The 57,371-nt window shown below is 55.0% G+C and carries 52 protein-coding genes, 2 tRNA genes and 1 pseudogene (1 of these 55 running past the window's edge); 42 read left to right on the top strand and 13 right to left on the bottom strand.

Features of this window, described 5'->3' with window-relative positions; genetic code table 11:
• A protein-coding gene (locus tag HMPREF1121_RS03885) for a DUF3276 family protein (protein ID WP_232223730.1) crosses the window boundary here: on the bottom strand, positions 1-60 show its 5' end (the start). 318 nt of this gene lie to the left of the window's left edge; the window shows 60 of its 378 coding nt (coding positions 1-60); it begins with the start codon at positions 58-60; its stop codon lies beyond the left edge, outside the window.
• Between the two features lie 496 nt (positions 61-556).
• On the opposite strand from HMPREF1121_RS03885, the gene HMPREF1121_RS03880 reads away from it, so the two are divergent.
• The 28 genes from HMPREF1121_RS03880 (at position 557) to rplQ (ending at position 24,572) form a co-directional block, all read left to right on the top strand.
• Positions 557-2,464: an RNA-binding domain-containing protein gene (locus tag HMPREF1121_RS03880; RefSeq protein ID WP_052353587.1), complete on the top strand. Its 1,908-nt coding sequence runs from the start codon at positions 557-559 to the stop codon at positions 2,462-2,464.
• A gap of 62 nt (positions 2,465-2,526) precedes the next feature.
• The gene (locus HMPREF1121_RS03875) at positions 2,527-4,350 is read left to right on the top strand and encodes an AMP-dependent synthetase/ligase (RefSeq protein WP_044114841.1); all 1,824 of its coding nucleotides are present in this window, start codon (positions 2,527-2,529) and stop codon (positions 4,348-4,350) included.
• A 48-nt stretch (positions 4,351-4,398) separates the two neighbouring features.
• Entirely contained in the window at positions 4,399-4,845 is a 447-nt protein-coding gene (locus tag HMPREF1121_RS03870) for a DUF4494 domain-containing protein (RefSeq protein ID WP_044114840.1), read from the top strand.
• Positions 4,826-5,527, top strand: a complete 702-nt coding sequence (locus tag HMPREF1121_RS03865) for a YggS family pyridoxal phosphate-dependent enzyme (protein ID WP_044114839.1) — start codon at positions 4,826-4,828, stop codon at positions 5,525-5,527. Before HMPREF1121_RS03870 ends, HMPREF1121_RS03865 begins: the two co-directional genes overlap by 20 nt.
• Positions 5,528-5,598: 71 nt before the next feature.
• On the top strand, positions 5,599-7,308 hold the full coding sequence (locus tag HMPREF1121_RS03860; RefSeq protein ID WP_044114838.1) for a S41 family peptidase: 1,710 nt from the start codon (positions 5,599-5,601) through the stop codon (positions 7,306-7,308).
• A 4-nt stretch (positions 7,309-7,312) separates the two neighbouring features.
• Complete coding sequence (locus HMPREF1121_RS03855; RefSeq protein WP_044114836.1) at positions 7,313-7,861, top strand: FHA domain-containing protein; 549 nt, start codon at positions 7,313-7,315, stop codon at positions 7,859-7,861.
• A 210-nt stretch (positions 7,862-8,071) separates the two neighbouring features.
• The gene (gene rpmB, locus HMPREF1121_RS03850; RefSeq protein ID WP_044114835.1) at positions 8,072-8,323 is read left to right on the top strand and encodes a 50S ribosomal protein L28; all 252 of its coding nucleotides are present in this window, start codon (positions 8,072-8,074) and stop codon (positions 8,321-8,323) included.
• 10 nt (positions 8,324-8,333) lie between these two features.
• A complete protein-coding gene (gene rpmG / locus HMPREF1121_RS03845) occupies positions 8,334-8,522 on the top strand; it encodes a 50S ribosomal protein L33 (RefSeq protein WP_009433251.1) in 189 nt (62 codons plus the stop codon).
• Between the two features lie 18 nt (positions 8,523-8,540).
• Entirely contained in the window at positions 8,541-8,690 is a 150-nt protein-coding gene (locus HMPREF1121_RS08735; protein ID WP_009433277.1) for a DUF4295 domain-containing protein, read from the top strand.
• 200 nt (positions 8,691-8,890) lie between these two features.
• Positions 8,891-10,285, top strand: a complete 1,395-nt coding sequence (locus HMPREF1121_RS03840; RefSeq protein WP_044114832.1) for an MATE family efflux transporter — start codon at positions 8,891-8,893, stop codon at positions 10,283-10,285.
• 27 nt (positions 10,286-10,312) lie between these two features.
• Entirely contained in the window at positions 10,313-11,446 is a 1,134-nt protein-coding gene (locus HMPREF1121_RS03835; RefSeq protein WP_044114830.1) for a metallophosphoesterase, read from the top strand.
• Positions 11,447-12,087: 641 nt separating this feature from the next.
• The gene (locus HMPREF1121_RS03830) at positions 12,088-13,410 is read left to right on the top strand and encodes a DUF262 domain-containing protein (RefSeq protein WP_044114828.1); all 1,323 of its coding nucleotides are present in this window, start codon (positions 12,088-12,090) and stop codon (positions 13,408-13,410) included.
• Between the two features lies 1 nt (position 13,411).
• Positions 13,412-15,358 carry a GmrSD restriction endonuclease domain-containing protein gene (locus tag HMPREF1121_RS03825; RefSeq protein ID WP_044114826.1) on the top strand — a complete coding sequence of 649 codons (1,947 nt, stop codon included), beginning with the start codon at positions 13,412-13,414 and terminating at the stop codon, positions 15,356-15,358.
• 921 nt (positions 15,359-16,279) lie between these two features.
• A complete protein-coding gene (gene rpsH / locus HMPREF1121_RS03820) occupies positions 16,280-16,675 on the top strand; it encodes a 30S ribosomal protein S8 (protein ID WP_009433286.1) in 396 nt (131 codons plus the stop codon).
• Between the two features lie 18 nt (positions 16,676-16,693).
• Positions 16,694-17,245: a 50S ribosomal protein L6 gene (gene rplF / locus HMPREF1121_RS03815; RefSeq protein ID WP_044114824.1), complete on the top strand. Its 552-nt coding sequence runs from the start codon at positions 16,694-16,696 to the stop codon at positions 17,243-17,245.
• Between the two features lie 26 nt (positions 17,246-17,271).
• Positions 17,272-17,616 carry a 50S ribosomal protein L18 gene (gene rplR, locus HMPREF1121_RS03810; protein ID WP_009433271.1) on the top strand — a complete coding sequence of 115 codons (345 nt, stop codon included), beginning with the start codon at positions 17,272-17,274 and terminating at the stop codon, positions 17,614-17,616.
• Positions 17,617-17,630: 14 nt separating this feature from the next.
• Complete coding sequence (gene rpsE / locus HMPREF1121_RS03805; protein ID WP_044114823.1) at positions 17,631-18,155, top strand: 30S ribosomal protein S5; 525 nt, start codon at positions 17,631-17,633, stop codon at positions 18,153-18,155.
• Positions 18,156-18,180: 25 nt separating this feature from the next.
• A complete protein-coding gene (gene rpmD, locus HMPREF1121_RS03800; protein ID WP_044114821.1) occupies positions 18,181-18,357 on the top strand; it encodes a 50S ribosomal protein L30 in 177 nt (58 codons plus the stop codon).
• Between the two features lie 28 nt (positions 18,358-18,385).
• Positions 18,386-18,832 (top strand): 50S ribosomal protein L15, encoded by a 447-nt coding sequence (gene rplO / locus HMPREF1121_RS03795; protein ID WP_009433238.1) that lies wholly within the window; start codon positions 18,386-18,388, stop codon positions 18,830-18,832.
• Between the two features lie 6 nt (positions 18,833-18,838).
• The gene (gene secY / locus HMPREF1121_RS03790) at positions 18,839-20,179 is read left to right on the top strand and encodes a preprotein translocase subunit SecY (protein WP_009433250.1); all 1,341 of its coding nucleotides are present in this window, start codon (positions 18,839-18,841) and stop codon (positions 20,177-20,179) included.
• 1 nt (position 20,180) lies between these two features.
• A complete protein-coding gene (gene map / locus HMPREF1121_RS03785; RefSeq protein WP_044114819.1) occupies positions 20,181-20,966 on the top strand; it encodes a type I methionyl aminopeptidase in 786 nt (261 codons plus the stop codon).
• A gap of 17 nt (positions 20,967-20,983) precedes the next feature.
• Complete coding sequence (gene infA / locus HMPREF1121_RS03780; protein ID WP_005468188.1) at positions 20,984-21,202, top strand: translation initiation factor IF-1; 219 nt, start codon at positions 20,984-20,986, stop codon at positions 21,200-21,202.
• Positions 21,203-21,214: 12 nt separating this feature from the next.
• Complete coding sequence (gene ykgO / locus HMPREF1121_RS03775; RefSeq protein WP_009433293.1) at positions 21,215-21,331, top strand: type B 50S ribosomal protein L36; 117 nt, start codon at positions 21,215-21,217, stop codon at positions 21,329-21,331.
• A gap of 41 nt (positions 21,332-21,372) precedes the next feature.
• Positions 21,373-21,753 (top strand): 30S ribosomal protein S13, encoded by a 381-nt coding sequence (gene rpsM / locus HMPREF1121_RS03770; protein WP_009433263.1) that lies wholly within the window; start codon positions 21,373-21,375, stop codon positions 21,751-21,753.
• Between the two features lie 11 nt (positions 21,754-21,764).
• On the top strand, positions 21,765-22,151 hold the full coding sequence (gene rpsK / locus HMPREF1121_RS03765) for a 30S ribosomal protein S11 (RefSeq protein ID WP_044114818.1): 387 nt from the start codon (positions 21,765-21,767) through the stop codon (positions 22,149-22,151).
• Between the two features lie 303 nt (positions 22,152-22,454).
• Positions 22,455-23,060 (top strand): 30S ribosomal protein S4, encoded by a 606-nt coding sequence (gene rpsD, locus HMPREF1121_RS03760; RefSeq protein ID WP_009433243.1) that lies wholly within the window; start codon positions 22,455-22,457, stop codon positions 23,058-23,060.
• A gap of 22 nt (positions 23,061-23,082) precedes the next feature.
• Positions 23,083-24,096, top strand: a complete 1,014-nt coding sequence (locus tag HMPREF1121_RS03755) for a DNA-directed RNA polymerase subunit alpha (protein WP_009433274.1) — start codon at positions 23,083-23,085, stop codon at positions 24,094-24,096.
• Between the two features lie 8 nt (positions 24,097-24,104).
• Complete coding sequence (rplQ, locus tag HMPREF1121_RS03750) at positions 24,105-24,572, top strand: 50S ribosomal protein L17 (RefSeq protein WP_044114816.1); 468 nt, start codon at positions 24,105-24,107, stop codon at positions 24,570-24,572.
• A 683-nt stretch (positions 24,573-25,255) separates the two neighbouring features.
• On the opposite strand, the gene HMPREF1121_RS03745 is transcribed toward rplQ, so the two are convergent.
• Entirely contained in the window at positions 25,256-25,588 is a 333-nt protein-coding gene (locus HMPREF1121_RS03745; RefSeq protein WP_232223729.1) for a hypothetical protein, read from the bottom strand.
• Between the two features lie 165 nt (positions 25,589-25,753).
• Here HMPREF1121_RS03745 and HMPREF1121_RS08800 point away from each other — a divergent pair.
• The 4 genes and pseudogenes from HMPREF1121_RS08800 to HMPREF1121_RS03725 all read left to right on the top strand — a co-directional run.
• Positions 25,754-25,989: pseudogene (locus HMPREF1121_RS08800) on the top strand (conjugal transfer protein TraG); the annotation flags it as partial.
• An 843-nt stretch (positions 25,990-26,832) separates the two neighbouring features.
• Entirely contained in the window at positions 26,833-27,192 is a 360-nt protein-coding gene (gene rplS, locus HMPREF1121_RS03735; protein ID WP_009433261.1) for a 50S ribosomal protein L19, read from the top strand.
• Between the two features lie 152 nt (positions 27,193-27,344).
• The gene (locus HMPREF1121_RS03730) at positions 27,345-28,238 is read left to right on the top strand and encodes a PCMD domain-containing protein (RefSeq protein ID WP_044114813.1); all 894 of its coding nucleotides are present in this window, start codon (positions 27,345-27,347) and stop codon (positions 28,236-28,238) included.
• 9 nt (positions 28,239-28,247) lie between these two features.
• Entirely contained in the window at positions 28,248-29,003 is a 756-nt protein-coding gene (locus HMPREF1121_RS03725) for a porin family protein (protein WP_044114812.1), read from the top strand.
• Between the two features lie 146 nt (positions 29,004-29,149).
• Here HMPREF1121_RS03725 and HMPREF1121_RS03720 read toward each other — a convergent pair whose 3' ends face one another.
• From HMPREF1121_RS03720 to ahpC, 10 genes are all read right to left on the bottom strand, one after another.
• Positions 29,150-29,974: an AbiJ-NTD4 domain-containing protein gene (locus HMPREF1121_RS03720; RefSeq protein WP_044114810.1), complete on the bottom strand. Its 825-nt coding sequence runs from the start codon at positions 29,972-29,974 to the stop codon at positions 29,150-29,152.
• Positions 29,975-30,005: 31 nt separating this feature from the next.
• Positions 30,006-32,027 carry an excinuclease ABC subunit UvrB gene (gene uvrB / locus HMPREF1121_RS03715; protein ID WP_044114808.1) on the bottom strand — a complete coding sequence of 674 codons (2,022 nt, stop codon included), beginning with the start codon at positions 32,025-32,027 and terminating at the stop codon, positions 30,006-30,008.
• Positions 32,028-32,135: 108 nt separating this feature from the next.
• Positions 32,136-33,056 (bottom strand): mechanosensitive ion channel family protein, encoded by a 921-nt coding sequence (locus HMPREF1121_RS03710; RefSeq protein ID WP_084151953.1) that lies wholly within the window; start codon positions 33,054-33,056, stop codon positions 32,136-32,138.
• Positions 33,057-33,106: 50 nt separating this feature from the next.
• Entirely contained in the window at positions 33,107-34,462 is a 1,356-nt protein-coding gene (locus tag HMPREF1121_RS03705) for an MATE family efflux transporter (RefSeq protein WP_044114806.1), read from the bottom strand.
• A 19-nt stretch (positions 34,463-34,481) separates the two neighbouring features.
• Positions 34,482-35,462 (bottom strand): acyltransferase family protein, encoded by a 981-nt coding sequence (locus HMPREF1121_RS03700; RefSeq protein WP_044114805.1) that lies wholly within the window; start codon positions 35,460-35,462, stop codon positions 34,482-34,484.
• Positions 35,463-35,481: 19 nt separating this feature from the next.
• On the bottom strand, positions 35,482-36,480 hold the full coding sequence (locus HMPREF1121_RS03695) for an acyltransferase family protein (RefSeq protein ID WP_044114804.1): 999 nt from the start codon (positions 36,478-36,480) through the stop codon (positions 35,482-35,484).
• A 4-nt stretch (positions 36,481-36,484) separates the two neighbouring features.
• Positions 36,485-38,446, bottom strand: a complete 1,962-nt coding sequence (locus HMPREF1121_RS03690; protein WP_044114803.1) for an LTA synthase family protein — start codon at positions 38,444-38,446, stop codon at positions 36,485-36,487.
• A 758-nt stretch (positions 38,447-39,204) separates the two neighbouring features.
• On the bottom strand, positions 39,205-42,021 hold the full coding sequence (locus HMPREF1121_RS03685; protein ID WP_044114802.1) for a TonB-dependent receptor: 2,817 nt from the start codon (positions 42,019-42,021) through the stop codon (positions 39,205-39,207).
• A 170-nt stretch (positions 42,022-42,191) separates the two neighbouring features.
• Positions 42,192-43,736, bottom strand: coding sequence for an alkyl hydroperoxide reductase subunit F (gene ahpF / locus HMPREF1121_RS03680; RefSeq protein WP_044114801.1), 1,545 nt, complete (start codon positions 43,734-43,736; stop codon positions 42,192-42,194).
• Between the two features lie 145 nt (positions 43,737-43,881).
• The gene (gene ahpC, locus HMPREF1121_RS03675; RefSeq protein WP_044114800.1) at positions 43,882-44,448 is read right to left on the bottom strand and encodes an alkyl hydroperoxide reductase subunit C; all 567 of its coding nucleotides are present in this window, start codon (positions 44,446-44,448) and stop codon (positions 43,882-43,884) included.
• Positions 44,449-45,260: 812 nt separating this feature from the next.
• On the opposite strand from ahpC, the gene HMPREF1121_RS03670 reads away from it, so the two are divergent.
• From HMPREF1121_RS03670 to HMPREF1121_RS03650, 5 genes are all read left to right on the top strand, one after another.
• Complete coding sequence (locus tag HMPREF1121_RS03670) at positions 45,261-45,512, top strand: type B 50S ribosomal protein L31 (RefSeq protein ID WP_009433247.1); 252 nt, start codon at positions 45,261-45,263, stop codon at positions 45,510-45,512.
• Between the two features lie 251 nt (positions 45,513-45,763).
• The gene (locus HMPREF1121_RS03665; RefSeq protein WP_156946045.1) at positions 45,764-48,877 is read left to right on the top strand and encodes a SusC/RagA family TonB-linked outer membrane protein; all 3,114 of its coding nucleotides are present in this window, start codon (positions 45,764-45,766) and stop codon (positions 48,875-48,877) included.
• 13 nt (positions 48,878-48,890) lie between these two features.
• Positions 48,891-50,462: a RagB/SusD family nutrient uptake outer membrane protein gene (locus tag HMPREF1121_RS03660; protein ID WP_052353585.1), complete on the top strand. Its 1,572-nt coding sequence runs from the start codon at positions 48,891-48,893 to the stop codon at positions 50,460-50,462.
• A 35-nt stretch (positions 50,463-50,497) separates the two neighbouring features.
• Positions 50,498-51,547 carry a substrate import-associated zinc metallohydrolase lipoprotein gene (locus HMPREF1121_RS03655; RefSeq protein WP_198004375.1) on the top strand — a complete coding sequence of 350 codons (1,050 nt, stop codon included), beginning with the start codon at positions 50,498-50,500 and terminating at the stop codon, positions 51,545-51,547.
• Positions 51,544-52,851 (top strand): DUF4302 domain-containing protein, encoded by a 1,308-nt coding sequence (locus HMPREF1121_RS03650; protein ID WP_044114796.1) that lies wholly within the window; start codon positions 51,544-51,546, stop codon positions 52,849-52,851. Before HMPREF1121_RS03655 ends, HMPREF1121_RS03650 begins: the two co-directional genes overlap by 4 nt.
• Positions 52,852-52,949: 98 nt before the next feature.
• On the opposite strand, the gene HMPREF1121_RS03645 is transcribed toward HMPREF1121_RS03650, so the two are convergent.
• The gene (locus HMPREF1121_RS03645) at positions 52,950-53,984 is read right to left on the bottom strand and encodes a branched-chain amino acid aminotransferase (protein WP_044114794.1); all 1,035 of its coding nucleotides are present in this window, start codon (positions 53,982-53,984) and stop codon (positions 52,950-52,952) included.
• 563 nt (positions 53,985-54,547) lie between these two features.
• On the opposite strand from HMPREF1121_RS03645, the gene HMPREF1121_RS03640 reads away from it, so the two are divergent.
• The 5 genes from HMPREF1121_RS03640 to HMPREF1121_RS03625 all read left to right on the top strand — a co-directional run bounded on the left by HMPREF1121_RS03640 (position 54,548) and on the right by HMPREF1121_RS03625 (position 56,915).
• Positions 54,548-54,634 (top strand) — tRNA-Ser (locus HMPREF1121_RS03640).
• Between the two features lie 26 nt (positions 54,635-54,660).
• A tRNA-Phe gene (locus tag HMPREF1121_RS03635) sits at positions 54,661-54,733 on the top strand.
• Positions 54,734-54,999: 266 nt separating this feature from the next.
• Positions 55,000-55,515 carry a glycosyltransferase family 2 protein gene (locus HMPREF1121_RS03630; protein WP_052353584.1) on the top strand — a complete coding sequence of 172 codons (516 nt, stop codon included), beginning with the start codon at positions 55,000-55,002 and terminating at the stop codon, positions 55,513-55,515.
• A gap of 29 nt (positions 55,516-55,544) precedes the next feature.
• Complete coding sequence (locus tag HMPREF1121_RS08645; RefSeq protein WP_052353583.1) at positions 55,545-55,979, top strand: hypothetical protein; 435 nt, start codon at positions 55,545-55,547, stop codon at positions 55,977-55,979.
• Between the two features lie 9 nt (positions 55,980-55,988).
• On the top strand, positions 55,989-56,915 hold the full coding sequence (locus tag HMPREF1121_RS03625; protein WP_044114793.1) for a LysR substrate-binding domain-containing protein: 927 nt from the start codon (positions 55,989-55,991) through the stop codon (positions 56,913-56,915).
• Positions 56,916-57,371 lie beyond the last annotated feature (456 nt).

The following is a 57,371-nucleotide window of genomic DNA, read 5'->3' as shown; positions in this document are numbered from 1 at the left end:
GGTCCCGGCCTTGAGCTTACGTGAGGCCAAAAGGGTTGATCCTCCCCAATCTTTATCCATACTCATAAGTGATCAATTCTTTTTTATACGCTACGAAGTTACGGAAATACCTCCATTGTCCTGCGGGCGGACTGCCCCGCCCCTGTAGGGCTGTTGCCCTGCTTCTCGCCCGCTTGTAGCTCCGCTCTGCTATTCATCCTCACACCCGCGCACTACGTCTATTTCCTCCGATGACTACAGGGATAATTCCCTCCGACTATGGATTTTCTCCCGCAGCACCGCTACAATTCCTCTGTCCACGCACGTAGATTTATCGTCCACGTGCCTGCATCCTATCATCTCCGTACGTAGTCCTAATATCTACGTACGTGGACGAAGAAAATCTCCTACTGCTCCGCACCTTTTTTTCGCTGAGAATAGTCTCTCATTCTCTATTACTTCCGTATCTATACAGTAGTGGTAGTCACACCGCAGAAACGGAGGGCTCGTCGTATCTTTGTTGAGTGCAAGGGTACGTTTAAGGCGTATCTTTGTAGGTATCCCATAGTAGTTCAATATGACTTCAATCAGTATGACCAATCAATACAGCACAGAGGACCAAGTGGCTTACATCTATGAGCTACTTGGCATAGGTGAGTGTGAGGAGATTGAATTTAAGAGTGCAAAGGGAGGCTTTGCGAAGGAGATTTGGCCTACGTATTCGGCCTTTGCTAATACTCATGGAGGCGTCATCGTCCTTGGTGTCAAGGAGGAAAACGATGGCTTGCGCCTAAGTGGACTCACGCGAGAGGAGGCTGAGCAGTGTAAGGATAAGCTTTGGTCACAGGTGCGTAATAAGGAGGTGATCAGTCTTTGTCTGCTATCCAATGAGGATGTACAGATCATAGATGTGGATGGATCGTTTGTGCTGACTGTGAGGGTGCCTCAAGCAACTCGGATACAGCGACCTGTTTATTGGAAGCGCATACCCGATGATGGGACCTACAGGCGCAATGCTACAGGGGACTTCCTCTGTACCCCAGCAGAGGTGCGTCGTATGATGGCCGATGCGGACTTATCCCGCCCTGCTGATGGTCGTATTCTTAAGGGATTTACGTGGGAAGATATTGATCTCCTCTCTCTTGAGCAATATCGGCGTCTCTTTATGACAGTCCATCCCGACCACCCTTGGGTGACAGAGGACAATGATGGGCTAATGCGTAAGCTGGGTGGCTATCGACGGGATCGAGAGAGTGGCGAAGAAGGATTCACCTTGGCTGGGCTTCTGATGTTTGGGAAGTTCGAGGCCATCAAGGATCCTGCCTGTGCACCGAACTTTTTCCCCGATTACAAGGAAATTACTTCTGATAGTGACCGCTGGAGTGATCGTATTTATCCTGATGGCACATGGGAGGTCAACCTATTTCAGTTCTATCGTCGGGTGCTACCGAAGCTTCAAGCATCGTTGCCCACTCCCTTTCGCTTAGAGGATGGTGTGCGCCGAGATGGGACGCTGGCTCATGAAGCGCTTCGTGAAGCTATGGCCAATCTGTGTGTGCATGCGGACTACAGCGAGGAGGCTTCACTTCTGGTCACCAAATATCCAGATAAGATCATCCTGTCCAATCCTGGCGTACTACTCATTTCCCGCGAACAGTTCTTTAGAGGCGGGGAGAGTGTCTGTCGGAATACATCGCTCCAGCAGATGTTTATGATGATGGGGCAGGCCGAGAAGGCGGGTAGCGGGGTCGACAAGATCCTCAGAGGGTGGAAGGCTTCGCGCTGGGGTAGACCCTATCCCAACGAACTCTTGCGCCCCAATAAAGTGGAGCTTGTGATGCCCTTAGAGTCATTGCTGGATCCTCGCATTCTTACCTCCTTGAAGGATCAGCTCGGTAGTCCTATTGATGAGCTTGATGAGAATGAACTGCTACTGCTTGCGACCGCTCAGAGTGAAGGCGTTATTAGTCATGAGCGACTTAAAGAGTTGCTCCCGATGCATCCAGCAGATATCACAAAGGTTCTTCAGAAGCTTCGTCGAGATGGGCTACTGATAGCAGAAGGGCGTGGGAGAGGGTGTGTTTATCATCTTAATGATGGTGGTGAAGCAAGCGAACAAATGATGCAAGCTATGCCTTCAAATAATGCAAGCTCAGAAGCTCAAATGATGCAAGCTGCGCCTTCAAACGATGCAAGCTCGGAAGAGCAAATGATCCAAGCTACGCCTTCAAACGATGCAAGCTCGGAAGAGCAAATGATGCAAGCTACCAAGCGTAAGCTCAGTGCACAGGAGACGGAGCGACTTGTTTGCTGCTTCTGCACCGAATGGCGGACAGCTCAAGAGATCGCTGACTACCTACATCGAACAAAGGATCATGTGAGAAATGTAATCCTTCCTCGTCTCCTCAAGCAAGGCGTGCTTGAGCAAAGGTTCTCTGTAAAACGGCATCCCAATCAGCAATATAGAGCGGGACGAGAAGAATAGGCTAAATTTGTAAGAGAATTAGCGGGGCATCCCACCCCGACCACACTTGTATAGACAGAGCAATGACACCTCCATACCCTAAGTATCACCTGGCGGAGTTCCCCCACCAGTTCCGTGTACGCTACCCAGGCAAGACCATTATGCGCTACTACAACAAGCATAATGAGCGCTGGGAGAAGCTCAATGGCGAGCAGGTCGCTAACCTCTGCCTCTCGGCAGCCAAGGGCTTGGCTTACCTGCAGATCCAGACGGGCGACCGTATCGCGATCTATTCGCCCAACCGTGTGGGCTGCATCACTACCGAGCTGGGGATCTTCATGATGCGCGCCGTCTCGGTGCCCCTCTACGCGACGAGTACGCCCGATCAGGTGCAGTTCATCGTGGAGGATGCTGGCGTCGAGACGATGTTCGTCGGCGGTCAGTTCCAGTACAACAATGCCTATGAGGTGCAGCAGCGTGGCGGGTCACTTCGCCGCCTGATCATCTTCGACAACGAGGTGGTACTGGCCCCTGGGGACACGACCTCGATGTACTACGATGAGTTCGTGCGCCGTGGGGACTCCGTCGCCTATGAGAACAAGGCGAACGTCACGGCAAGCCAAGCGCTGGCTACCGACCTGGCGGTCATCATCTACACCTCCGGTACGACGGGTAAGAGCAAGGGCGTGATGCTGCATCATAGCAACTTCATCGAGCAGCTCTATGCGCACCAGCTCAAGTACCCCTTCATCACGAATCGCGACGTCTCGATGTGCTTCCTCCCGCTGAACCACATCCTCGAGAAGGCGTGGAGCTACCTCTGCCTCAGCATGGGCTGTCAGGTGGCTGTCCTCAGCGATCCGAAGCGTATCCTCGAGGCGCTACCTATGGTACGCCCCTCGATGATGGGCAATGTGCCTCGCTTCTGGGAGAAGGTGTATATCGGTGTGCAGGACAAGATCAATCGCTCGCCTAAGCCCCTGCGCTATGTCCTTCGCCACGCTATCCAGGTGGGGGGTCGCTACTTCTTCGACTTCGTGAACGAGGGGAAGAAGGCGCCACTCTTCCTCAAGCTCCTCTATAAGCTCTACGATAAGACGCTCTTTGCGAAGGTGAAGAAGGCTATCGGGCTGCAGCGCGGCCGCTTCTTCCCCACGGCAGGGGCTTCGGTCTCGCCCGAGATCCTTCGCTTCCTGCGCTCGATCAATGTGCCTATGTGTGTGGGCTATGGGCTGTCGGAGACGACGGCGACGGTGTCCTCCCAGCCTATGGTGGGCTTCGACCTCGAGTCAATCGGTACGATCATGCCCGCTCTCGAGGTGAAGATCGATCCCGAGACGAGTGAGATCCTCGTCAAGGGTCCGACGGTGACGACGGGCTACTACAACAATCCCGAGGCCAACGCTGAGGCGTTCACCGAAGACGGCTTCTTCCGCACGGGGGATGCTGGTCGTATGGAGAATGGCGTGCTCTACTTCACAGAGCGTATCAAGGACCTCTTCAAGACGGCCAACGGTAAGTACATCGCTCCGCAGATGCTCGAGGGCTTGCTCACGGTCGATCCCCTCTTCGAGCAGGTCGCTATCATCGCAGATGGGTATAAGTTCGTCAGTGCGCTCATCTACCCCAACTGGGAGGTGCTGCGCCGTGAGGCTGCCGAGCGTGGCGTGTCTCGTGACCTCAGCGAAGAGGAGCTCAGCAAGCAGCATGAGGTGCACCGCCTCGTGATGGCGCATGTAGAGGCTGCTCTCAGCTCCGTAGCGCAGTATGAGAAGGTGAAGAAATTCCACCTGATGACGACGCCCTTCACGCTGGAGAGCGGCGAGCTGACCAATACACTGAAGCTACGCCGTAAGGTCGTCGCTGAGCACTATGCCAGCGAGATCGCCCATATGTACGAGGAGTAGCCTCGACACCCTGCTACAGAATACAAATACAAGAATTAGATACAGACGATGAACTATTGGTTCGAATGCAAAGTTTCCTACGAGCGCCAGGCCGACTCGATGGGTATGAAGAAGGTTTCCGAAAGCTACCTGGTAGATGCCCTCTCCTTCACAGAGGCAGAGAAGCGTATCATCAAGGAGGTTAGACCCTTCGTTTCGGTCGGTGAGCTGGAGGTGGTGAACATCCGCCGTGCGCGTATCGCCGAGCTCTTCCTCAACGAAGAGGCCGAGGATGACCGCTACTTCCGTGCTAAGGTGAACTTCATCACCGTTGATGAGAAGAGTGGCTCGGAGAAGAAGACTTCCGCTACGATGATCGTCAAGTCCGATTCGCTGCCTAACGCTGTCACCGAGCTGAAGGCTCAGCTCGATAGCCAGATGGCCAGCTACGAGATCGCTGCAGTCACCGACACGCAGATCTTAGACGTCTTCCAATATGAAGCTCCTGAGAAGTGAGGATATAGCTGAGCGCCTCGATAAGATACGCTCTACGCTGACGGGTGGGGCACGGCTGGTGGCCGTGTCGAAGTTCCACCCTGCGGAGTATATCGAGATGGCGCACGCTGCAGGCCAGCGCCTCTTCGGCGAGAGCCGTGTGCAGGAGCTGGTAGAGAAGTGGGAGAGCCTCCGTGAGCGCTATCCCGACCTCGTCTGGCACTTCATCGGGTCGCTGCAGACGAACAAGGTGAAGTACATCGCTCCCTTCATCCACATGATTGAGAGCGTCACCTCTGAGCGCCTCCTTCTGGAGATATGCCGTCAGGCCCAGCGTGCGGGGCGCACCATCCCCATCCTCCTCGAGGTGCATGTAGCCCGTGAGGAGACGAAGAGTGGCTTCTCCCCCGACGAGCTACGTGAGCTCCTTGGGCACATCGCTTCGAGCCCCGAGACGTATCGTGGCGTCGCTCTCTATGGTCTGATGGCTATGGCGAGCAATGTCGATGATGAGGCTGTCATCAGTGGTGAGTTCGCCACGGTGCATCGCCTCTTCGACGAGATCCGCTCCTCGGGACTGCTCCTCCAGCCCGAGCTCTTCACCGAGCTCTCTATGGGTATGAGTGGAGACTATCCGCTGGCGCTCCGTGAGGGCGCTACCCTGGTGCGTGTCGGCTCCGCTATCTTCGGAGACCGCGCATAGTATATATCGAGGTGTCTTCGCCCCGCTGCCCAGCGTGGAGAGGGCTCCTACCTCAATTTAGCAATCCATCTATGACTTACTGGACGAAGATCCTGAGCCTCGCGCTCGGCCTACTCCTCCTCACGCCTGCGTCGGCTCAGACGAAGGGCAAGGAAGAGAAGAAGAAGGATAATAAGTTTGGCTACGTGCAGGCTGTCGATATCTTCGGCTCCTCACTGGCGCTCCTTGACCGCCACTTTGTCGACTCCATCGATATCAAGCGTCTGAGCCGTATCGGCCTGGACGGTATGCTCGAGAGCCTCGACCCCTATACCGAGTACTATTCGTCGGAGGATACCGACAAGCTCCGTCTCCTGACGACTGGGGCTTATGGCGGTATCGGGTCGGTCATCTCGCAGCGCCCCGATAGCACGATCATCATCAACGACCCCATGGAGGGTATGCCCGCTGCGCAGGCCGGTCTGCGTGCTGGTGACGTCATCCTCGAGGTCGACGGTCAGGACTTCCGTAAGTCGACCAGCGATAAGGTGAGTGCCGCTCTCAAGGGTACGCCAGGGAGCAAGATCGTGCTCCTCATCCAGCGTCCAGGGGAGTCGAAGCCTCACCGTATCGAGTTCCGCCGTCAGAAGATTCAGGTCAGCCCCGTGCCTTACTATGGTGTCATCGGGAAGGATATGGGCTATATCTCCCTCACGGGCTTCCCCAACACGGCAGCCGCTGAGGTGAAGAAGGCCTTCCTGGACCTCAAGTCCAAGCACCAGCTCCGCGGGCTCATCCTTGACCTACGCGACAATGGTGGTGGGCTCATCGACGAAGCCATCAAGATCGTCAACTTCTTCGTCCCCGCAGGTGAGGAGGTCGTGACGACGCGTGGCCGTAATGCCCGCCGTCAGGAGGTCGTCTATCGCACGACTGACAAGCCTCTCGACACGCAGATCCCCATCGCAGTGCTCATCAATGGGCAGTCAGCCTCGGCCTCCGAGATCGTGAGCGGTGCTCTGCAGGACCTCGATCGCGCTGTCGTCATGGGCGTCAAGAGCTATGGTAAGGGCCTTGTGCAGACGACGATGCAGCTCCCCTACGAGGGGACGATCAAGCTCACGACGGCGAAGTACTACATCCCCAGCGGTCGCTGTATCCAGCGCATCAACTACCAGTCGCTACGTGAGGGTAAGGGCGCTACGATCCTGCCTGACAGCCTGACGAAGGTCTTCCATACGCGAGCAGGCCGTGAGGTCCGTGATGCTGGTGGTATCCTCCCCGACATCGCTCTCACGAATGACTCGCTGCCCACGATGGTGTACTACCTGCGTGTCAATAACGATGCCTTCGACTGGATCACCGACTATGTGCGCAGCCACCGCGCGATCGCTTCACCCCGTGACTTCAAGCTCACGGATGCAGACTATGCCTCCTTCTCTAATCACATGATCGAGAAGAAGTTCGACTACGACCGCCAGAGTGGCAAGGAGCTGAAGAAGCTGGAGGACCTGGCGAAGTTTGAGGGCTATTACAACAAAAGTCGTGAGGCCTTCGAGGCGCTGAAGAAGCTCCTCGTCCCCGACCTCAAGCACGACCTCGAGGAGCATCGTCCCTTCATCGAGCAGTATCTGACGGGGGCTATTCTCACCCGCTACTATTACAATAGAGGGGCGCTGGAGCGCAGTGTCGCCGAGGATAAGATGGTGCGTGCCGCAGAGGATCTCCTCGCAGATCCCGCACGCTACACGAAGGTCCTGAGCCGCCCTGAGGCTAAGGCCACGGCCCCTACAGCGAAGTAGTGCGATGAAGAAAATCTTTTGCCCCAAGTGCGATACAGCGATCCCTCTGAGGAGGGAGCGTATCGAGGAGCTGCAGGCCTCGGGAGAGGATCGCCTCTCGATCATCTGCCCGCAGTGCACGCATCAGCTCAACCTGCGTCTGCGCTTGCCTTCGGCTAAGAGCACGAAGAGACAAGAGCAGCGCACCTCCGTCGGGCATGTCATCGTGGTAGAGAATGTCTTCGGCTATAAGCAGCTCTTTCCCCTCTACGTCGGGGTGAATGCTATCGGCCGTCGCAACAAGGATACCGATACGGATATCCCTGTCATCACCTCCGACCCCAGCATGGACCGCCATCATGCGATCATCAAGGTCACCGAGGGGCGTACGGGGAAGCTCAGCTTTGCTGTGGCAGATGACGATAGCCGTGTGGGGACCTTCCTCGCAGGCGAGCTTCTCGCTCCGAAGGAGTGGCGCTATCTCCAGCCTGGAGATGTGCTCACACTCGGCGCTACCTCCATCATCTTCAGTGACGAACCTCTCCCCGAAGATCCCACCATCGAGGAGTCGTAGCTCGCGCCTTTTCTCTCCACTCGAGGGGCCAGCGAGCTACGCTCATCGCTCTCGTAGTGGTGGACGATTTTTTACGTCTGCATGGCATAGTGGGTTGCTTATGTGCGTATTTTTTGCTTACTTTGCAGACCGATTGTACAGTCCTCCTGAGGGAGGTGAAGATACAAGCCGCTGATTACGTTAGAAATAGCAAACTAAAATATAAGAGTAATGTCAAAGATTTGTCAGATTACAGGTAAGAAAGCCCTGGTCGGCAACAATGTCTCGCACTCCAATCGCAAGACAAAGCGCCGCTTCGAAGTCAACCTGTTTACCAAGAAGTTCTTCTGGCCAGAAGAAGGGTGCTGGATCATCCTGAAGGTGTCTGCCGCAGGCCTCCGCCTCATCAATAAGATCGGTCTCGATGCTGCTGTGCGTCAGGCTGCAAACAATGGCTACCTAAGTGAAATCAAAGTAAAGTAGTAGGAAGATCATGGCAAAGAAAGCTAAAGGAAACAGAGTACAGGTCATCCTCGAGTGCACTGAGCACAAGGAGAGTGGTATGCCAGGGACGTCCCGCTACATCACGACCAAGAACAGAAAGAATACGACCGAGCGTCTTGAGCTGAGAAAGTACAACCCCATCCTCAAGCGTATGACGGTCCATAAGGAAATCAAGTAATCACGAGGAGACAAGACAATGGCAAAGAAAGCAGTCGCATCATTCAAGAAGGCCGACGGTCGTACCTACTCTAAGGTCATCAAGATGGTCAAGTCCCCTAAGACGGGTGCTTACATCTTCCAGGAAGAGATGGTCCCCAACGAAGCCGTCAAGGAGTTCTTCTCTTAATCGAACGAACTTCGTCGGGTGCTTTGCCCTCGCTATAGAGGTCGCACCCACCGCCGCTACCCGAGTGTAGCACACACCTACAAGAGGCTGCCCCATGCAATGCAAGCGGGCAGCCTCTTATCTTTTCGAGACCTCCGAGTTAACTCCCCTCACCGCACTTCTATCAGCTGCGGTGCCGACCCTATAAAGCAGAGATCTTCATGTCTACGCAGGCAGAAAAAAACACCGAGCGCATCGAGCGCTTAGCTCACGAGCGCATCCCACGCCTACTTATTCACTATGGTGTCCCAGCGATTGTGGGGACGATGGTCAACGCGCTCTACAGCGTCGTTGACCGCATCTTCATCGGTCAGGGCGTCAGTGAATTTGCTATCACAGGGCTTGCTCTGACCTTCCCTATCCTGATCTTCCTCCAAGCCTTTGGTATGCTTATCGGCGTCGGGGCTTCATCTCGTGTGTCCATCCTCCTAGGCGAGAACAAGCACGATCAGGCTGAGCGTATCCTGAGTAATGCCCTCCTGCTGACTCTGGTCACGCAGGTGCTGACCTTGGTGCCGGTGATGATCTGGCTCGACGAAATCCTCCGAGCTCTGGGGGCTAACGATCGCACGCTCCCCTTCGCTTACGACTATCTGAAGATCATGATCCCGGGGAATATCTTCTCGACGCTCTGCTTCAGCTTCAATGCGATCATGCGTGCTTCGGGTTATCCCTACAAGGCGATGGTCACGATGCTCATCGGGGCTGGGCTCAACACGCTCCTCGATGCGCTCTTCATCTATGGCTTTGACTGGGGTATCGAGGGGGCTGCTTGGGCTACGGTGATCGCTATGGCTGTGTCGTCTGCGTTTGTGATGCAGCACTTCCTCAGTAGCAAGAGCGAGGTGCAGTTCCGCCGACGCAATATGCGCCTTTCCTCCGAGCAGATCCTGGCGATCCTCTCTATCGGGATGTCGCCCTTCTTCCTGCAGCTCCTCAGTAGTGGGATCACCTTCCTCATCAACTCCACCCTGGCGCGCTATGCAGAGAACCCTCTGATGGCTGACCGAGCGGTGGGGGCTTATGGGATCATCAATAGCGCGGCCCTTGTGGGCTTCATGTTCATGCTCGGTATCGCTCAGGGGATGCAGCCCATCGTGGGCTACAACTACGGAGCCCGTGCGATGGATCGTGTGCGTCTGACCTTCAAGATCTGCTCGATGACGAACTTCGGTATCGGTGCTTTCGTGACTGTCGTGGCGGTGGTGGCACCAGGCTTGATCGCCTCGCTCTTCACCAGCTCGCCTGAGATGATCGAGGCCTCTGTCCATGCGTTGCGCCTCTGCCTCTATGGCTTTGCCTTCGTAGGCTTCCAGGTCACGGCTACGCAGTTCTTCCAGAGTATTGGCTTCGGGGGTAAGGCGCTTCTCTTGAGTCTCTCGCGTCAGATCCTCTTCCTCCTACCTGCGCTCTTCCTCTTCCCCCTGCTCTGGGATGCTACGGGTGTATGGCTCGCGCTTCCCTTCTCGGACATCGCTTCGGGTGTGCTGGGGATGATCCTGATGTACTATCAGTTCAAGATCTTCGACCGTAACTTCTCCTCCGAGGGGCTCTAAGGTCGCACGCCACTTTCCCTTTATACTATGGTTTATTTGTATTCGGTTCTCTGCTGCCTCTTCCTCTTCCCGTACCTCGGGTGGCGCGCAGGGCAAGTGCTGGGGCCCCGTCTGCGCCGCGTCTTCTGGGGCTTGCTGGTGCTGATCTTTGTCCTCTTCTCCATTGCGCTCCTCATTCATCGCCGCTTCGAAGCCGACTGGATGAGTGCCGTGATGAATGGTAGCGTGTACATCTTCTTCTCCACGATGTACGCCACGGCCGTCGTCGTCGGGGTGAATATCCTACGCTATATCGATGCGCGCACGCTCAAGCTTTACGCTTCGGCTCGCCCTGCGGTAAAGCAGGGGGTGAAGGTCGTCGCCTTCATCGCTGCCCTTGCTGTCTTCTTCACGACAATGGTCATCGGCCACCGCAATGTGCGCTACCCGCGCGTCATGTATCAGAAGTACACCGTCAAGCGTCTAGTGCCCGAAGGGGCACAGCCCGAGAAGCGCATGCGTCTGGTCTTCTTCTCCGACCTGCATATCGGCGAAGCGATGACGCCCGACTATATCGCTCGTGCGGTGAAGCTCATCCAAGACCAGCAGCCTGACCTCATCCTCTGCGGTGGGGACTTCATCGATCACCGCGCCGTCTACGCTTATGATCCGCGTGTGATGGCTTCGCTTCGCTCACTCCATGCACCTATGGGGGTGTACTACGTCTTGGGAAATCACGAATATCGTGACGATCTGGAGGCCAATATCCGCTGGGTCTCCGAAGTCGGTGGCACGCTCCTTCGCGACAGTATCGCCTTCCCTGGGAATGGCCCGCTTACGCTCATCGGGCGTGATGACTGGGTGAATGGCAACCGAAAGCCCTTCGAGGTCATCGCCAACGAAGCGGATCCCTTGCGTGGGCCCGTCGTGCTCATGGAGCATACGCCCGCCTCGATAGATAGCATCGGCGATAGCCCCGTGGACCTCATCCTCTGTGGTCATACCCATGGTGGACAGATCTGGCCCGGCCAACTGATGGTCTGGTGGCGCTATGGTATGGTCTCGGGTACGCGCTCTGTGGGTGAGCGTGAGGTGTGCATCTCCTCAGGTGTCGGCTCGGCGGGGGCGACCTACCGCGTAGGTACGCGCAGTGAGATCCGCGTCTACGACCTCTACTGGTAGCGGGCTATAGCTCTGCTCCATCCAAATACCGCCAAGCGCCAGCTCTCTCAAGAGGGCTGGCGCCTGGCTTTCGTTCTTTATCGGGTAGGCTGCATAGTTCGGTGTATCTCGCTTTGCTATAAGTGTATGTGCTATGCCTGTACAGCTTTGTCACGGGATCTCTATGGATGGGTGGTGTGAATCTATATTGGTCGGCGGGCTGACCTATATAGATTCGTCTCGTGACCTATATAGATCGCTGTGTGGACCAATATAGGTCAGCCCGCCGACCAATATAGGTTGATATTCCCTTCCTCGGCTTCTCCTTTTCTTCCTCCTCCTCGGAGAGAGATGCCGCCTTGCGCGGTAGAGAAGGGGGAGGGTAATACCCCTCCTTTGGCTTGCTTGCCTGAGTCTTCTCCCTGCTATGACGGGGATTTTGGATGATGTAACGTTGTCTTTTTTGCTGTGTGCATAATGCTTTTGTTCGGGGTGTTATGTGTGGTGGGTAAGTGTTTGTGGGATAATTGTTTGTTTTGATGGGTAAAGTTGTCTATATTTACCAATTGAAAGCAGAGGTGGATGAGTTCGTGTTGGCCATCATGCCTCTGCGAATTTCCCCCAAGTAAAATCCTTCCCTATAGATTGTCAATGTAGAAGAAATGAGTGAGGCCAAAATACTCTCGGTTGAAGAGCTGCTAAAGCTCGACTTAGTTATTCCCAGCTACCAACGTCCCTATAAGTGGACGGAAAAGAATATCAGAGAGCTTATTCTTGATATTCAGAAGGGAATTGAGGATGCAAAAAAGTATCCGAACTTCAAGTATCGTGTGGGGACCGTGATTCTCTATCAGGAAAATGATACGAAGCCCTATGAGATCGTCGATGGGCAACAGCGTATTCTCTCGTTCCTGCTATTGAAGCTGTGTCTGAATCCAGACTTTACATGTAGTCTCCTATCTGCCGCGTTCTCGGATAAGGTTACTCTGGGTAATCTTCATAGTAATTCGGATAGAATCCGTGAATGGTGTTCTTCTGTAGATGACGGGGTCAAGGAGGCCTTTGATAAGGCTCTCAGTGAGGTGCTCGAGGTAGTTGTCCTTACGGTCAATGAACTGAGTGAGGCTTTTCAGCTCTTTGACTCACAGAATACTCGAGGGCGTGAGCTGTATCCCCATGACTTACTCAAGGCTTATCACCTTAGGGAGATTCATGATAAGTATGATATGCAGCGTGCTGTCTTGAAGTGGGAGTCTAAGGATCCCAAGGCTATTCGTGAGCTCTTTGATAACTATCTCTTTCCGCTATGGAATTGGTCCAAGCGGCGGAAGTCTAGCCGCTTCACTGCAGCTGAAATAGATCTTTATAAGGGGATTGAGGAGAGTTCGGGGTACACTTATGCACGCCGGGCTAACAAGGCTATGCCTTACTTCCTGCTTTCGGAGCCACTGATCTCAGGAGGAGATTTCTTTGAGATGGTAGACCACTACATGCAAATGCTTCATAGTATCAAGCTGGAGCTTATTGACAATCCTGATTTTGCACGCATCAAGGAGCTACTCATTGATGATAAGTCAAAGGTGGGGCAGATCAAAACTCCAGCAGACTTAGATAAGGCTTGTAAGTCTTCATCGACGGGGATGAATCATGCTCGCAATCTGTTTTTTTGCGCTCTGCTCTGCTACTACGACCGCTTCCATAACTTTGATTTGATGGCAGTGAAGAAGCTGTTTACATGGGCGATGATGCTTCGAGTTGATATGAATCATTTGGGCTTTGATTCCGTTAATCGGTATGCTATTGGCCTTGGTGATAATGATAAGTATACCAATTCTGAGCCCGTAATTTCACTGATCTCTTCAGCTCGTAGACATACGGAGATATCAGGGATGCCTCTGATAGTAAAACGAGATAATGATGAGGCTGAGGCAGAGAAGTGGCAGGGGCTGTATGAAGACCTTCTACTATTAAACGGATATAAGTAAAATGATACAGGAACTGAGAATACTTGATGATGAGACCCTCTTTGATAAGGAGGTGCACTATGTGATACCTCGCTACCAGCGTGCTTATGCCTGGGAGGATAAAGAGATTGTGCAGCTCATCGATGATATTAATGATTCCGTTGGGGATTATTATATCGGATCGCTCGTTGTAGCGAAGGTTAAGGGTAGGGAAGAGAGATATGAGGTTGTGGATGGCCAACAGCGTCTAACTACACTCTATCTCTTGCTGCATTATCTAGTCTCGCATGATGGATTGGTGGGTGAAGTTGGGAAAACACTCTCGTTTGACTGCCGTCCAAACTCGAACTATACGCTGGAGCATCTTCAAGATCTACTCTCTGATGAGAAGTTGCTCGTAGGTGATGAGGATAGGCTGGAACAGTCTATTCTCAACGGACTAAAGGCGATTGATCAGAAGTTTATGGCCGGGGCTATTGATGTGGATGCCTTTGTGGAACGCTTGAAGATGGTGATTCTCTATCGAATAGAGGTCCCCGAACATACGGATCTCAATCGCTACTTTGAGATCATGAATACCCGAGGTGAACAGCTGGAGCAGCATGATATTCTCAAGGCTCAGCTCATGGGTTATCTGAGTAATCGGAAAGAGCAGGAGTTTTTCTCTAGGGTGTGGAGCGCTTGTAGTGATATGACAGGCTATGTTCAGATGCACTTTGCTAAAGCGGAGAGGGAAGAGATCTTTGGCGGAGGATGGAGCTATAGCCCTTCAGATGACTGGGGTGACTATAAGGGCTGCTTGGATATGGGGCAGAGAGCAGATAAGGAATTTTCAATCAAGGGTATTGTCAAACCTAGCTTTAGAGTCGAGACAGCCGATGGAGTGCAAGAGGGAGACAGGATCCCGATACGTTTCGACAGTATTATAGGCTTCCCTTATTTCTTGCTCCATGTCCTCCGAGTTTTTCTTCGTGTTGAGGATGTGTCTTTAAGTGAAGGACGTGGCTTGGGTAGCTTGCTTGATGACAAGCGCTTGCTTGCAGACTACAATAAGGTAATCACTTGTGGGCAAATGGGTGGTAAGCCTATCAAGGAGAATAAGGCTAGCTTCGCTCGTGAGTTTATTCTGTTCTTGTTGCGTTCGCGCTTCCTATTCGATCAGTTTGTTGTCAAGCGTGAGTATGCGGGTGACGATCAAGAAGGGGTTTGGAGTCTTAAAGAATTATGCACTTCGGGTGCAGGATATAAGAAGAAGGCTTACTATGCAAACACAAGACTTCGCTATGAGAATGAGTGGGAGAAGACCTATGCGCCACGCAATAAGGAGTGTCTGATGATCCAGTCTGCCCTCCGTGTGTCATACACCTCTCCTAAGGTTATGCACTGGATAACGGAGTTGCTGGTGTGGTTGTTTGACGACGAATCCGAGCTGCCCGAACTGTCTGATAGGGCGGAGCGTATAGCTGCAGAGGCTGTGGCAGAGGGCTTCTTTGGGAAGACGCTTGAGGAAATGGGAGCGTATGACCTTCAAGAATATAAGTCGGAGAACTATGCCTTTGGTGTGAGGACTCCACACATTGTCTTTAACTACCTAGACTACTTGCTGTGGAAGGAAGATAAGGAGAAGTATAAAGACTTTGTTTTCGAGTTCCGTAACTCAGTAGAGCACTGGTATCCACAGCATCCCTCCGATGGGACCATTGAGCCATGGGATGGAAGAGATGTCTTCGGGAATCTGTGCATCATCTCTCGAAGTGTAAACTCTAAGTTCTCCAATCTTTCGCCCGAGTCCAAGATGAAGTCTTATAAGAAGATGGTGCAGAAGGGTAGTCTGAAGCTTCGCATCATGGGGGATATTATTGAAGGGGGAACCAGCGAAACGTGGAGGCTGTCAGAGTGCGCTAAGCATGAGGAGGAGATGATCCGCCTGCTCTGTAGGGCTCTGAAGAAAGCCGTAGAAGAGGAATAGGCTATAGGGCTCTCCGCTTTTCGCGCACGCACCTTGTGATAGTAATGTGCGCTGTTAGTTTGCCGCCCTCGGGATTGTCTCCCGAGGGTGGCGTTGTTCTTTAGTCCTGCTTATACGGGGAGGAGTGCAAACAACTATTGGTGTGGGGTGCAAACGAGTAGTGGTATGTGGTGCAAACCCATAGTAGGTTGCTGCTCCGCGTAGGGATAAAAGTTGCGGACGAGTGGTAGGTAAGTTTGGGCTACGTACGTGGCTCTAATATCTACGTACGTGGATATTTGGATTTGCGTGCCTGGTCTTTAAGACTACGTACGTAGACAGAGGAAAATCACTATGGGAAGACGCTTTTTCCTTCGCGAGAAGGATGCTTTTTCCTCCGCTGGATAAGAAGAATGTTTGTGATAAGGCGAAGGGCTTGCGTATCACTTTGGAGAGGTCTATCGTGGGGTCAGAGCGAGCGTTGCCTTAGCACTCTAAGTAGAGGGCGTGACTTGCGGCAACAGTCTTCATATAGTGGTTGCTTCTACGGGCTTGTAGAGAGGGGGGGTTCTTTCGGGAGGGAAGGCAATGGCTGGTAGTAGGGTAGTGTAGCTTGGAGGAGGGCTTGCGAAGGATTAGCGGGTGAGGTAGAGGGTTTTATCTCCTTTGCGGTAGGTGGAGCGTGTGGTGACGAAGGTTGCGCTTCCGTTGTGGTGGAGGGGTGGATTATACCTCGGATAGGGGGTGTCTTAAGGCTGTGCTGAGTTGATGCGATATGCTTATGCTTGTGTGAGTTGCAAGTGTGGCAAATAGTTTGTAAATTTGCATGCTTTTTATGCGCCGATGTGCTCCTTCCTGAGGGGCGCTTGGTCGCAGAGAAGGCACTAAGCAGTATGTTTAAATATTGTCCGGGACGTCCGGATCAATTTAATTCTCAATTTAATGACAGATCCTATTGCAGATTATCTGACGCGCCTGCGTAATGCAGTGAAGGCTGGCCATCGTGTGGTCGAGATCCCCGCGTCTAATCTAAAGAAAGAGATCACGAAGATCCTCTTCGACAAGGGGTACATCCTCAACTTTAAGTTCGTCGAAGATGGCCCTCAGGGGAGCATCAAGGTGGCTCTGAAGTACGACCGCTCGGGTCGTGTGAACGCCCTCAAGGCCCTGAAGCGCGTCTCTCGCCCAGGTCTTCGTAAGTATGTCGGCTATCGTGAGATGCCCCGCGTACTCAATGGTCTCGGTATCGCTATCCTCTCTACTTCGAAGGGTGTCATGACCGATAAGGAAGCTTCGCAGCTCAAGGTAGGTGGCGAAGTGCTATGTTACATCTACTAAAGCAAGGAGGTACAAACTATGTCAAGAATAGGTAAGCACCCCATTAGCATCCCTGCTGGCGTAACGGTGTCCGTGAAGGATGGTGTCGTCACTGTAAAGGGTCCTAAGGGCGAACTCACTCAGAGCGTAGATGCTCGTATCGAAGTAGCCGTAGAAGATGCTCAGGTCGTCGTCCGTCGTGGTAGCGATGATCGCCAGGAGCGCTCACTGCACGGCCTCTATCGTGCCCTCATCAACAACATGATCGTCGGTGTCTCCGAAGGTTTCACCAAGACGCTTGAGCTGGTCGGTGTCGGTTATCGTGCATCCAACCAGGGTCAGATCCTCGAGCTTAGCCTCGGCTTCACGCACAACATCTTCCTCCAGCTCCCTAAGGAAATCAACCTGGAGACGAAGACTGAGCGTAACAAGAACCCCCTGATCATCCTCTCTTCTGCTGACAAGCAGCTGCTGGGTCAGGTGTGCTCTAAGATCCGCTCCTTCCGTATGCCAGAGCCTTATAAGGGTAAGGGTATTCGCTTCGAAGGTGAGGTCATCCGCCGTAAGTCGGGTAAGTCAGCTGGTAAGTAACCGCTTAAAACACGTATAAAGCAATCATGTTGAAGAAAGAAATAAGAAGACAGAAGATCAAGACGCGTGTACGTGCCAAGATCAGCGGTACGGCAGAGCGTCCTCGCCTGACGGTATTCCGAAGCAACAAGCAGATCTATGCTCAGGTGATCAACGACGTCGATGGCGTCACGATCGCAAGCGCCTCTTCCCTCAAGCTCAATGCTGAAGGTACGAAGAAGGAGATCGCAGCACTCGTAGGTACGGAGGTGGCTAAGGCTGCCCAGGCCGCAGGTGTATCCACCGTAGTATTTGACCGTAATGGCTACCTCTACCACGGCCGTGTGAAGGAGCTTGCTGATGCTGCACGTGCGGCAGGTCTTAACTTTTAATACTGTCTATCGCAATGTCAGATAATCGCACAAAGACAAACCGAGATACCGAGCAGAAGGATAAGCTCGTAGAGCGCCTCGTGGCCATCAACCGCGTAACTAAGGTTACCAAGGGTGGTCGTACCTTCACCTTCGCAGCTATCGTCGTCGTCGGTGACGAAGAAGGCCGTATCGGCTTCGGCCTGGGTAAGGCTGGTGAAGTATCCGCAGCTATCCAGAAGGGTGGTGCTGCTGCTCGCCGCAACCTCAAGCAGATCCCCCTCCACAAGGGTACGATCCCTCACGAACAGTCCGCATCCTTCGGTGGTGCTCGCGTCTTCCTCAAGCCCGCTTCTGCTGGTACCGGGGTTAAGGCTGGGGGTGCTATGCGTGCCGTCCTGGAAAGTGTCGGCGTAACGGACGTCCTCGCTAAGAGCAAGGGTTCGTCTAACCCTCACAACCTCGTCAAGGCTACGATCGAAGCTCTCTGTCAGATGCGCTCGCCTCTGATGGTCGCTCGTCAGCGTGGCGTCTCTGTCGAAAAGGTCTTCAAGGGCTAATCATCATCCATAGACTCTAAGTACAATGTCAACGATAAAGATCCAGCAAGTACGTAGCCAGATCAAGAGCCCCAAGACTCAGAAGCTCACGCTTCAGGCACTTGGTCTGAAGAAGCTCAACCAGACGGTCGAGCACAAGGATAATCCCCAGATCCGCGGGATGGTCGAGAAGGTAAAGCACCTGGTGCGCATCATAGAGTAATCACCCTATAAAGAAAGACAGAAGAAAAATGGATTTATCAAGTTTGAAGCCCGCAGCGGGCTCCGTCAAGACGCGTAAGCGCATCGGTCGTGGTCCTGGTTCTGGTCTCGGGGGTACTTCTACTCGTGGTCACAAGGGGGCTAAGAGCCGCTCGGGTTATTCTAAGAAGATCGGCTTCGAAGGTGGTCAGATGCCTATCCAGCGTCGTCTGCCTAAGTTCGGCTTCAAGAATATCAACCGCGTCGAATATGCACCTGTCAACCTCTCCACGCTGCAGAGCCTGGCAGAAGCTAAGAGCCTGACTCGCATCGCTAAGGCAGACCTCATCGAGGCTGGCCTGGTCGGTAAGAACGACCTCGTCAAGATCCTCGGTAACGGTACGCTCAGCCTGAAGCTCGAGGTCGAGGCTAACGCCTTCTCCAAGTCCGCAGAAGCAGCTATCATCGCACAGGGAGGTAGTGCAGTAAAACTCTAATAGCTCATGCGCTTAATAGAGACACTGAAAAACATATGGAAGGTAGAGGAGCTGCGTCAGCGGATCCTCACCACCTTGTTTTTCGTCCTGATCTATCGCCTGGGGTCGTACATCGTCATCCCAGGGATTGATCCTAACCAGCTCAGCGCCCTGCACAAGCAGACAAGCGAAGGTCTGATGGCACTCCTTGATATGTTCTCAGGGGGAGCATTCTCTAATGCTTCGATCTTCGCTATGGGGATCATGCCTTATATCTCCGCGTCTATCGTGATGCAGCTCGCCGCTATCGCTGTGCCTTCTATCCAGAAGCTGCAGCAGGAAGGGGAGAGCGGGCGCCGCAAGATCGACCAGTGGACACGCTATCTAACCGTCGTCCTGCTGCTCGTCCAGGGATCGGCCTATCTGGTCAACCTGAACATGCAGCTGCGCCAAGCAGGGGGCTCACTGCCCGAAGGACTGTGGTTCGATATCTATGCGATCGTCGTCATGGCTGCAGGCAGTATGTTCGTCCTTTGGCTTGGTGAGCGTATCACAGACAAGGGTCTTGGCAACGGTGTATCTCTGATCATCATGATCGGTATCATCGCTCGCCTCCCAGGAGCTGTGCTCGCCGAATGGGGGACGCGCGCCTCTGGCGGTGCTGGGGGGCTCGTGTGGTTCCTCTTCGAGATCGTCTTCCTGCTCGCCGTCATGGCCGGTGCTATCCTGCTCGTCCAGGGTACGCGTCGTGTACCCGTACAGTACGCTAAGCGCGTCGTCGGGAACAAGCAGTACGGAGGCGCTCGCCAGTACATCCCACTGAAGGTCAATGCCGCTAACGTCATGCCGATCATCTTCGCGCAGACGATCATGATGCTCCCTATCACGCTCCTCAGCTGGGCACAGGGTGACAGTGCCAACGGCTTCGTACAGGCCTTTATGGACAATACGGGCATTTGGTACAACCTGGTCTTCGCGATCCTCATCCTCCTCTTCACCTACTTCTACACAGCGATCACGATCAACCCTGCGCAGATGGCCAACGACCTGAAGCGTAACAATGGGTTCATCCCCGGTGTGAAGCCTGGCAAGGCTACGAAGGACTACCTCGATGCGATCATGGACCGCATCACCCTCCCCGGTGCCTTCTTCCTCGCTATCGTGGCTATCATGCCTGCCTTCGCTCGTGTCATCGGTATCTCTGGGGGATTCGCTCAGTTCTTCGGTGGTACGTCACTGCTGATCCTTGTCGGGGTCGTCCTCGACACGCTCCAGCAGATCGAGAGCCACCTCTTGATGCGCCACTACGATGGTCTGCTCAAGAGTGGTCGTATCAAGGGACGTACCGGCTCTGTAGCTGCTTACTAAGATGATCTACTTAAAGACAGACGAAGAGATCGAACTCATGCGCGCGGCCAACCTCCTGGTCGGTCGTACGCTCGCCGAGGTCGCTAAGATCATAGCTCCTGGGGTCTCGACCCTGCAGCTGGACAAGCGCGCTGAGGAGTTCATCCGTGACAACGGTGCGACTCCCGCCTTCCTCGGCTACAATGGCTTCCCTGGGAGCCTCTGCACCTCGGTCAATGACCATGTGGTGCACGGGATCCCTTCCTCGAAGGTCGTACTCAAGGACGGTGACATCGTCTCCGTCGACTGCGGCACGAAGCTCGCAGGCTTCACTGGGGACTCCGCCTACACGTTCGCTGTAGGTGAGGTGGCTCCCGAGACTCTGGCTCTCCTTCGCACGACGAAGGAATCCCTCTACATCGGCATCGAGCATGCTGTAGCGGGTAAGCGCGTCGGTGATATCGGCGCTGCGGTCCAGCAGTATTGTGAGGCACGTGGCTATCATATCGTCCGCGAACTTGAAGGCCACGGGATCGGGAAGAACATGCATGAGGAGCCAGGTGTCCCCAACTTCGGGCGACGTGGCACGGGGCCTGAGCTCCGCTCTGGGATGTGCATCTGCATCGAGCCAATGGTGAACATGGGCTCGAAGAATGTCATCTTCGATCGCGATGGCTGGACCGTCCGTACTAAGACGGGCAAGCCTTCAGCCCACTTCGAGCACTGCATCGCTATCCGCGATGGCAAGGCCGATATCCTCTCTTCGTTTGACTTTATCAAGGAAGTCTTGGTAGACAGAGAGTTTTAATCTCGCAACCACAGTATATGCCGAAGCAAGCAGCAATAGAACTCGATGGTGTCATCCTCGAAGCGCTCTCGAACGCAATGTTCAAGGTCGAGCTCGAGAACGGACACGTCATCACCGCCCACATCTCTGGGAAGATGCGTATGCACTACATCAAGATCCTCCCAGGTGACAAGGTCAAGGTAGAGATGTCTCCCTACGACTTGACCAAGGGGCGTATATCATTCAGATATAAATAACCCTATATAGATATGAAAGTAAGAGCATCACTCAAGAAGCGCACCGCCGACTGCAAGATCGTTCGTCGCAAGGGGCGTCTGTACGTAATCAACAAGAAGAACCCCAAGTTCAAGCAACGCCAGGGGTAGTCTCTAACCATCGGACTATATTTTAACGAACTAAGATAAGTATGGCTATCAGAATTGTTGGCGTCGACTTGCCACAAAACAAACGAGGAGAAATTGCCTTGACTTACATCTTCGGGATCGGTCGTAGCAGCGCTACCAAGATCCTCGATAAGGCTGGGGTCGATCGCAATATCAAGGTAAAGGACTGGACCGATGACCAGGCTGCCGCTATCCGTGAGGTGATCGGTGCCGAGTACAAGGTCGAAGGGGATCTGCGCTCCGAAGTCCAGCTCAACATCAAGCGACTGATGGACATCGGTTGCTACCGTGGTGTCCGCCACCGTATCGGTCTGCCTCTACGCGGTCAGAGTACGAAGAACAATGCTCGTACTCGTAAGGGTAAGAAGAAGACTGTCGCAAATAAGAAGAAAGCTACTAAGTAATAGAGATTGATATGGCAAAGAAAGTAGTCGCAAAGAAGAAGGTCGTCAAGATCGACGCTGTGGGCCAGGCTCACATCCACTCTTCTTTTAATAACATCATCATCTCTCTGACCAACAACGAAGGTCAGGTCATCAGCTGGTCTTCGGCTGGTAAGATGGGATTCCGTAGCTCTAAGAAGAACACCCCTTACGCTGCTCAGATGGCGGCCCAGGATTGCGCTAAGGTCGCTTACGACCTCGGTCTGCGCAAGGTCAAGGTCTTCGTCAAGGGGCCAGGTAACGGCCGTGAGTCTGCTATCCGCACCATCCATGGCGCTGGTATCGAAGTCACTGAGATCGTCGACGTGACGCCAATGCCACACAATGGCTGCCGTCCTCCTAAGCGTCGTCGCGTCTAATTCCTGACTTCGCTTCAGATCACAGAGTAGTTTCATAAAGATCGCAGTACACTCCTAGAGACGCTCCGCTCACCGTGCTCCCTCCATCGAGCACAAGGGTGCGAGCGAACGCTAAGAGCCCTGAGCTAAGCAAGGCGCCGAGGTAGACGACGAGTGAAAGATTGGCTATACTTTCATATATCTATCCTCTCCTCATAACCGGTCGCGGCTGCACTCCGCCTCCCTCCCGCCACCCGCTGCTCTCTGCCTCCAGCGTTGCCTCTCCCCGAGAGGTCGCTCGTACTGCTTCAACAATAGAAGACAATGGCAAGATATACAGGTCCAAAATCAAAGATCGCCCGTAAGCTTGGCGCACCTATCTTCGGTGCCGACAAGGTACTCTCCAAGAAGAACTATCCTCCTGGACAGCACGGCAACAACCGCCGTCGTAAGACGAGCGAATATGGCATCCAGCTCAAGGAAAAGCAGAAGGCTAAGTACACCTATGGCGTACTCGAGCGTCAGTTCCGCAACCTCTTCGAAAAGGCTCAGCGCACGAAGGGTGTCACGGGTGAAGTGCTTCTCCAGCTCCTGGAAAGCCGCCTCGACAACGTCGTCTATCGCCTCGGCATCGCTAAGACGCGTGCTGCTGCTCGTCAGCTCGTCTCGCACCGTCACATCACCGTCGATGGTCAGGTAGTCAACATCCCTTCTTACACCCTCAAGCCCGGCCAGGTCGTCGGCGTCCGTGAGAAGGCGAAGAGCTTAGAGGTCATCACCGACTCTCTGGCTGGTCGTAGCCACAGCAGCTACAGCTGGCTCGAGTGGAATCAGGCTTCTCTCTCCGGTAAGTTCCTCAGCGCTCCTCAGCGTGAAGACATCCCCGAAGAGATCAAGGAGCAGCTGATCGTCGAACTATACTCTAAGTAATAATCCCTATTATCTCACTCACATGGCAATATTAGCATTTCAGAAGCCCGAAAACGTCCTCATGATGGATGCGACGGACTCGTACGCTAAGTTCGAGTTCCGCCCTCTTGAGCCGGGATATGGTACCACTGTCGGTAATGCCCTGCGTCGTATACTCCTTTCTTCACTCGAAGGCTACGCCATCTCGACCATCAAGATCGAAGGTGTCAATCATGAATTTGCTACTATTCCGGGTGTCTTGGAGGATGTAACTAACATCATTCTCAACCTGAAGCAAGTCCGCTTCCGTGCCCTCGTCCAGGACGCTACTGAGGAGACCGTCAGTCTGACGATCTCTGGTCAGCAGCAGTTCCTCGCTGGCGAGCTCAACGGCAAGCTTACTTCCTTCGAAGTCCTCAATCCCGAGCTGGTCATCTGCCATATCGATGAGGCGTATACCCTTACTATCGAGCTCTCTATCAACAAGGGGCGTGGTTACATCCCCGCTGATGAGAAGCTGGTCGACACGGCTCAGGAGAATGAGTTGCAGACGATCGCTATCGACTCGATCTATACGCCTATCCGTAATGTCAAGTACTTCACGGAGAACTATCGTGTAGAGCAGAAGACTGACTACGAGAAGCTGACCCTCGAGATCACCACTGACGGGAGCATTCATCCCCAGCAGGCTCTCAAGGACGCAGCAGCTATCCTCATCGAGCACTTCAGCCTCTTCATCTCTGACCCTGTCGAGGTAGAAGAGAATGCGGTCATCGAGGAAGGCGACGAGGAGGTACTGGACATGCAGGAGATCGATCGCGTATCTCAGCTGCTCCGTACTGATCTCAAGGATCTCGATCTCTCCGTCCGTGCGCAGAACTGCCTCCGCTCCGGCAACGTATTCCGTCTGGCCGACCTCGTCGTCCTCGACGCTGATACGCTCAGCAAGTTCCGCAACTTCGGTAAGAAGTCTATGGACGAGCTCAACGAGCTGATGGAGCGACTCGGACTCACCTTCGGGATGGATGTTAGCAAGTACAATTTAGATAATGACTAAGTAGAAAGATGAGACATAATAAGAAATTCAATCATCTCGGTCGTAAGAAGGCGCACCGCGAGGCTATGCTTTCCAACATGGCTGCATCGCTCATCCTGCACAAGCGCATCTTCACCACGGTCGCTAAGGCTAAGGCTCTTCGCGTATACGTCGAGCCCCTGCTGACCCGCGCTAAGGAAGACTCCACGCACGCACGTCGTATCGTCTTCGCTGAGCTGCAGAATAAGTTTGCTGTCAAGGAACTCTTCGGCCCCGTTGCTGAAAAGATCGCTGACCGTCCCGGTGGCTACACCCGTATCCTCAAGACGGGTAACCGCCTCGGTGACAACGCTGCTGTCTGCTTCATCGAGCTCGTAGACTTCAACGAGAACATGCTCAAGGAAAAGGCTGACAAGAAGGCTGCTCCTAAGACGCGTCGTTCACGCCGCTCTACGAAGGCTACGGCTGAAGCTCCTGCTGCTGAAAGCGCAGAATAGTAGCTCTCCCCCCTTCGATATTCTATCGGCGAGTGCCCGCTGTGACTTCGGTCGCAGTGGGCACTTTTGCTTTCACGCCTATTGCACTCCTTCCTGACGGGCTGAGATAGAGTGCCTCTCGGGAGGGGCAAAAGTGACCACTACTGGTCGCCGATCGGATCAGTACTGGTCACTTCTGCAAGCAGTACTGGTCACCACCACTTACCAGTACTGGTCACGATGCCGACCAGTACTGGTTGCTTTTTCTATCTGCAGGGCATCTGATAGAGATGCCCTGCAGATGGGGGCTTTGTATAGGGCGTATCGGAGGAGGAATAGTGGGGGAGGGGCAGAGCAATAGTCGTTTGCGTTCATCCCACTATGGGAGACATTGCACGGTGTATCAAAGGTGTACGGGGTTATGCCTACTTCATATATCACTGATGTTTAGTGTCTTCATAGCCCAAATAGCCGTATAGCTATGCCTACCAAACAAACCGAATCCGCTCCAAGCTCCCTCCCAAGGCGCACACCCATTTTGCCCTCACAAAAAGCAATAGCCGAAGCGACGTCGTCGCTTCGGCTATTGTTGCACCTTCGATCAATAAGGCAATCGAAGGGAAGATGTAAGGAAAGTATTGGGGGCTAAGTCATCTACCCCAGAGAAAACAATTAGGAGATCCTAAGATCTATGCACTAAGCTATTAATCTTTTTCCTTCGCACACTTCCACCCGTAGTAGGACTCTGCATCCATCCTTTCCATCAGGTTCTCTTCAATCCATTTTGGGAGATATGAACGAGCTTTCCCTGTTAGGCGAAGAGTCGTACCTGTTCCTTCATGAATGATTAGGTAATCATCACTATGGTTAGCTTTCTCAACACGGAATAGTGATGGCACAGACAGACCTCTGCTGACGGCTTGATGCAGGTAATAAATCTCGTGGTAATTCATATCAATCGATCCCACGAACGTTTCGAAGCTTTTCGTAAAAACCTCAATCATGTAATTAATATTAATGAGTACACGACGTTGCATACTCGACCCTTCGTAGGGCAACAATTGTACCAACCAGATCATGAGTGACAATATGTCATACTTAAATACAATTGCCACCCACAAAACATAGAGGAACAATAACTTAGAGGTCACAATTGCCACCAGTCTCATCAATAGACTTCCATTATTAGGCATGAAGGTACCCCCACCTTCATGACGGACATCTCCGATGCCTATGAGTCCGCCTACACCATCATGCCCAACCTGAACCGCACATGGATACAGAAGCAAGGAGACTTCTTCATCGAGTCACCCATCATCTAGTTCCTCAAGATCTGCCAGGGAGGTAAGTACTGCACCTTCCACATGCCATTGAGTTCCTCAACCGCTCCCACGCCCAACTCTTCCCCATCCTCACCGCCTATGATGAGCTCACCAATGCACGGTCTTTCCAAGGTATACAGGGTTTGGTGATTTGTATGTCGCCGATATTTATTTAGTGCCTTCATAACCAAAACAGTCGTATAGCTATGCCTACCAAATAAACCGAAGCTGCTCCGATCTTTCTGCAAGTTTATATGCAGGTGCGTCGCGACCGCATGAAGCACTCGTTCCTCTCGAGAGGGGGAGGGGGAGAGATCGTCATCTGCTTCTCAGCCTAAAGACTTCGAGGTTCGGTGGAGGAAGGTGCAAGCTGTGGAGAGATGGGCTTGCGCAATGCTCTCTACTGGTCACGATGCTGACCAGTACTGGTTGCTTTTTCTCTTCAGCAGTGCATCTCTATCAGATGCACTGCTGAAGGGGGGCTTTGTATGGGGCGTGGCGGAGAAGGAATAGTGGGGGAGGAGCAGAGCAATAGTCGTTTGAGTTCATCCCACTATTGGTACCACATGCGAACCAATAGTGGAATGCATGTGAAACCTATATTGGTCTGTGAGTGAACCAATATTGGTCCGCGTACGAACCTATATTGCTCGCGCGCTCGACCTATATAGGTCGGAGCAGTGACCTATATAGGTTGACACACCCTTCCCTCGGAGAGGTGGGGTAGTGGAGGGTGAGAAGGGGGCTTCATCGACGCCTTTTCCCTCCCATCCCTTGGGCGCGGGAGGCGGTCGTCGGGGGTGAATCGTCGTACGTGTTGCACGGTAAGGCCTTGTGATTGCGCGCTTTTTTGTACCTTTGCGACGCTTTGCGTAATCTCTGTCAGGAATATATGTATAAGTGTGGCCTGTTATATTGCGTTTAGTGTAGTACTAATCAAATAAGCTAAAGGACAAACAATGGACTTTATTAAGATCGTCAACGAAGCTTTCGCTACTGGTAAGAGCCACCCCGCCTTCCGTAGTGGTGACACTATCACCGTTGACTACCGCATCAGCGAAGGGGGTAAGGAGCGTATCCAGCGCTATCGTGGCGTCGTCATCCGCATCAGCGGTCACGGTGACAAGAAGCGTTTCACGGTTCGTAAGATCAGCGAAGGTGTAGGCGTAGAGCGTATCTTCACGATCGAAAGCCCCTTCATCGAAAAGATTACTGTCGAGAAGTTCGGTAAGGTACGTCGCGCTAAGCTCTACTACCTCCGTGCCCTCACCGGTAAGAAGGCGCGCATTAAGGAGCGCCGCTACGTCGCTGAGAAGTAAGAAGACCTCGGGGATATCTTCCGCTTCACGGCGGACGGGTGCCCCCAGCCTTCATGCCAAGCATACAGCCCCATCGCCGAGACGCTCGGTGATGGGGCTGATGCTTGCTTATTCCCTCGGGGGATAGCCAGTTTATATCCACATAGATGTTGATGAAAAGAATTTCCACTTCACTTGCCCTCATGGCGCTTGCCGTGGCTTTCGCTTCGTGTGATGACCCCATCACGCGCAAGGAGCGCAGCCTCATCGATCGCCAGTACAAGGAGGGCGTACTCACCGCCAGCCAGAGCTTTGACTTCACGCGCTGGATCGATGTGAGCAAGGGCGCCTATCGTCTACCTGCTATCAGCGCTGACGAAGACGCTAAGAATACCTATTGGGCCTCGGCCAGCAATCAGGGCTACACCCTGCTCGCCTCTTCGCCTACGGACTATCCCGTCGTGCCACTTGAGGAGAATGGAGCGGCTCATGGTGCCATCATCCGCTCGATCAAGGGCTTCTACTTCTTCGGTATCGGGACGAAGGTCATTGCGGGTGCCCTCTATACGGGTCAGGTCGATGCGCGCAATCTCGTGGGGAAGCCCCTTGAGTCGACGCTCTTCGGCCAGCCTTACTCCAGCGGTATCCCCGAGATCGTGGACTTCACCTATCAGTACAAGGCGGGGGAGAAGGTCATCCATGGGCAGGATAAGAAGGTCGAGCTTCCCAGCGAAGACCGTGCCGCTGTCTCGGCTGTCTTCTACGAAGTCACCGACGATGCGAGCTACCTCAATGGCGTGACGCTGCAGACGGATGCGCGCATCGTCGCCAAGGGCTACGTCGAGCTGGAGCCTACGACTCCCGCTGACACGTGGCAGACCTATCGCCTGCGCCTCACACCCGTCGACGAAGCACGCTACGAAGCCGTGGACTTCACGACGAAGAAGTATCGTCTGGCTCTGGTCTTCTCCTCGAGCTTCCGTGGTGCCGAGTACATCGGTGCTGTGGGTAGCGAGCTACGCCTGCGCGAGGTCAAGCTCCAGGACCGCATTAAGCCCCATCATTAGCCCTCCCGTATGAAGATGATTCGAACGCTCCTCCTCGGCCTCTCTCTTGGCCTCCTCGCACTCCCCGCTCGCGCCGCTGAGACGGGTGACGAGCAGCCCTCACGCCTCGGTGTAGGCGTGCACCTCGGCTTCAACATCGGTGGTGCTCTGCCTCCCTCCGTACCCAAGCCCGTCAAGAAGGTCACGGCCTTCATGCCCGGGGGTACGCCCAACGTGGGGCTGGACCTCTCTTACCGCCTCACGCCTGCAAGCCCCTTCTCTCTCCTCCTCGGGGTGGAGTACGATATCCGTAGCTTTAGCACCACCGTCCAAGCCGAAGATATGCCCATCCGCTATCAGAGTGAGGACTTCAAGGAGCAGCACTACACGGGCTACCAGCGTGTCGAGATGGATACGCGCTACGTCGTGGTGCCCGTGGGGGTGAGTTACGCTCTGCCTAATAGCTCCTTCCGCCTCATGGCTGGGGGCTACTATGCTCACGCGCTCAAGCGTAAGTTCACCGCTAAGCTTGATGGTGATGGCCTCATGGATGGTCGTGTCTATCAGGAGGGTGCGGTGCTTGCCTTCAGCCTCGGGGACTTCCTCGTGCGCAATGACGTCGGTGTGCGCTTCGGTGCAGACTATCAGATCGACCCGCACTGGGGGCTTACGGCGCGTATGAACGTAGGCCTACCGAAGATCTTTGATAAGAGCTTCGAGGTTATGCCCTACTCGCTCCGCCACGTCTTCCTCAACCTCGGCGTCAGCTACCGCATCAATCGATAGCCTCGCTGCGAGCGATATCCGCTGATACACTCCGCCCCGCTATGTCTCACCAACGAGTGAGCATAGCGGGGCGGAGTGCTTTTGGAGGGATGGGAATAGCGGGTTAATTGTGCTCTTCTTCTGAAAAAGATAGACACTGTTTCCTGTTAGAAAGGGAGTGGGTCGTCTTCCTTCTCCGGGAATTTATGCAGAAGATACTTTGCTAATGGGGGAATGATACCGACAAGTAATTCTACCTCTTCTATAGATATACCCTCTCCCTCTCGAGGATGTCGCACAGTATTACTTACAAATCCCCATACTTGTGCCAAGGCTTGATTGAGAGGAGATGGGAAGAGGTCGGGATGCTTTTTTAATAGCTCACCTAACGTCTCCTTCGTGCCGCCTACCACTTCACGGCTTAGACACTCTATGGCTTGGTAGGCATGTGTTACTGCTCCATTTACATCGGGCTGAGGTCGTCTGGAGAGATCGGTGCGCGCCTCTTTAAGATGTTCTGCTGTTGTGGGGAGATTTTTCTTGTGTGATAGCTCAATAGCTTCTTTGTAACCTTGCTCAAAGTCGTCATCTCCTCTACGCATAACCTGCCCATCTTCCAACTCCCATCCAATTCCATGTTTGTGGAAGTATCCATTTATTTGCTCTGTGAATAGCCTTTGATTTTCTGCATAGCCATTGAGTTCACTGTGGAATGCCTCTATGATATCATAGATCTTATTCCAAGGACATCTGCGATCATCAGTGAGGAGTCTACGAATCTCATCCTTTACAAAATCGGGAGTCCAGTTCCCTTCTGTTGGCTCAAGCAGTATTCCGCTGATGATGTAGAGTGCCCTTTGGAATCCTATTTTTAGCCTGTTTAGTAGGGTGTCAAATAAGTAGATGCGAAGCCCTTCGGGAGCATCGTATCTGATAGTGATCTCTGCAGGAGTGGAGGTTATTCCTTCTCTGCTGGAAAAGTTTTGTGCCATGGCTTAAAAAAACAGCTATATGTATGGAGGGCTACTGGAGTAGGCGGATCTTCTCCTCGAGGCGCTGTAGCTCGTTGCGCAGACGGGCGGCATCGACGAAGTTGAGTTCCTTTGCGGCGGCCATCATCTCGCTGCGCTTCGTCTCGGCGAGTTCGCGGAGCTGGTCGAGCGATAGGAACTGCTCGATGGGGTCTTCGACAGCAGCCTCGGGCGAAGCCTCGATGTAGGGAATGGCTTCGTCGCTGCCCTTCTTGTCGGGGAAGGCGGAGGAGCTATTCTTGACGATCTGCTGGGGTGTGATACCGTTGGCCTCGTTGTAAGCGATCTGCTTGGCACGGCGGCGGGCGGTCTCGTCCATCGTCAGGCGCATGCTCTCGGTGATGTGGTCGGCGTAGAAGATGACACGGCCGTTGACGTTTCGCGCGGCACGCCCTGCCGTCTGCGTCAGCGAGCGGTGGCTACGCAGGAAGCCTTCTTTGTCGGCATCGAGGACGGCGACGAGGGCGACCTCGGGAAGGTCAAGGCCTTCACGCAGGAGGTTCACACCGATGAGCACGTCATAGACGCCCTTACGCAGGTCCTCCATGATCTGCACACGTGTCAGCGTGTCGACGTCGCTATGGATGTAGCTACATGAGACGCCGTGCTTGATGAGGTACTCGGAGAGCTCCTCGGCCATGCGCTTGGTGAGCGTAGTGACGAGCACGCGCTCGCCTCGCTCGATGGAGATCTGGATCTCATGCTCGAGGTCATCGACCTGATGGAGTGTGGGGCGCACCTCAATGGGCGGATCGAGAAGGCCCGTGGGGCGGATGAGCTGCTCGACGACGACACCTTCACTCTTGGTGAGCTCATATTCGGCGGGCGTCGCGCTGATATAGAGGATGCGTGGGGTGAGGTCGTCGAACTCCTCGAACTTCAGCGGTCTATTGTCCAGCGCAGCGGGCAGGCGGAAGCCGTACTCCACGAGGCTCGTCTTACGCGAGCGGTCACCACCATACATCGCATGGATCTGTGGTACGGTCACGTGGCTCTCGTCGATGATGAGGAGGAAGTCATTCGGGAAGTAGTCGAGGAGACAGAAGGGGCGCTCACCAGGCTGGCGACCATCGAAGTAACGGGAGTAGTTCTCGATACCCGAGCAGTAACCCAGCTCGCGGATCATCTCCAGGTCATAGGTGGTACGCTCGTAGAGGCGCTTGGCTTCGAAGGCACGGCCTTCGTCCTCCAGCTCCTGTACGCGCTGACCGAGGTCGACGTCGATCTGCCCGACGGCGGAGTTGACCTGCTCCTGCGTCGTGACGAAGAGGTTCGCGGGGTGGACGATGAGGCGGGTCATCGGCCCGTATTCTCTACCGCTCTGAGGATCGAAGGAAGCGATGCGCTCGATCTCGTCGTCCCAGAACGTCACACGATACGCCACACCGTCGAAGCCTTCGATGGAGGGGAAGATATCGATGGTATCGCCCTTGACACGGAAGTAGCCCGGGGTGAAGGTCAGGCGGTCGTTGACGTAGTGATTGAGGACCAGGTCACGCTTGAGCTGCTCCTGACTGTAGCGCTGTCCCTCTTGTAGGCGCAGGATCTTCTCCTCGAAGGCCTTGGGGTCTGCCATACCATAGAGGCACGAGACGGAGGAGATCACGATGACGTCCTCACGCCCCGAGAGGAGGGAGGCCGTGGCGCGTAGGCGGAGCTTCTCGATCTCGGCATTGATCGCCATATCCTTCTCGATATAGGTGTCGGAGGCGGCTATGTAGGCCTCGGGCTGATAGTAGTCGTAGTACGAGACGAAGTACTCGACGGCATTGTCGGGGAAGAACGCCTTGAACTCCGCATAGAGCTGTGCTGCGAGGGTCTTATTGTGGCTAAGCACCAGTGTGGGCTTGCCGAGGCGGGCAATGACGTTGGCAGCGGTGAACGTCTTCCCCGAGCCTGTGACCCCGAGGAGCGTCTGGAAGGGAACACCCGACTCGAAGCCGTGGACGAGTTCGTCGATGGCCTGCGGTTGGTCTCCCGTGGGGCGGAAGCGTGAGGTGAGCTTGAAGGACATAGATGGAGTGATAGAGGGGATATAGAGAGTGGGTCACCTCCATCCCCAGCAGCGGGTGATGGAGATGACCCACTGCTGGGGACTTAGATGGATCCGAGGGGAGGGCGATTACTTCGCCTGATGGACGGTGAGCTGTGGGAAGGGGAAGCCGATGCCAGCAGCGTTGAACTCCTTATAGATACGCTCGTTGATATCGAAGAAGACGTCCCAGTAGGTCTCGTTTGCCGTCCAAGCACGGATGACAATGTTCACGCTGCTGGCACCGAGAGAGAGCAGGGCGATGGTATAGTCGGGGCTCTTGAGGATGCGTGAGTCGGACTCGATGATGCTGCGCAGGAGGTTGCGAGCGCGGTCGACGTCCTCATTGTACTCGATACCGATGGTCCAGTCGACACGGCGGGTATTCTCGTGCGAGTAGTTGACGACGCTGTTGCTGCTGAGGAGGCTGTTGGGGATGAAGGCCGTCTTGTTGTCGGGCGTCAGTACCTCGGTGTGGAAGAGGCGGACGGCCTTGACCGTACCGTCAGTACCCTGCGACGAGATGAAGTCGCCGAGCTTGAAGGGCTTGGTGACGATGATGATGACCCCACCAGCGAGGTTCTGCAGCTGGCCACTGAGAGCCATACCGACAGCCAGACCCATAGAGGCCAGGACAGCGGCGAAGGATACGGACTTTACGCCGAGCACACCCGCCAAGAAGAGGAAGAGGGCGATGTACAGGATCGAGGTGAAGACCGAGTCAAGGAGTGAGACGGCTACTCCCTCGATATTGCGGTGGCGGAGGATCCCGTTGAAGATCTTCTTCAGGCGGGTGATGACGACCTTACCGAGCCAGAAGAGGACGACTACGAGGATGACGCGCAGCCCGAAGTTGATACCAGCATTGAGCCATTCCTCGAGCATGCTCCGGCTGAACCAGTGCTTGATGTCGAGGTTGAGGGGCTGCGTAGCAGCTCCGATAGCTTCCTTGAGCTCCGAGCCTGCAGCCGAATCAGCTGGTAGTATCTGTGCGAAGAAAAGAGGGTGCATAAGAGGAATAAGTTAGAATTGGATATTGGTTGATATATAGGAGGGCTTAGCTATGCGAGGCTCTGCTGCCTACGCTCCTCCCGAGTGCGGTGTCTCCAGCGCAGGAAGAAGTAGAGCATGGTGAGCCCCTTGAGTATCGAGGAGATGGAGATCGCCCACCAGACAGCACGGATACCCCAGCCCCACGAGGCGAAGAGCAGGACCATCGGGATGCGTAGATACGTGCCGACGATGCTGACTGCTGCGGGGAGGTAGGTGCGTCCGAGCCCGTAGAAGAGCCCTTCGGCAGTGATCTCCAGCATCATGAAGGCCTGCGAGAGCCCGACGATGCCGAGGTAGACCGCACCTGCCTTGTAGGCGATTTCCTCGGGGACGATGAGGGCGAAGATCTCTTCACCCCAGAAGACAAAGAGGATCGTCCCCAGTACGCCGATGATGAGCGTGAAGCTCAGGGCTCGGCAGAAGGCTATATAGACGCGACGGAGCTTACCAGCGGCGAAGTTCTGCCCGACGATAGTCGTCAGAGCTTCGGTGACGCCCGAGGCGGTGTTCCACGTCAGTGACTCGATCTGCGCACCCGTCGTCATCGTCGCCACGCCAATATGCCCACCGAGAGTGGATACCTGACGACCGATGTAGATACTGACGAAGGCGAAGAGTACCTGCAGCGAAGCAGGGGGCACACCGATCTGTAGGATGCGTCGTATCTGTGGCCAGTGCAGTCGGACGAGGAAGGGGAAGCCCCCGAAGAGCTTGTCACGCTTCACCTGATAGAGGAAGAGCAGGAGCACTAAGCCCTGGCTCACGACGGTAGCCAGTGCCGCACCCGACACCCCCCAGCCGAGGGTGAAGATGAAGAGCGGGTCAAGGAGCATATTCGTCGCCAGCCCGAGGATGGAGATACGGAAGGGCGTACGGCTATCGCCAATAGCATTGTAGATACCCGTGAAGGAGGCGGTGAGGTAGATGCTGGGGAAGCCTACGAGCGAGAGGTAGAGGTAGCTCAAGCCCTCGGCCCGTACGCTCGGGATGAGCGCATAGAGGTCCAGGAGATTGCCTGCAAAGAGCAGGTAGATCGCCAGCATCCCCACGCTCAGGAGGAGGCTCATGCAGACGTTCTGCGAGGCATAGTTCTTGGCTTCGTCACGATGACCAGCACCGATACCCTGCGAGATCGTCACTTCGCTCCCGATCTTATTGATGAGTGCGAAGGAGGCAGCTATCCAGAGGAAGACGGAGGCCGCACCCACCGCTGCTAAGGCCTGCGAGCTTAGTCGCCCCAGCCAAATCATATCGGTGATGTTGTAGGCGATCTGCACGAAGCTCGTCCCCATGATCGGCAGGGCGATGCGGTAGAGGTGGCTCGAGAGGTCGCCTTGGGTGAGGTCTCTTATCTTATCTTGCATGTAAGTCTATAGGGGGATGTTACTTGAGGATGTGGATCCCGATCTTGTCTTGTAGGCGTACGATCACGTAGGCTACGGCGATGCTCCCTACGAAGACGAGTGCCGAGCCTAGTTGCTCATAGACGGGCCCCATGCCTGCAGCATAGAGCGCCTTAGAGATGATAGTCGCTACAGCGATGTGGAAGTAATAGATGTTGCCCGAGTACTTGGCGCCGATCGTCTCAGCCCACGTCCCCGCTCCGAAGCTCTTATGCTGTAGTGCCCAGATGAAGATGAGGACGGCAGTGACGAAGCTCCCGAAGAGTGCCCCAGCGGCGTAGTCATAGCCGGCATGGAAGAGGAGGGCGCGCTCTCCATAGGCGAGGGCTACACCGAGGGCATAGAGTATGCCCCAGTGGTGGAACGCCTGTAGCTTGCTCTCGTACTTGGCTATCAGGTAACCCATCGACATGAAGGGGATGGAGTAGCTGATGGAGGTGTAGACGTAATAGTAGTAGTCTGCACGCTCATCAGTCAGTAGGAAGGAGTACTGACTGCCGAGTAAGGCGAAGATACAGAGCGGTGTGAGGATCCAGATATAGCGCTGGATGCCGAGACGGAAGACCAAGGCGAGGACGAGGAGCCCCTGGATCATCGCCATAAGATACCATGTATGTCCCGAGAAGAGCGAGCCCGTGAGGAGGAGTGATACCAGCTGCTGGAAGGAGTTCAGTATGTTCCCATTATTTGGTAGCAGCCACGCCCAGTAGAAGAGCGAGACGATGAGGAAGATCTTGACCGTGCTACGGAGGGACTTCACCGCTCGCTGATAGCTCTTCTCCGCCTGAGGGCTATAGAGGAAATACCCCGAGATGAGGAAGAAGACACATACGGCACCCATGGCGATGGGCTGTAGCATCACCTTGACTGCCCCCATAGGCGTGTGGCAAGTGACTACTAAGAAAGCGAAGAGACACTTGAGTATGTAGAGCGAATTGATCGCTGATGAAGCTGGTTTCATTGCTTGGCTATGAGAGGGCTTACTGAAGGATATGTATCCCCAGACGATCCTGGAGCTTGACGATGATAAAGGCCAGAAGGAGCGAGGCTGCAAAGACCCAGATAGCCCCTGTCTGCATATAGAAGGATCCCGCCCCAAGCTTGATGAAAATCGGAGCTATGACCGTCGCTACAGCGATGTGGAAATAGTAGATATTGCCCGAGTACTTAGCGCCGACAGTCTCTGCCCAGCTACCCGTACCGAAGCCCTTGTGAGTGATGCCCGTGAAGAAGAGGGCTACTGCGAAGAGGAAGCTCCCGATATAAGGACCTTCTCCGTGGTTATAACCATAGCTGCGCAGTAAGGGTTGCTCCACGATGGCCAGAGCCAGCATAAGGAGCGTAAGCACCACCCAAGGGAAGCGCGTGGGGATCTTATCCTCATACTTCTTGATGAGGTAGCCAGCTGACATAAAGGGCAGAGCATAGCTTACGCTATTGAAGACGTAGATTAGGTTTCGCTGTTCGCCCCCTGTGATGAGGAAGGAGTACCTGCCTCCGAGGAGTGCCGTCAGCATCAGCGGTACGAAGACCCAGAGGTAGCGCCCCAGTCTCCAGTGCAGGGCAAGGCCGAGAACACATAGCCCCTGGATCATCGCCATAAGGAACCATAGGTGTACCGTCGTTAGCTGCCCATAGATGAGAAAGTGCCACACCTGCTCCCAGCTTCGGACGGTGTTGCCGTGGTTGGGGAGGATCATCAGCCAGTAGATGAGTGTGACGATGAGGAAGATGGGGACGATCTTCTTGATGGAGCGCCATGCTCGCTCAGCACTCTTTGACTCATCTGGCGAGTAGAGGAAGTATCCTGAGATCAGGAAGAAGATGGGGACGGCGCTCAGCGTCAGGGGATAGACCCCTACCTTAAATAGGTCTATGGGGGTATGCCCGATGACGACGAGCAGAGCGGCGAAGGCCTTCGCTACGTAGAGCGAGCTGACCGGAGGACGGCTACTCCTGGCGGGAGCGGTAGGAGTCATTTCGTTATCGCTGAGGGTGGAGCTCGGTGAGCTTGTTGTACTTCATACGCCAAGCGTAGTCCTGGAGGTAGGCCTTCAGGCGAAGAAGCATCGTGGGGAGAGGCGTCCCTGGCTGGTCCTTGATGTTGTGGAGCTGCTGGGGATCGGTCTTGAGGTTGTAGAGGGCGGTGACTTTCTGCCCATCGAAGTGCAGGGCGTAGTCCCCCTCGATCATCTGGTAGATGCCGTCCATATCCTGCACGACGAAGCGGGGGCGCGTCGTGTCGAAGGGGTTACCACCGAAGGTCACCATCGGCTTGTCGTCCCCGACGAGGTCGAGGATCGTGGGAAGTAGGTCGGCTTGGGCGGCGAGGTGCTCCGTATCACGACCGACGAGTTCGCCTCGTGGGTCGAAGATGATGATGGGGATGCGGAAGGCACCCGTCGAGTTCTTGTACTGGGGTAGCGCACCTGGTACGGCGTGGTCAGCGACGATCACGAAGAGGGTATTGTCGTACCAAGGCTGCTTGCTCGCCGTCTCGAAGAACTTCCGCAGTGCCATATCCGTGTAGGCTACTGCTTGGTGCATCGGGATCGTACCCTTGGGTAAGACCTTCTGATACTCCTCGGGCACACGGAAGGGGTGGTGCGAGGAGAGCGTGAACTCCGCCGCGAAGAAGGGCTGACGAAGCGAGCCGATCTGGCGAGCTACGTACTGGAGGAACTTCTCATCCCAGATACCCCAGTTGCCGTCATAGTCCGCGTCATTGGCGTACTCCGTCTTACCATAGTATTCCTTGACGCCTGCCTGCATTACGAAGGCATTGAAGCCCATAGAGCCGTTCGGTGCACCGTGGAAGAAGGCCGTCGAGTAGCCCATCGAGTCGAGGCGTGCGGGTAGAGCCGTGATGTTGTTCCCCGAGTAGATCGATAGGACGAAGGGGACGTGGGGCTTGAGGACCGAGGCGAAGATCGCAGGCATCGCATCGATGGACTTCTGACTATTGGAGTAGCCGTTAGTGAAGACATAGGAGCGCTGCATCAGCGAGTCGATGAAGGGCGTGAAGCCTTGGTAACCCGGGATGTCTTGGTTGAGCCCGCCGACCCATTCGCGTGCGAAGCTCTCCCAGATGATGAGGACGACATTGCGCCCCTTGTACTTCCCTGAGACAGGTGTCGAGCCAGGGGTGTAGACGGAGTTGAAGTACTTCGGCACCTCGGCGAAGGGCATATATTGGTACTCTGGCAGGCTTGACTTGCCGATGGTGCGGATGAGACTGAATGGGGTGTTCAGCACCAGCGCACGCTGCTGAGGACGGTGTATATAGATGTTCGCATTGCTCAGTGTGATGGGGCGGGTCTCACTGGTGAAGCCACCGCGCCCAGCGACGATGGAGAGGTAGATACTCCCGCCGAGGAGGATCAGTGACGTGAGGTAGAAGGCCCACATACGGCCCGTGGGGCGCTGCTTAGGACGGGGGAGCTTCCCCTCGATGATACAGAAGAGAATGATAAGTCCGATCCCTAAGAGCGTTACCCCCCAATAGTCTACGAAGAAGCGGAGGAACTGGAATGGATTCTCATCTCCGAACTCTTCGAAGACGGCCAGCGTCGTACGCTTCAGCGTGAAGCGATAGTAGACGACGTCGCCGAGGTTCAGTATGATAGCCAGACTCGTGACGATACGATAGAGCCCCGTCAGCATACGCTGGTAGCCACGGCTGTAGGCCTGTGGTAGGGGTAGGAGGCTTAGTGTCGTCAGCAGCAGGCTCGTGTAGACGATAGCGCTGAGGTCGAAGCGCAGGCCGCCCCAGAACATCAGGGCAAGCTGCCCAGCCGAACCGATCTCTAAGAGATCCTGATTGTACAGGCAGAATATCCCTCGGCAGATGCTGTAAATGACGAAGGAGAGGAGGAAGCGCAGGAGGAGAAGTCGGACCTGAGCGCCGAGCGGCGTGAGGGCCGAAGACGTAGACGAGGAGGTCATCGGTAATTACTATGTATCTATTTGGCTACAAAGGTACAAATCTTAGTCCAAGCAATTGGGGGGCGTGCTTGCAAGAAGAAGCCCCTGCTTGCCCCTTTATCATGCCTATTCTTACTCCGTTAGATGGGGCGCTTCTCTGCCTGCAGAAGCGTCGTCCGTAAGAGGGGGTAGTATGAACCACCAACCCCATAGTGGTTTATACCTCTCCCTCATATAGAGACTGTTGCCACGAGTCCTGTTCGCTATTTCGAGTGCTAAGGCATCGCGTGCTCAGCCCCCGATATGCCTCTCCGAAGTGATACACAAGCTCTTCGCTTTATCGCGCGTATTCCTCTTATTCAGCGGAGGGAAAAGTGCTGTTCTTGCGAAGAAAAAAGCGCCTTCACGTAGTGCTTCCCTCTGTCTACGCACGTAGTCTTAAAGACCAGGCACGTAAATCCAAATATCCACGTACGTAGATATTAGAGCCACGTACGTAGACCAAACTTATCTGCCACTCGTCCGCAACTTTTATCCCTACGTGGAGCAACGGCCTAATAGAGGTCACTTCACAAAGCTATATAGGAATCAGTCCAAAGCTATATAGCTTTCTTCGCCATCCTATATAGCTCTACCCACGTACTCATATAGTGTAGCTTGCTTCACTATCGAGGTGCATGGCAAAGAAATGTGGCGATGAGACCGAAGTCCCACCGCCACACATCACACACATATGCATATACACAGAAAATACACTCTCTAGTACACTACTACTTTCTTTAGAATGGGGGTGGTCCTGGAGGGCCCTGACGCTTCATATCGCTCTTGCTACCGCCACCGCTGAAGCTATCGAAGCGGTAGATGAAGTGGAGCATAGCGTAGCGGCCGAGCGTGTTGGACTCTTCGATGGTGCTGGACATCGCCGTGATGCTCTGGTAGATGCTGCGACGGCTATTCAGGAGGTCGTAGCCCTTGAGGCGGATGGTCGCCTTCTTCCCAGCGAGGAAGCTATAGGAGAGACCAGCGTTCAGCAGGACTTGATCCTGATTGTAGCCAGCGGCGTAGCCACGTGAGGTGGTGTAGGTCGCTTCACCCTCGAAGGTAAAGCCCAGCGGCAGGGTGATATTGGTCGTATAGCCGAGCGAGTAGTCCTTCGTCGCGGGAGTGACGGCTGAGGCCAGCGTGTTCGAGGCGTTGTAGTAGCCGAAGCCTCCCTTGAGGGTCATATCGATGCCTGTGACGCGGTAGTTCAGACCGAGCTCCTCACGCAGGCGGAGGGCGAGGCTACGGTTCTTGCCACCGTTGATATAAGTATTGCTACGAGCCAGGTCGTTGAAGGACGCTACGCGGATGGAGAACTTCTTCCCTGGGAGGGGCTGCGTGAGGAAGCCACCGATACCGACCGAGGCATTGCCGTCTACGTTGGTATAGTCGATGGTGCGCTTACCCGTCGTGACATCGTAGAGTGAGCGCTGGATGATGTCATTCTGTACAACCTGCCCACGAGCGAAGACGGAGAGCGAGGTCTGCGTCTTCGTCCAGTACTTGCTGAAGCGTCCGAAGAGGTTGTGCTGGAAGCCTGGGAGCAGGTCCTGATTCCCGACGTAGGAGATGAGGGGATTCGTCACATCCTGTACGGGGGAGAGCTGCTCGTTGGTAGGGGCGAAGCTACGACCGAAGTAGTCGAGGCGAAGCTCCGTGCCACGCTGAGGCTTGTAGCTCATACGCAGGGTAGGGGAGAAGTTCAGTGTCGTGCGGGAGATAGGCGTAGCCGTGATACCGCCGACGACGGAGTGGCTGCTGATACTCGATGACTCGAGGTTGACCCCAGCGGTCACATCGTAGGTCTTACCCTTCTTCTTCAGTGCGACACCTGCCTGATGCGTGAGGTACTCTGAGCGGAACTCATTGCTGTACGTCGCGTTGTGCACCGTGTAGGCTCCCGTAGCGTCGGGGTCGAAGGCATCGCGTGAGCTATTGCTCTGTGAGCCCTTGATCTGGTAGGTGAGCTGCGTGAAGTAGCCCTTGCCGAGAGGTTCTACCCAGCCGAGGCGTGCCTGATAGTTCGTGCTACGCGTACGGCTGTCGATGCGCTGGTCGACGGACTGATTCGTCGTCGAGGTGCGGTCGAAGAGATTGTAGAGGTACTTCCCCTCGCCCGTCTCATCTTCGATGCCGAAGCGCGTGGAGAGCGTGAGGGTACGCCCTGCGGCACTCAGACGACGGCTACCATCGAGGCGCAGTGTCCCGTTGATATTCTTCTGCAGGGTATTCTGCGTGAGGTCGCTGGAGTTGATCAGCGTGCTCGTAGCATCCTCGAGGGTCTTCGTCGTGGAGGTGTAGGTGCCTTGACTGCGGCCGTAGCGGAGCTCGGGGGAGACGATGATCTCCGTCAGGCTGTCGGGCTTCCACTCCATACGGATGTTCGCTCCGTAGGAGTCCTTGTCACTACGCTCCGTGCTCTTCCCCGTCTCCGTCGTCGAGCCCGTGGAGAGGTAGTTCTGCTGCCAGCTGTCCGTGATCTTATTGGTGGTATTGCGACCGCCGAGGGCGTTGGCATTGAGCTGGAGCTTCGAGGAGAGCGTCTGATTGAGGTTGCCGCCGAGCATTCTCGAGGTCAGGATACCGTTGGCATCACGTCGGGGCATACCGCCACCACCTCTGTTGCCACGGCGACCAGCGCCCATACCCATCATGAAGCCGAGCTGATTGCCGTCTTGGCTGATGTCGGTGAAGCCAGCGTTGTTCGTATTGTTGAGACTTCCGATGATGGAGAACTGATTGTCGTCAGCGAAGCGACTGAGGGTTAGGTTCGCTTCGTAGCGCTTGCTCGTACCTGCACCAGCGTAGGCCGTACCGAAGAGTCCCTTCTTCTTCCCCGCCTTGATGGTGAGGTTGATGACGGTCTCTTCATTGCCGTCGGAGAAGCCTGAGAGGCGGGCTGCCTCACTATCGCGGTCGAGGACCTGTACCTTCTCGACGACTTCGGCAGGGAGGTTGTTGGCGGCTACCTTCGGGTCACCCTCGAAGAAGCGCTTTCCGTCAACCATGATCTGCTTGACGGTCTTCCCGTTGATGGTGATATTGCCGTTGTCATCGATGCTGGCTCCAGGGAGCTTCTTGATGAGGTCAGCGACGACCGCCCCTTGGTTCGTGGTGAAGTTCCCAGCGTGGAATTCGATCGTGTCGCCCTTGATGACGACGTCGCTGGTCTTCCCGACGACCTTCACGCCTTCGAGGATTTCACCTTCAGCTTGGAGGGTGATGGTGGGCAGCGTAAGTGACTGCTTCTCGAGGCGGATGGGGGTGGTGTGGGTCTTGTACCCGATGTAGGAGACGCGTAGCGTGTAGCTTCCGGCGGCGATTCCCTTGAGGTGGAAGGCGCCATCCTTGGCGGTGATGGCACCCGTCTTGAGCTTACCGTCACTCTGGAGGAGGCTCACGCTGGCGCCGAGGAGTGCTTCACTCTTCTCGTCGAGGATACGGCCGGTGATCGTGTATAATGAGTCCTGAGCGCGCAGGCCTGTGGGCAGGCCAAGCAGCAAGAGCAGGAGGCTCATAAGGCCGATGATGGAGCGGCTACGGAGGCTATTCATAAATGCTGTATTCTTGAGTTTGCTTTCTCTCTTAGAGTACGAGCTGGAGGGTGCGTTTAATCGTAGCGTAAAATTTTTTGAAAAAGACTTGTGGATTGCCCCAAAGCAGTGCAGGCCCCCGCTCCAGAGAGCGAGAGCCTGCAGCATTATGGACTAAAGATCGGGTGGGGTTACTTCGCCGAGCGGATGCGGTCGTCGAAGGCGGTCAGTGCTGCCTTCGCGCCTTCGCCCATAGCGATGACGATCTGCTTGTAGGGCACGGTCGTGCAGTCACCAGCGGCATAGATGCCGGGGACAGAGGTGCGGCAGCGCTCGTCAATGACGATCTCGCCACGGCGTAGCTCGACCAGCTCCTCGAAGGGCTTGGTGTTGGCCGCGAGACCGATCTGTACGAAGAGGCCATCGAGGGCGATCGTCTCTTCGTCGCCGCCATCACGTGGAGCGATGGTGAGGCCCGTGACCTTCGTGCCATCACCGAGGACGGCCTTCGTAGCTACGGCCTTGCGCACGGTGACGTTGGGCAGCGTAGCGAGCTTCTCCTGTAGGACGATGTCGGCACGCAGGGTGTCCATATACTCGAGGACGACGACGCTGCGGCAGATACCAGCCAGGTCGATAGCTGCCTCGATACCGGAGTTCCCACCGCCGATGACAGCGATGTCCTTGTCCTTGAAGAAGGGGCCATCACAGTGGGGGCAGAAGGCGACACCACGACCGATGTATTCGGCTTCGCCAGGGACGCCGAGCTTACGCCAAGAGGCACCCGTGGCGAGGATGACCTGAGCGGCGGAGAGCTCTTCGCCGAGGTTCGTCTTCACCAGCTTCGTCTCACCATCGGTGACGGCTTCGACGCGGCGGTTGTCGAGGAGATCGATATGATAGATCTCCGCATGCTTGCGCAGGTCAGCAGCGAGCTGCGTCCCCGTGGTGGCGCTGACGGAGGGGATGTTTTCGATACCCGTAGTCTCGTTCACCTGACCACCGATGCGCTCAGCGACGACGGCGACATGGAGACCCTTACGTGCGGAGTAGATAGCCGAAGCGATACCCGATGGACCGCCACCGACGACGATGAGGTCATAGCTACGGCGGATAGGCTCAGCGGAGACGGGCTCGGCGCCGATCTTCTTTTCGAGGGCGGCGAGGAGGTCACCGAGGGAAGCCTTACCGATATGTACGAGCGTGTCGCCAGCGTAGACGGCGGGGACAGAGCTGATGTTGCGGGCGTTCACTTCGTCCTGGAAGAGTGCGCCGTCAACCATCTCGTGCTCGAGGCCTTCGTTGTAGAGTGCCATGACGTTCAGCGCCTGGACGACTTCGGGGCAGTTAGTACAGCTGAGCGAAGCGTAGGTCGTGAGGCGCAGAGGCGTCTTCAGCGCAGCGATACGGCGGATGAAGACCTCTTCGGGGAGGTTCTTGCCCTGGCCGTCAGCGTTGAGGACGGCGAGGATGAGGGAGGTGAACTCGTGACCGCCAGGGATAGCGCGGAAGGAGATGCCCGTAGCCTGCCCATCGCGGAGGATGCTGAGGCGAAGGACGTCAGCGGGACGTACCTCAGCGGAGATCTGGGGGCTGGTGCTGGCGAAGTCGCGTGCCATCGTAGCGAGCTCTTCGCTCTTGGCGTCGCCTGCGTTGTCGACGACGAGGGTATACTGGTGCTTCAGGTTAGCGAAGAGACCCTGAAGCTGAGTGATGATATTCTGATCGAGCTGCATAAGAGTAAGTCGAATGAGTGAGGACGTATATATGGTATAGATGAAGCACGGGGGAGGTAGAGTCGTGCAGACTCTACCTCCCCCGTTTGTGTTGAGCCCTTGCCTTCGTGAAGGTAAGACCTTCGGCTGGGGGTAGAGGTGCTTCTTAGAGCTTACCGACGAGGTCGATGCTGGGGGTCAGCGTAGCGTCGCCTTCCTTCCACTTAGCGGGGCAGACCTGGCCTGGGTGTTCGTAGACGAACTTAGCAGCCTTGACCTTGCGGAGGAGTTCGCTTGCGTCACGACCGATACCGTTGTCGTGGATCTCAGCGATCTTCAGCTCGCCATCGGGGTTGAAGAGGAAGGTACCACGGTAAGCCTGACCAGACTCTTCGCCGAGGACGCCGAGGGCAGCCGAGAGCTCGAAGGTCATGTCAGCGAGCATCGTGTACTCGATCTTGCGGATCGTCTCGGTAGCGTCAGCCCATGCCTTGTGGACGAAGTGAGAGTCGGTGCTGACGGAGTAGATGTCTACGCCGAGAGCCTGGAACTCAGCATAGTGGTCTGCGAGGTCAGCAAGTTCGGTGGGGCAAACGAAGGTGAAGTCACCAGGGTAGAAGAAGAGGATGCTCCACTTGCCCTTGAGGTCTTCGTTAGAAACTTGGATGAAACCCTTGTCCTTGCGGTAAGCGTTGACCTTGAACTCAGGGAGCTGGCTGTTGATGTAACACATAATCTATAACTGATTTCTTGAAAGTGTGATGAAGCGCACCACAGGGGTGCTCTCGATTTGTGATGCAAAGGTAGCCCAACCTTTTACAGCCTCCAATTTGTGCCATATATACCGATATAAATAGCGTATATAATTCTCTATTGCGCCCCGCTCAGATGCATGGTGATACCACTCCGTATTCGGTGGCGGCCTGCACCTATATTGGTCGCTGAGCTGACCTATATAGATTGATGCGCCGACCTATATTAGGTTGTTGCTCCACGTATGGATAAAAAGTCGTGGACGAGTGGCAGATAATTTTGGACTACGTACGTGGCTCTAATATCTACGTACGTGGATATTTGGATTTACGTGCCTGGTCTTTAAGACTACGTGCATGGATAGAAGAATACCACTACGTGAAGGCGCTTTTTCTCCATGAGAAGGACACCTTCCCCTCTGCTGGATAAAAGGAGTACTCGCGCTAAGGTGCAGGGCTTGTCTGATCTCTTCGGAGAGGGATGTCGTGGGGCTGGGCGTGCGATGCCTTAGCACTCTAAGATAGAGGGCCGGACTCTATGCAACAGTTTTATATATGGAGTGGCCCTTCTTCGTGGCTCGTCGTGCACCTCATTGAGGTGATGTGAGCGGGGTGATGAATGGGGGCTCCAGACGCGTCTTTAGAGGGGTAATTGACTGTGTTATGGGCGGGTGGGGTAGGAGATACAATAAATTATGCCTATATTTGCAGTCCATTAGCGCTCCTACGGTTACCAACCCAGCAGCTTCGGCTGCAGCGATAAAGTAGAACAAATTATAACGTTATAACGATAATGAAGAAAGGAATTCATCCTGAGAACTACCGTCCTGTAGTATTCAAGGACATGTCTAACGAAGACATTTTCATCACGCGCTCGACGATGCCCGCTAAGGAAACGATCGTCGTAGACGGAGTAGAGTACCCTCTGATCAAGGTGGAAATCTCCAGCACGTCGCACCCCTTCTTTACGGGTAAGGCTAAGCTCGTCGACACGGCTGGTCGTGTGGACAAGTTCATGAGCCGCTACGGCAACCGCAAGAAGTAGTCGTCGACTCGGACAGAGCCCTCGCTGGTGACGTGAAGTACAAGCGTCCCCAAGAGTGCACCAAGATACAAGAGGCCATCTCCCTGCAACGGGGAGGTGGCCTCTCTTCTTATCTATCTGTGCTTAGGCTGGATAGCTTGTGCGGGGGAGTGCCTCTTGAGAGATGATTAAGTCATTCAGTATGATACCCCTCCCGTGTATCATAAAAATGTTATCTTCGTGACCACAAATAGATATCAAAGCTAGAGTATATGAAGACAAGACTCTCAGCGTTGGCCCTTGCACTCCTCCTGGGTGGAGGTATGGCCTCAGCGCAGAAAATCTTGGTCACAGGGCGCGTCACTAATGCTTCGAATGCAGTGCTCCCTAAAGTCCAAGTCGTCGTAAAGGAGACTGGTCGCAGCATGACAACTACCGAGCAAGGACTCTACGTCATCGAGCTCGAGTCGGGCCAGACCCTTCAGTTCATCCTCAACGGTAAGATCCTCAAGACTATCGTGGCGAATCAGCCACAGGTGGATGTAGAGCTCCCAGTGCAAGCCCCAGAGCAGGGGAAGCCTAAGGCCGACACCACCGCTACGCACTCGGGCGACGGGAAGGACGATGTGATCCTCTCGACCTCGAGCCGTGGGGCTACCTCGATCACGGGGAAGGCTCGCCCACTGTGGGTGCTCAATGGCGTCGTCCTCGGTAGCGACTACGGTAGCCTGGAGTCCTTCGCTGGGGCAGACCCCAAGCAGGTAGCTGCCGGTCTCGTGCCAGGGCTGAGTGCTGAGAATATCGCCTCGGTACGTATCCTTACCACCTCTTCGGAGACCTCGAGCTACGGCCCACGCGGTATCGCTGGGGTCGTAGAGATCACGACGAAGTCTGGCTCTGCTGGTGTCTCTTCCCTTAGCTATCGCGGGGAATATATCTACCGCCCCATCCCCACGTACAACGACCTGAACGTGATGAACTCCCAGCAGCACGTGGCCCTCATCCAGGACCTGCTTGACGGGGGGATGTATCCGATCCACACGCTGGAGACGTCTAAGGACCAGGGGCTCATCGGCCGCATGTATCAGCTCTTCAACGAGCTTGACGAATCGGGTAAGCCCCGTCTGTCCAACGATGAGGCCTCACGTCTGGCTTACTTCCGCACCGCTGAGCGTGCGAATACCAACTGGTTCAAGCAGCTCTACCGCAATACCATCGTCCACAACCATACGCTGAGCTTCAACGGCGGGACGAATAAGACGAACCTCTTCGCCTCACTCACCGCTCGCGTCGACCCAGGGTGGACCATCGGCAGCCGCGCCAATACCTACTCGGGTAGCATGAGTGCGGACTACAAGCTCCTGCCTACGCTGAAGATCGGGCTGAATATCATCGGGGAGTACAATACCTCCGAAGAGCCTGCTACCTCAGCAGTCAAGTACGCCAATACGACGAGCCGCGCACTGCTCCCCACAGAGAGCTACACGAAGGACTACGTCTCCTACAATATCTTCGACGAGCTCCGTGAGAGCCGCCGCACCCGCACTCAGGGGTATCTCGGTATCCAGGGTACTGCCACGTGGGATATCATCAAGCAGCTGCGTGCGACCTTCGTCACCGACGTCAAGTACACCAATACGGTGACCTTCCTCGATAACACCGAGCACTCCGTCTTGGCCCGTAGCATGCGCGCCATGCAGACGACCAACGTACGCAACAATAATAAGAACTTGCGTACCGACCCCAACGACCCCTACGCACTTCCTTACTCCGTACTCCCCGAGGGCGGTATCCGTGAGAGCCGCGTCGTACAGAACTATGTGAATAGCTTCAAGTTCGACCTCGACTATCACCAGACCTTCGGCAAGCACAACGTCCTCGCTGCTGCTGGTATGGAGCTCAATCAGGGGAACGTCCAGAACAACTGGAACATCAACTACGGTGTCCTCTACGACCTGGGCTACCACTCCTACTACCTCCCCGACGCTATCCAGCGCCTCTATGAGCAGGGGAAGGACTACTACACCATCCGCAACAAGGTCAATAACAACCTCGGCTTCCTCACCCGTGCCAGCTATACCTACGACGACCGCTACTCCATCGACGCTCTGCTGCGCTTCGACGCCAGCAACCGCTTCGGTCCCTCGCGCTATGTCCGCTGGCTCCCTACGTGGAATGTGGAGCTGACCTGGGGTGTCGACCGTGAGAACTTCTTCCGTCATCTGAAGCCGCTCTCCTCGATGCGCCTGAAGACTTACGTCGGGCTTGTCGCGGATAACCCCTCCGTCACCAACTCCCTCGAGGAGATCTATCCCAATATCCCCTGGCGTCCCAGCTCGAAGGAAATCGCTCTGGCGTATAGCAACCTCGCTAACCACGACCTGACCTACGAGAAGACGATGACCTACGGTGCACGCCTCGGCTTCGGCCTCTTCAAGGGCCGTATCTCAGCTGAGATTGATGCTTACCGCCGTCGTAGCTATGACCTCGTCGGTCCTATCTACACGCAGTCGCTCGGTGGTGTCGCACAGAAGAATGGTAACGTCGCGGAGCTGAAGTCCTCGGGTCTGCAGTTCACCCTCTCGACGGTGAACTTCAAGACGAAGACCTTCAGCTGGACGACGGGCTTCTCTTACCTCCACAAGACGAATAAGATCACCTCGCTCCTGAGCAGCCCCACGGTCCGTACGATGGTCTCGGGCTCTGGCTTCTCCTACGAAGGCTATCCGCTCTCCTCCGTCTTCTCCATCCCCTTCCTCGGTCTGACGAACGAAGGTATGCCTCGCTTCTACAACGAGCGTGGGGTAGAGACGCTCGGCGACTTCAACTTCTCGAGCAGCAATATCGACTTCCTCAAGTACAGCGGTACGCTTGACCCAACGGATGTCGGTACGCTGACCAATACCTTCCGCTATAAGAACTTCACCCTCTCGGCGAATATCAACTATGAGTTCGGCGCTGTGACGCGTCTGCGTAGCATCTCCAATACGGACGACTACTCAGCCTTCCCACGTGAGCTGACTCAGCGCTGGAAGAAGCCTGGTGACGAGGCCCACACGGATATCCCTCGTATCCCTACTAGCTACGCCTTCGACCAGTACGGAGCGGACAACCTCATCAACGGCTTCTATGCCTACAGTGCCTCCACAGCGCGTATCGTCAGCACGGACCACGTACGCCTCAAGGAGATCTCTATGGAGTACACGGTCTCGAAGACCCTCCTGCGCCGCACGCCGCTGAAGAACCTTGCGGTGAAGCTGCAGGCTCAGAACCTTATGCTCCTCTACTCGGATGCTCGTCTGCGTGGCGATGACCCTGCTTATATGTACAGCTCTTCGGTCACCGCTCCTAAGAAGCTCATCCTCACCCTGCGTGTCGGACTCTAAGCGAGATACTATTATGATGAATAGACTCTTCGTGCCCCTCGTGGCCCTCGTGGCTCCCCTCGTCCTCGGATCTTGCAACAAGCTCCTCGATGAGCTACCCGACGAACGTGTGCAGCTTGATACTCCTGAGAAGATCCGCCTGGCACTGTCCAACGCTTATCCTATCACCTCCTTCGCCTACGCCTGCGAGATGTCCACGGATAATGTCGATGACTACGGGACGGACAACCCGAACTTCACGAAGTTCACCTACGACCTCGTCTACTGGAATGACGGCCCTGAGTACAACCAATCCGATGGTATGCGTGCCCTGTGGCGTGCTCATTACCTCGCTATCCAGCACGCCAATGCTGCGCTGGAGGCTATCGATAAGCTCGGCGGAGGTGCAGAGCTCAACCCTCACAAGGGTGAGGCGCTCGTGGCTCGTGCCTACTCGCACTTCGTCTTGGTGAACCTCTTCGGTAAGCACTACAATACCTCTACCAGCTCCACCGACTTAGGCGTCCCCTATATGACGGCCCCTGAAGTGACGCTGAACCCCCAGTACACGCGTAATACCGTCGCTGAGGTCTATGCGGCTATCGACAAGGACCTCACCGAAGGGCTTCCCCTCATCTCGGATAGCTACTACAAGCAGAAGGCCTACCACTTCAATAAGGCTGCTGCCGAAGCGTTCGCCGCTCGCTTCTACCTCTACTATGAGCAGTGGGACAAGGCAATCGAGCACGCTACGAAGGCGCTCGACGGGAAGGCGCCCCGCCGCTGGTCTGACTTCCAGGTCGCCAGCATCGTCGGTGCTAAGACGGAGGATGCTTACGCTAAGCTCTTCACCCGTGAGTCCGTCACGGCGAACTTCCTCCTGCAGCCCGTCGCCTCCAATGCGGTCGACTACTTCTCCTACGCTCAGCTGAAGCGCTTCTCTATGACGCACCGCACGGCTGAAGAAGTCTTCATCGGGGAGAATATCTGGCGCAGCTCCACGACACCACAGGCCGACTACTGGCAGGTGCCCTTCGTGTCGTCCTCGTACAACTACCGCGACGTCATCAACCAGTCGAAGTATCCCTACTACGCAAGTAAGAAGGGGAACACGCTCGTCGTGCCCTTCACCGCTGAAGAGACGCTCCTAGTACGTGCCGAAGCTGAGATCATCAAGAAGCAGTACGATGCTGCTGTCACCGACCTCAACACGTGGACGGCTGCCTACCTCAATACGACCAAGAATACCTTCACGAAGGATGAGATCATCGCCTTCTATAAGGCTCTGGACTATAACTCCGCCACAGCTCCTACGATGAAGAAGAAGCTGCATCCCGCCTTCACCCTCGATGGGGGTGAAGAGCAGGAGATGCTCCTTCACCACCTCCTGCAGTGCCGCCGTGTAGCTACGGCTCACGAAGGCCTGCGCTGGTTCGACATCCGCCGCTATGGCATCGAGGTCTACCGCTTCGTCCACGACACGAAGGACCGCGCGAAGTACACCGTAGCTAAGACTCTCACCCCGGGCGATGAGCATACGACCTTCCAGATCCCGCAGAACGTCCGCAACGCTGGCCTCGAAGCTACTCCCCGCACAAGTAACTAATCCTCAAGCTCGCCTCATCGCGCCACACTATGAATATGACTCTAAGGAAAGCCTCCCTGTGGGCCCTTGCTGCTCTCACGATGGCCCTCGGCAGCTGCCGCAAAGTGGATGCAGATATTAGCTCGACCTCCGTACTCAATGCCTCTGCGAACCGCACGGCAATGGACGAGTACATCGAGCGCGAAGTCACCTCACCCTACAACATCCAGATCTACTATCGCTATACCGAGAGTGAGATCGGCCGTAACTGGGTGACCTCCCCAGCCAACGAGTACAATAGCCTCCAGTTCGTCAACGTCCTCAAATACCTCTTCCTCGAGCCCTATACCGAGGTGATGGGGGTGGACTTTGTACGCCGCTTCACGCCGCAGGCCTTCGTGCTCACGGGGCTCTTGGCCTACAACCCACCGCCCAGCAACTCGAATACGCGTGCTTCGACGGTCAACGGGGTCAAGATCATCTTTATGAACATCAATAGCTTCGACTTCCCTTCGCTCAAGCAGTACTACCACACGCTGGATAGTCTGAAGACTGTGCTGGAGACCGATACCTCCGTGCAGGCAGAGTATGATCAGTGGAAGACTTGGCTGGATGGCCAGAACTCCACCTACCTCGAGCGCCTGAAGGACGTCTACCTCCGTACGATGTACCACGAGGCTGCGCATACCTTCCACCAGAGAGTCGAGCCCACGACGGACTTCGACAAGATCACCTCGCTCGACTACCGTCAGGCCGACTGGATCTCTGGCTGGACGCGTGAAGGGAAGAAGTCCATCGAGTATGGCTTCATCACCAACTACGCCAGTCAGGAGCCTCACGAAGACTTCGCTGAGCTCTTCGGGAACTATGTCATCCTTAGTGCCGATGAGTGGGAAGCCAAGCTGGTCTCTGCTGACGTGATCCCCGCTGGACGCACCCGCTCGGGTCGCTCCATCATCGAGGAGAAGATCCGTATCATCAAGGACTATATGCTCACGACCTGGGGGCTCGATATGGATAAGCTCCGTGCGCAGCTGCACGCTCGCTATCCCAACTTCGCTCGTCAGGACTTCACTACAATGACCTCATCCACGACACAGCAATGAACTATACGAAGATCTTCGCCCTCGCTACGGGCGCTCTCCTTTGGATGAGCTCTTGCACCAGCTCCAGCGACCTCGATAAGCTCCCCGGAGCAGCCGTCCGCACCCAGCAGGCGATCAGTGAGACGGTCTCCAAGCTCGAGGGACACGATGGCTACTGGCGCCTCACTTACTACCCCGACACGAAGCGTGCCTACGGGGGCTACTCGATGTATGTCCAGTTCAAGGACGGTCGCGTCACGGCGCTCTCCGAGCTCTCGACGACCTCTACGAACTCGACCTATTCGGTGAAGAACATCGATATGCCTACGCTTGCCTTCGATACGCGTAGCAATGTCCTCCACCACTTCATCACCTCTACCGAGTACTTCCGTAATGCCCGTGGTGGTGACTTCGAGCTCCTCCTGATGGGGCAGCGCGGCGACAGCATCCTCCTGCAGGGGCGCAAGTACGGCAATCAGATGAGCCTCGTCCCGATGACGACCGACCCTGCGACAGAGATCGCAGCGCTGCAGGCTATGGCTACGAAGTTCCAGGGGAAGAACTTTGCTCCCGTCTCCATCGGTACGGCTGGCTCGGTATCCTTCCGCCTGAATCCCACCTACCGTCAGCTGGAGTACACATCCACGAGCGGAGAGACGACGACCACGCAGAAGATGGCCTTTGCCTACACGACTGAGGGCCTTCGCTTCTATGAGCCTATCACCATCGGTGGGGTCACGATCTCGGGCTTCCGCCTCAGCAGTGACGGCACGAGCGTCACCTCTATCGAGGGGGATGTCACCACGACGGTGGTCTCGCTCCCTATTGATCTCGTGAATAAGAGCTATGTCGCTTACTTCAAGGCCGACTCGGCTGCGGATGACTTAGTCTCCTTCTTCACGCGTGTCAATAATACCCTCTACCGCAATCGCAAGGCTCGTATGTCGGCTCGCACCTACTTCGGTGTGAATACCGCTGCCGACCAGGCGGCAGGCCTTGTCGGTAATGATACGAAGGTCGCTGGCTTCCTCACAATGCCCATCTATGAGCAGACCAACGGTAGCTACACGCGCCTCTCCTATGAGGTGGACTTCGTCCCTGTTGGCAACGACCCCACGCAGGTCGATATCATCGCTCGCGACGGGAATGAGTCGACGTGGTGGTACTGGTATGCCTCGGCTGCTGAGTATTGGGTGAGCCGCCTCGCTACGCGTGCACCCTACACCGTCGAGACGCTGACGGACGCTGCAGGTGCTACCTACTACAAGCTCACCAGCGTGAAGTACGCTGACAAGGCGTGGTTCTACCTCTACGAGGTCCAGTAGCCCGCTCTATCCAGTAGCTATATATACGAAGACCGCCCGAAGCACACTGCGTGCTTCGGGCGGTCTTTTTATGTGCTTATGCGTGGAGTGCGCCGAGCTTAGAGGTCCTCGTAGAGGCGTACCCAACCGTGGTTGTCGGGATAGTCGCCGTACTGGATCGCTCTCAGACGTTCGTAGAGGGCGGTGCAGATAGGACCAGGGTTGCCGTCCTTGCTGATGACGTAGCTCTTGTATTCGTCGAGGTCATCTACGCGCAGGATAGGGCTGATGACAGCTGCCGTACCGCAGGCACCTGCTTCGTCGAAGGTAGCGAGCTCCTCGACATGGACGGGGCGGCATTCGACCGTGAGGCCCATATCTTCAGCCAGTTGCATGAGGCTCTTGTTCGTGATCGAGGGCAGGATCGAAGGGCTCTTAGGGGTGATGTAGCTCTTGCCACGGATCCCGAAGAAGTTCGCAGGCCCGCACTCATCGATGTAGAGCTTCTCCTTAGCATCGAGGTAGATGACGGCCGAGTAGCCCTTGTCGTGGGCGAGGACGCCCGAGCGAAGGCTGGCGGCATAGTTCCCCCCGACCTTGTACTGCCCAGTCCCGAGGGGCGCAGCGCGGTCGTAGCCACGCATGATCGCCATGGGGCTGGGGCGGAAGCCCGACTTGAAGTAAGCACCTACGGGCGTGACGAACATGAGGAACATGTATTCGCTCGCGGGGCTGACGCCGACCTGCTTACCGAGCCCGATCATCAGGGGACGGATATAGAGCGATGCGCCGCTCTCATAGGGGGGGATGAAGTCCTTATTGAGGTGGAGGACCATGTCGAGGGCTTCGAGGAAGCGCTCGGTGGGCAGCTCGGGCATCAGGATGCCTCGGCTGGTGTGCTGCATGCGGGCAGCGTTCTCCTCGGGGCGGAAGACGCGTACCTTACCATCCTTCCCGCGGAAGGCCTTCAGACCTTCGAAGGACTCCTGCCCGTAGTGAAGGCAGGTCGAGGCCATGGGGATGGTGATCATGTCTGAGGAGGATACTTCCCATTCGCCCCACTGGCCATTGCGATAGTAGCAACGTACATTATAGTCTGTGGGGTGGTAGCCGAACCCGAGGTTCTTCCAGTCCAGCTGTTGTCCGCTTTCCATTGTAGTTCTTTTTAGAGGTGGTCGATTATTCGAAATCTCATTGGGCTCCACTGGAGGGAGCCATAGGCAAAGATAGAGAAAAGTGCTTATCTCCGATAGTAAGCCCTTCTCTCGCTCTTCACCTACCTATATAATAGAGGGGTGGGGGAGTGGGAATGCCCCCTTCTCCCTCGTATAGAGTCGTGCTGCGCCCCTCGGGAGAAAAAATCTTGACTACTACGGAATAAACCCGCCGACCACTACTCCGATAAGCTCATCCACGTGCGTAGTCCTAATATCTACGTGCGTAGTCCTATCGATTCTCGTGCCTGGATTTAATGTCCACGTACCTGGATCAAGGAATACCACTGCTCGACGTGCTTTCTTCGTATATGGCTACGGTAGCTTTTCTCCTCATCTCGCGAGGAATAGCACTATACGGATAGGGTTGCTTTATGCATTGAAACAAAGGCGAATGTCAGCCGATCGGTAGCGGGATATTTCGCTCAATCGTCGGGGAGATTTGGTAGTATGAAAGATGTGTACTATCTTTGCACTGCAATTCGAGAGCTACGAAGCGACAAGGAAGTGTGGGTGAGTGGCTGAAACCAGCAGTTTGCTAAACTGCCGTACGGGTAACCGTACCACGAGTTCGAATCTCGTCGCTTCCGCTGTTAGAGTTGCTAAGACTTATGATGGTGCTATAGCTCAGTTGGTAGAGCAAAGGACTGAAAATCCTTGTGTCCCCGGTTCGATTCCTGGTGGCACCACAAAGAAGAAGAGAGGTATTGCGACGCAGCAGCGTGTGATACCTCTCTTTTTTTGTTTCTCCTCCCCCCGTGCTTATGCTTTGTGTTTGCAGCTTGTCGCCTCCCCCTGGCTGGCAGTAGGCTTCCGTGCGTCGTGGTGCTTGTGCCCCTGATTTATCTGTATCTTTGTGGAAAATGCGGGGGGCAATAACCCTCGTGCTTTGTGTTCCAAATAATCCAGGGGCAGAAGATTTGCTCCTTGGTCTTTTCTAAATAGTCTCTTCGCAATGTCGCACCAACCATTACTCGCTGTCATTGTCCCCGTCTATAAGGTCGAGGATTATCTACGACTATGTGTCGACTCGATCTTGTCCCAGTCTTACTCCCATCTTCGCGTGATCCTGGTTGATGATGGCTCTCCTGATGGCTGTGGCGCTATCTGTGATGCCTATGCGGCAGAGGACCCTCGTGTGGTCGTCGTGCACAAGGAGAATGGCGGTCAGTCCACGGCTCGTAATAGAGGCTTAGATTTAGCCAAGGATTGTGACTACATCACGTTCGTAGATAGTGATGATTCGATAGAGCCTGGTATCTATAATGCTGCGGTTACTTACCTTGAGGAGCATCGAGAGGTCGGTATCGTGGGCTATGGTATCAATGAAATAAGAGCTGGGGAAAGGTCTATTGCGGGGAGAAGGTTGGTCGCCTGTTCTCTCGTGAGGAGGCGCTTAAGGAGGTTGCCCAAGGTTTTTCATTTAAGCTCGGCCCCTCTGTCTGGTCCAAGGTCTTCCGTGCTGAGGTGATTGGAGATATTCGCTTTAGAGAAGGCTATGTGTATGAGGATAACTCCTTCGTCTTGGAGGTCTTGAATCGCATAGATGCCTATTATCTGCTTCCCCAAGCGGGCTATAACTATGTCTTGCATCGTGAGGGCTCGACGACAGCACAGTTTGATGTACGCATGTCCTACCTCTTTGACAATATTGAGGAGCTGCAGCGCCGTCATGCTGATGATGCTACCCTCTGCCTCTATGCCAATACCATGGCGATTAACTACCTCTGGATGTATTGGTATCAGCTCTATGGAGCCTTCGTCCATAAGGGACAGGAGGCCAAGTATAGAGAGATCACTTCGGCTTTCTTACCCTATCTCAAGCGAGCCCGTCAGCGCCCCTTCATCAATGTCATCGGGACGCGTGTGCATAGCTTGAAGACGTGGCTCTTCCTGCATGCCCCCTACACATACACTCGCATTAATCTTCGATAACCTCCACCCATGAATATACAGCAGCTCGAGTATATCCAAGCTTTGGATAAGTTCCGTCACTTCGGGCGGGCCGCTGACTTTTGTCAGGTGACCCAGCCGACGCTCAGCACGATGATCCAGAAGCTCGAGGATGAACTCGGGGTCAAGATCTTTGACCGTAGCCACCAGCCCATCATCCCGACGGCAGTCGGACGTCGCATCCTCGACCAAGCCGCCATCATTCTCCTGCAGGTTGCACAGGTCAAGGAAGTTATTCGCGAGGAGCAAGAGGCACTCACGGGGGCACTTCGTCTCGGTGTCTTGCCGACCATCGCACCCTATCTCCTGCCACTCGTCCTGCCGCTGCTACGCAAGCATCTCCCCGATCTGAAGATTACGATCACGGAGCTCAAGACCAGCGAGTGCGTCGCCAGCCTGCTCTCAGGGCAGATCGATGTCGCGCTGATCGCCTCGGCATCGGAAGACGAGCTGCTCGTCGATCGTCAGCTCTTCTTTGAGGAGTTCCTCGGCTATGTGCCCCGTCGCTCCGAGCTCTTTGAAGAGACGTCGATCCGCTCGGCTGAAGTCGGGCGCTACCAGCTTTGGCTCTTGGACGAAGGGCACTGCTTCCGCGACCAGCTCGTGAAGTTCTGCCACTTGAAGAATGCCCCCAATCAGCGCTTCAGTTATAGCCGTGGGAGCCTGGAGACGTTTATGCACTTCGTCGAGCAGGGCAATGGCGTGACGTTCGTGCCTGAGCTGGCTTTGAAGACGCTGAGTGCCGAGCAGAGCGAGCTTATTCGCCCCTTTGCTCTGCCTCGTCCTGCACGCTGCATCACGCTGGTGCATCACCGCGACTATGTGCGTCACGCCGTCATCGACCGCCTGAGCGAGGTGATCTGCCAAGCCGTCCCCAAGGAGATGCTTCGTCTCCGCCCTGGGCAAGACCTCGTCTAAGCGAAGCCAAGTCCCACCCCCATACAAGCAGGGAGCATACAACCGGTGCGCTGTATGCTCCCTGCTTTTTTGCGTGTAGCGTGTGGCTTGCCTGTGGTAAGTGTATTCGTGAGAGGTGAGATTTCGAGCCTCTTTCGCGGCTCTACTTTGGTATGATCATATATAATGTACGCGCGCGAATTGGTGGGGAAAACGCCTTGTCGTCGCATGAATTTGCGTGCTTATTTGGAAGTTTGGGTGATTTTTTTCTACCTTTGCACTCGCAAAAGAAACGAACGGCCTTGCGGTGACGTGGGTGGTTTGACTTTAAGAGATCTTTGAGATAATTGATATTGACAAACAGAAGTGTAGTAACAAACGTTTAGGGAAATGAAGACCTAACCGTCAATTACGACCTTTACTTAGGTAGAGATACACTAATAAATCTGAAGCAAGAATCATTTTTAGAGCAAGACA

The sequence above is a fragment of the Porphyromonas sp. KLE 1280 genome, assembly GCF_000700805.1.
In the GTDB taxonomy this organism is placed as follows: domain Bacteria; phylum Bacteroidota; class Bacteroidia; order Bacteroidales; family Porphyromonadaceae; genus Porphyromonas; species Porphyromonas pasteri.
Note: the sequence above shows the minus strand (reverse complement) of the source record. Positions and strands in the feature narration are given on the sequence as shown.

Excerpts from the sequence above, each read along its gene's own strand:
- HMPREF1121_RS03880 (WP_052353587.1), top strand. The coding sequence starts at position 557 with ATGACTTCAATCAGTATGACCAATCAATACAGCACAGAGGACCAAGTG.
- HMPREF1121_RS03875 (WP_044114841.1), top strand. The coding sequence starts at position 2,527 with ATGACACCTCCATACCCTAAGTATCACCTGGCGGAGTTCCCCCACCAG.
- HMPREF1121_RS03870 (WP_044114840.1), top strand. The coding sequence starts at position 4,399 with ATGAACTATTGGTTCGAATGCAAAGTTTCCTACGAGCGCCAGGCCGAC.
- HMPREF1121_RS03865 (WP_044114839.1), top strand. The coding sequence starts at position 4,826 with ATGAAGCTCCTGAGAAGTGAGGATATAGCTGAGCGCCTCGATAAGATA.
- HMPREF1121_RS03860 (WP_044114838.1), top strand. The coding sequence starts at position 5,599 with ATGACTTACTGGACGAAGATCCTGAGCCTCGCGCTCGGCCTACTCCTC.
- HMPREF1121_RS03855 (WP_044114836.1), top strand. The coding sequence starts at position 7,313 with ATGAAGAAAATCTTTTGCCCCAAGTGCGATACAGCGATCCCTCTGAGG.
- rpmB (WP_044114835.1), top strand. The coding sequence starts at position 8,072 with ATGTCAAAGATTTGTCAGATTACAGGTAAGAAAGCCCTGGTCGGCAAC.
- rpmG (WP_009433251.1), top strand. The coding sequence starts at position 8,334 with ATGGCAAAGAAAGCTAAAGGAAACAGAGTACAGGTCATCCTCGAGTGC.
- HMPREF1121_RS08735 (WP_009433277.1), top strand. The coding sequence starts at position 8,541 with ATGGCAAAGAAAGCAGTCGCATCATTCAAGAAGGCCGACGGTCGTACC.
- HMPREF1121_RS03840 (WP_044114832.1), top strand. The coding sequence starts at position 8,891 with ATGTCTACGCAGGCAGAAAAAAACACCGAGCGCATCGAGCGCTTAGCT.
- HMPREF1121_RS03835 (WP_044114830.1), top strand. The coding sequence starts at position 10,313 with ATGGTTTATTTGTATTCGGTTCTCTGCTGCCTCTTCCTCTTCCCGTAC.
- HMPREF1121_RS03830 (WP_044114828.1), top strand. The coding sequence starts at position 12,088 with ATGAGTGAGGCCAAAATACTCTCGGTTGAAGAGCTGCTAAAGCTCGAC.
- HMPREF1121_RS03825 (WP_044114826.1), top strand. The coding sequence starts at position 13,412 with ATGATACAGGAACTGAGAATACTTGATGATGAGACCCTCTTTGATAAG.
- rpsH (WP_009433286.1), top strand. The coding sequence starts at position 16,280 with ATGACAGATCCTATTGCAGATTATCTGACGCGCCTGCGTAATGCAGTG.
- rplF (WP_044114824.1), top strand. The coding sequence starts at position 16,694 with ATGTCAAGAATAGGTAAGCACCCCATTAGCATCCCTGCTGGCGTAACG.
- rplR (WP_009433271.1), top strand. The coding sequence starts at position 17,272 with ATGTTGAAGAAAGAAATAAGAAGACAGAAGATCAAGACGCGTGTACGT.
- rpsE (WP_044114823.1), top strand. The coding sequence starts at position 17,631 with ATGTCAGATAATCGCACAAAGACAAACCGAGATACCGAGCAGAAGGAT.
- rpmD (WP_044114821.1), top strand. The coding sequence starts at position 18,181 with ATGTCAACGATAAAGATCCAGCAAGTACGTAGCCAGATCAAGAGCCCC.
- rplO (WP_009433238.1), top strand. The coding sequence starts at position 18,386 with ATGGATTTATCAAGTTTGAAGCCCGCAGCGGGCTCCGTCAAGACGCGT.
- secY (WP_009433250.1), top strand. The coding sequence starts at position 18,839 with ATGCGCTTAATAGAGACACTGAAAAACATATGGAAGGTAGAGGAGCTG.
- map (WP_044114819.1), top strand. The coding sequence starts at position 20,181 with ATGATCTACTTAAAGACAGACGAAGAGATCGAACTCATGCGCGCGGCC.
- infA (WP_005468188.1), top strand. The coding sequence starts at position 20,984 with ATGCCGAAGCAAGCAGCAATAGAACTCGATGGTGTCATCCTCGAAGCG.
- ykgO (WP_009433293.1), top strand. The coding sequence starts at position 21,215 with ATGAAAGTAAGAGCATCACTCAAGAAGCGCACCGCCGACTGCAAGATC.
- rpsM (WP_009433263.1), top strand. The coding sequence starts at position 21,373 with ATGGCTATCAGAATTGTTGGCGTCGACTTGCCACAAAACAAACGAGGA.
- rpsK (WP_044114818.1), top strand. The coding sequence starts at position 21,765 with ATGGCAAAGAAAGTAGTCGCAAAGAAGAAGGTCGTCAAGATCGACGCT.
- rpsD (WP_009433243.1), top strand. The coding sequence starts at position 22,455 with ATGGCAAGATATACAGGTCCAAAATCAAAGATCGCCCGTAAGCTTGGC.
- HMPREF1121_RS03755 (WP_009433274.1), top strand. The coding sequence starts at position 23,083 with ATGGCAATATTAGCATTTCAGAAGCCCGAAAACGTCCTCATGATGGAT.
- rplQ (WP_044114816.1), top strand. The coding sequence starts at position 24,105 with ATGAGACATAATAAGAAATTCAATCATCTCGGTCGTAAGAAGGCGCAC.
- HMPREF1121_RS03745 (WP_232223729.1), bottom strand. The coding sequence starts at position 25,588 with ATGCAACGTCGTGTACTCATTAATATTAATTACATGATTGAGGTTTTT.
- rplS (WP_009433261.1), top strand. The coding sequence starts at position 26,833 with ATGGACTTTATTAAGATCGTCAACGAAGCTTTCGCTACTGGTAAGAGC.
- HMPREF1121_RS03730 (WP_044114813.1), top strand. The coding sequence starts at position 27,345 with ATGAAAAGAATTTCCACTTCACTTGCCCTCATGGCGCTTGCCGTGGCT.
- HMPREF1121_RS03725 (WP_044114812.1), top strand. The coding sequence starts at position 28,248 with ATGAAGATGATTCGAACGCTCCTCCTCGGCCTCTCTCTTGGCCTCCTC.
- HMPREF1121_RS03720 (WP_044114810.1), bottom strand. The coding sequence starts at position 29,974 with ATGGCACAAAACTTTTCCAGCAGAGAAGGAATAACCTCCACTCCTGCA.
- uvrB (WP_044114808.1), bottom strand. The coding sequence starts at position 32,027 with ATGTCCTTCAAGCTCACCTCACGCTTCCGCCCCACGGGAGACCAACCG.
- HMPREF1121_RS03710 (WP_084151953.1), bottom strand. The coding sequence starts at position 33,056 with ATGCACCCTCTTTTCTTCGCACAGATACTACCAGCTGATTCGGCTGCA.
- HMPREF1121_RS03705 (WP_044114806.1), bottom strand. The coding sequence starts at position 34,462 with ATGCAAGATAAGATAAGAGACCTCACCCAAGGCGACCTCTCGAGCCAC.
- HMPREF1121_RS03700 (WP_044114805.1), bottom strand. The coding sequence starts at position 35,462 with ATGAAACCAGCTTCATCAGCGATCAATTCGCTCTACATACTCAAGTGT.
- HMPREF1121_RS03695 (WP_044114804.1), bottom strand. The coding sequence starts at position 36,480 with ATGACTCCTACCGCTCCCGCCAGGAGTAGCCGTCCTCCGGTCAGCTCG.
- HMPREF1121_RS03690 (WP_044114803.1), bottom strand. The coding sequence starts at position 38,446 with ATGACCTCCTCGTCTACGTCTTCGGCCCTCACGCCGCTCGGCGCTCAG.
- HMPREF1121_RS03685 (WP_044114802.1), bottom strand. The coding sequence starts at position 42,021 with ATGAATAGCCTCCGTAGCCGCTCCATCATCGGCCTTATGAGCCTCCTG.
- ahpF (WP_044114801.1), bottom strand. The coding sequence starts at position 43,736 with ATGCAGCTCGATCAGAATATCATCACTCAGCTTCAGGGTCTCTTCGCT.
- ahpC (WP_044114800.1), bottom strand. The coding sequence starts at position 44,448 with ATGTGTTACATCAACAGCCAGCTCCCTGAGTTCAAGGTCAACGCTTAC.
- HMPREF1121_RS03670 (WP_009433247.1), top strand. The coding sequence starts at position 45,261 with ATGAAGAAAGGAATTCATCCTGAGAACTACCGTCCTGTAGTATTCAAG.
- HMPREF1121_RS03665 (WP_156946045.1), top strand. The coding sequence starts at position 45,764 with ATGAAGACAAGACTCTCAGCGTTGGCCCTTGCACTCCTCCTGGGTGGA.
- HMPREF1121_RS03660 (WP_052353585.1), top strand. The coding sequence starts at position 48,891 with ATGATGAATAGACTCTTCGTGCCCCTCGTGGCCCTCGTGGCTCCCCTC.
- HMPREF1121_RS03655 (WP_198004375.1), top strand. The coding sequence starts at position 50,498 with ATGACTCTAAGGAAAGCCTCCCTGTGGGCCCTTGCTGCTCTCACGATG.
- HMPREF1121_RS03650 (WP_044114796.1), top strand. The coding sequence starts at position 51,544 with ATGAACTATACGAAGATCTTCGCCCTCGCTACGGGCGCTCTCCTTTGG.
- HMPREF1121_RS03645 (WP_044114794.1), bottom strand. The coding sequence starts at position 53,984 with ATGGAAAGCGGACAACAGCTGGACTGGAAGAACCTCGGGTTCGGCTAC.
- HMPREF1121_RS03630 (WP_052353584.1), top strand. The coding sequence starts at position 55,000 with ATGTCGCACCAACCATTACTCGCTGTCATTGTCCCCGTCTATAAGGTC.
- HMPREF1121_RS03625 (WP_044114793.1), top strand. The coding sequence starts at position 55,989 with ATGAATATACAGCAGCTCGAGTATATCCAAGCTTTGGATAAGTTCCGT.